Below are 57671 nucleotides of genomic sequence, written 5' to 3'. Positions count from 1 at the left end.
ATTTAGTCACTTTAAATTAGCGGTTTGTCCTGAAAATAGGCCGCTGCCTCTTTCATCAAGTATGATGGCATTACAGAACAAATTAGAGAAGCTGACCATTATGCATTGAGGGAGGGCATGAATGATGCCGAACATGGTGAAACAGAAATTGAAAAACGGACAGTGTGCCACGGGCTGCTTTATCGGGTTTCATTCTCCATCAGTAGTAGAAATACTCGGACATACAGGTTTTGATTTTGTCGTTATTGACAACGAGCATGGCCCGTTTAGCTGGGGAGAAGTCGAAGAGATGATACGCGCCGCGGAATTGGCCGGAACCGTTCCGATTGTACGGGTGGCTTACGATAAATCCGATATTCAAAAAGCGCTTGACCGCGGTGCGATGGGACTTCATGTTCCGATGGTCAATACGAAGGAAGAAGCGGAAGAAGTTGTGCAAAAAGCAAAATATCCTCCGGTTGGCAGAAGAGGCACGGCCTATTCATGCAGGTCGGCTCAATACGGTAAAGGAGGCGGCGCTGCCTATTTGCAGCAGTCCAATGAAGAAATCCTGATCGCCGTACATATTGAAACGCCGGAAGCCGTCGACCATATTGATGAGATTATGAGTGTGCCGGGAATTGACATTTGCTATATCGGTCCAACGGATTTGTCGGTCACGATGGGGTACAGTGCTGAAGGACCGGAGCACCCGGAGGTTCAACAAGCGATGGACCGCGTGATGGCGGCAGGACGGAAGCATGGGGTTACGGTGGGGATTCAGGTGGCGAGCGCGCCGGCTGTGACCCAAAAACAGCAGTGGGGAGCTCCTTATATCGGTATTGCGATTACACCCGTGCTGTATAATGCACTCGGAGAAGTCGTAAAAGCCGGTAATCCGTTAAGCCGATCAAAATAATCCGGAAGGAGATGAGGATGATTGAAATATTTTGCTGTCTTTTTACCGATGCTTAGTCCGGAAAAGAGCCAGGAATACCGTCCGCAGCACCTTGATTATCTGGCGATCAGGCGCAAGGAAGGAAAAATTTTTGCCAATGGCAGATTCTTGGACGGAGCCGGAGGTCTGGTCATTTATAAAGCCGATTCGGAAGAGGAAGTCAGGCATATCGTCCAACAGGACCCTTATGTGATTCACCAGGCAAGAGGTTATGAGATCCATGAATGGGAAATGGTAACGGAGGCGATTCTTCCCGAATCGTAAAAGCTTCTCGCAAGGTCCTATGAACTCCGGTTTATAGGACCCTTTACGCAAGCGTATTCTGAACAAACCACAGGAGGGAAACATATGAAGGTTGCTTTCATCGGGCTCGGGAATATGGGATTGCCCATGTCCAAAAACTTGGTTAAGGCTAATTATGAAGTGTATGGGCTGAATCGCAGCAAGGGCCGCGAGCAGCTCTTTGCCGAGGCCGGGGGGAAGACGGGCTATTCGCTTCCCGAGTTAGCGCGAATTGCTGATGTGATGATGACCTGTTTGCCTTTTCCCGCTGATGTGGAGGAGGTTTTCCTCGGCTCCGACGGGATCGTAGCCAACGGACATGCCGGACAAATCCTGGTCGATTTCAGCACGGTATCTCCGGACCTGAACCATAAAATAGAGAAGGAAGCCGCGAAGAAGGGGATAGAGTTTTTGGACGCGCCTGTAAGCGGAGGGAATTTCGGAGCAGAGAGCGGAACATTAAGCATAATGGTCGGCGGGAAAAAGGAAGTATTCCATAAGGTATATCCTTTGTTTGAAGTGCTGGGGAAACAAATTTATCATACCGGACCTGTAGGCAGCGGAACGATTATCAAATTGATCAATCAATACATGGTCGGCGTTCATACGCAAGCAGCCAGCGAAGCGTTCATCATTGGAGAAAAAATGGGCATCGACGGGCCATTGATGTTCGACATCTTAAATGCAAGCTATGCGCAGAGCCGGATTTTTGAGAGACACTACACGAATTTCATTGCCCAAAATCAATTTCAAGCGGGGTTTGCTTTGAAGCTGCTGTTTAAAGATTTGACGCTGGTACAAAAAATGGCCGAAGACAATGATATAAACCTGCCTATAGGGAAGCCAATCACATCTTTGTTTCAACAGGCAAAAGAAAGCTCACATGGAGATAAGGATATGTCGGCAATGGTTTTATATGTCAAGGAACTCCAGAAGTAATGGAGCATATGGCATTCACTTAACGGATTCTTGTGTTGTTGATGAAGTGCAAGAAAATATCCCCTGAACAGCCCACGTGCCATCGTGGGTTATTTGTTTATTATAAAATCGTTATTGACATCGCACGATCATTAGAATTAATATGAATTCAGATATATCAGTTAAATATCTGATTGACATCTATAAATTTGTAAATTATAGTTCCTCGTAAAGGGACGATCGTTTCCGGAGTTACCTCTACCGTAAATGAGAAATGCTTAGCAGGTTTTATGGAAGCGCTTTATAGGATTCCGATTGGTTACTAGCTAAGGAGGTGATTCATCATGTGGGAATTACTGCGTCAGCTAGCGGAAAACATGGCGATGATTGTAACCATTGCCTTTCTGTTGACCCGGATCAAATCCTTTCACCTTATTTTTCAAAAGGGTTTAAATCAACAAAGTAAAGTGATCATTTTTGCCACATTTGCCTTATTTGGAATTGTAAGCCATTACATAGGAATCCATATCATGACGGATCATCTCGCGCTTACCGCATGGAATTGGGGAACCAGCAATGGTCACTCTTCCATCGCCAACACCAGCCCCGTAGCCACGATCATGGGGGGGCTATTAGGAGGTCCCGTGATCGGTTTGGGAATTGCCCTGGTCATTGGAGGATATCGTTTTCTATATGGCGGATTCGCCGATTGGGCTACGCTGGGTTCATTCCTTATATTAGGGTTACTGGCTGGTTGGGCCGGCGCATATTTGAAGAGAAAAGGTAAAGTGACTCCTTTATCGGCCTTATGGGTGGCGTTGTTCTTAGAACTGATTCATATGGCCATCCTTTTGTTTCTCCCCGAGCCGGATATATTAGCGTTTCAATTGGTACGTTTAATCGCCATTCCCATGATCGTCATTAATTCACTAGGGGTTTGGATTTTTGCGCAAATATTGGAGACCGTTCTAAAGGAAGATGCGAAAGCACGCGCTTTTGAAACGCATAAAGCCTTGTTTATTGCAGACAAAACGCTTCCCTATTTCCGTCAGGGACTTCATGCTTCCTCATGTAGAGAAGCGGCGAAAATCATCCATAGGCAAAGCGGCGCCGACGCTATTGGTATTACGAACCGGTTGGAAATCATTGCCTATGTTGGCGGCGGCGAGGAAGAACTATACGTGTCCCAGCGGATGCATCAATCCTTAATTCGAAACGCGTTGGTGTCCGGCCAGAGGGTCGTTTTTAAGCGCCGGAACAAACAGGAGGAGCAGACATTCCCCTTTGCCATGGTCATCGTTTTGCCTCTTGTGGTCAGCGGAGAACCGATCGCCGCCCTCTTGCTGTACTACAGAAAGGCGCATTCCATGAGTGCTGCGGAGGAAGAGCTGGCTGAAGGATTGAGTAAGCTGTTCTCTACCCAGTTGGAACTGGGTGAGGTAGAGCGGCAGAAAAAGCTGCTTGCCGATGCGGAGATCAAGGCGCTTCAGGCACAGGTTAATCCGCATTTTCTCTTTAATTCCATTAATACGTTAGTTTCCATATGCAGAACCGATGCCATGCTGGCAAGAAAACTGTTGTTGGATTTGGGGACGTTTTTTCGCAGTAATTTACAGGGCGCCAGGCAGTTATTCATTCCGCTGTCGAAAGAACTGGAGCATGTCCAGGCCTATTTAGCCTTAGAGCAGGCCCGTTTTCCGGGACGCTATCGTTTAAATATACAAGTTGAACCCGGACTCGAGGAAACCTTAATTCCTCCTTTCACTCTGCAGCCGCTGGTGGAAAATTCAATCAGCCATGGATTTGCAGGCAGAAGGAAAGGAGGAATGGTGAATATTCAAGTTTACAATGACCAAGGTCATGTAGTGATTGAGGTCAAAGACAACGGAAAAGGAATGGATAAGGAAAGACTGAACCTATTGGGGAAAAAAGCGGTTGATTCTCATAAAGGCACAGGCACTGCATTACATAATATCCATGAACGCCTGCATGGGCTCTACGGAGCCAATGTTTCTATGAAGATTAGCAGTGAGAAGGATAAAGGAACTCAAATTGAACTGCGGTTTCTACGAACAGATGGAGGGGAGTATGGGGATGCTGAGAGCCTACTTGATAGAGGACGAGCCATTTGCTAGGGATGAACTTAAATATTTGCTTGCCAGATTGAGAGAAGTCAAGGTCATAGGAGAATCGGATACGATGGAGGAAGCCGTTTCCGATATTAAACAATTAGAGCCGGATGTGATTTTTTTGGATATATGCCTTGCGGATGGAAGCGGCCTGGAGGTTGCAAAGCAAATTAACAGGCTAAAACGTCCTCCATGGGTTGTGTTTGCTACGGCTTTTCATCAGCATGCATTGGAAGCATTTGAATTGAATGCGATTGATTATATCACCAAGCCATTTATGGAGGATCGGATCGAGCAAACCATTGAGAAAGTCAAAAAGCTGACGGAGCAGCAGAAAGCGGAGGGATCTCTAACCCATTCTAAACCATCTGAAAAGCGTAAAAACAAGCTTGCCGTCTCGCAAGGAGAGCGAATCATTATGGTTGACATGGACAAAATCGTATATATTGGAACAGAAGACCGACAGGTTGTACTGAAATCGGTGGACGCCAGGTTCAAGATTGATGCTCCGTTATATGAGATGACCCATAAGCTGGGAAGCTTCCCTTTTTTGCGTACCCATAGGGGGTATATCGTGAATGCGGACTTTGTAGCAGAAGTGGAACCTTGGTTTAACGGGACGTATAACCTTTTATTGAGTGACGGTTCCAAAGTTCCGGTCAGTCGTTCCTATATCAAGGAAATACGTGAATACTTAGACTTCTAAGCCGGCTATCCCAAAAAAGTTGCACATTGGAGATAGCCTTTTTTCTTAACATTCAGGGATTTCACATAGCAAATATGCGGGAGGGATGTACATCGTGCAAATGGGTAAAAGCTTTCGATCATCTTTGCTTATTCCTGTACTGCTATTAGGGACAACGGCCTGCTCACAAGCTCCGAAGCCTGTGAATGAAATGGTTAAACCGGTTTATCCGCTTAAAAATATAGAAATGGTTGTCGGATATACCGCGGGCGGAGGCACGGATGTCGTGGCTCGTATCGTGGCGAAGACTGCAGAAAAGTATATGCCAAACGGTAAAACCATAAGAGTAACCAATAAACCGGGCGATAGCGGAACGAATGCCCTTGTCGACATTATGCAAGCGAATCCAGATGGATATAAGTTAGGGTCTGTATCCGCAGGCAGCTTGGCGATCCAGCCGAACTACGGTAAAACCCCGTTTGCATCCGACAGCTTTATTCCGATCGCACAGTTTAACTCCGCGCCAAACATCCTTGTAGTTAGGGCCGATGCCCCGTGGAAAAGCTACGATGAATGGTTAGCCTGGGTAAAGCAGCATCCCGGCCAGTTTACCTATGGATCAAGCGGAGCAGGCAATACCCAGCACCTGGCGATGGAAGCTGTTAACATCCTGGAAAGCATCCAAACCAAGCATGTACCCTATGACGGCGCAGCGCTTTCGATCAAAGCTTTGTTGGACGGATATGTGCAGGGAGTGATCGTTCTGTCGCAAGAAGCCAAGCCGCATGTGGATGCCGGCTCGCTGCGCGTACTGGCGAACTTGGGGACGTCCCCGACGAAAGCCTACCCGGATGCCGTGTTTTTGAGGGAAAGAGGATTTATCGGCCTGGACACCTGGTCGGGCGTGGTTGTGGCGAAAGGCACCCCGCAAGAGATCGTGGATACGCTTCGGGATGTGTTTAGGAAAGCGATGAATGATCCGCTGCTCAAAGAAGAATTCAACAACATCGGCCTCGAACCGGCTTATGCGGACAGCAAAGAATTTGCTGAAATCATTGCCCGAACAAGCAAGTTAACCAGAGACGTAGCTAAAGTCATCGGTTTAGTCAAATAGCGGTGATTTTGTCGCCATAATGAATCGTTTAGTTATTTCATATCAACAGTTCGTCTTGAAAATGTGTTGTTACCGCTTTCATTAAGTATGATAAGCCTATAGAGTCTACTACACCATTGAGGAGGGTTTATATGCAAATCGGGAAAAGCTTTTTATTCACGCTGCTCACAGGCGCGCTGGTTTTGGGGTCTGCAGGCTGTTCCAATGCTCCTGAAACAAAACCAACGGGTGCTGAGCAAGCTGCGGAAACACAGAACAAAGAGACCAAAACCGATTTTCCGAAAAAGGATATCGAACTCGTGGTTGGCTTTGCCGCAGGCGGCGGCACAGACGCCGTTGCGCGAATCGTTGCAAACGTTGCCAACAAATACATGCCGGGTGGCAGATCGATTGTCGTATCCAATAAAACGGGAGGCAGCGGAACGATAGCTCTGGCCGATATCCTGCAGTCGAATGCTGACGGGTATAAGATCGGTTCCGTAACGACCGGTAACCTGGCGATTCAACCCAATTACGGCAAAACTCCATTTCAAATAGACGACTTCATTCCTGTTGCGCGATTTAATTCCGCACAAAACCTGTTGGTGGTCAAGGCTGACGCTCCTTGGAAAACGTATGACGAGTGGCTGGATTGGGTGAAGAAAAATCCGGGCAAATTTACCTACGGGACGCCAGGGGCAGGCAATACTCAGCATTTAACGATGGAAGGCATCAATATTCTGGAAGGCATCCAAACCAAGCATGTACCGTTTGACGGTGCGGCGCCTGCACTTACGGCTTTGTTAGGCGGTCATGTGCAGGGGGCGGTCGTTCTGACACAGGAAGCCAAACCGCATGTGGACTCCGGTACGGTGCGCGTACTCGCTAACGCCGGCACAAGCAAAATTGAGGCCTTCAAGGATGCGGTATTCTTAAAGGATAAAGGATTTGTAGGTTTGGACACCTGGTCCGGCGTCGTTGTTCACAAAGACACACCGAAAGAAGTCGTCGATATTCTTCGTGAGGTGTTCAAGAAGGCGATGGCAGATCCATCGATCAAAGAGGAATTCAACCGGATTGGTCTTGAACCAGCCTACGCGGATAGCAAAGAATTTGCCGACATCATTGCTCAAACGAACAAGACGACCGGCGATGTGGCAAAGTCCATTGGTCTAATCAAGTAATTTTCTTAAAGGGCATGTCTGTGCTGCGTGCTGATATGCCCTTATCATCGGCAAAGGAGGTGGTTGATTTTGATGAGACAAAATGCCGGTGTTTGGGCGGCGATCTTCATTTTTCTGTTCGGCTTGATGTTCTTTTGGATGTCTCTTTCGTTTGATTATATGGGGCCGGAGGGGCCTGGACCGGGCCTTCTTCCTTTGTGGCTAAGCGGGCTTCTCATCATTCTCTCGGTGGTTTACATGATGAATTCCATAAAGCATATTACCAGGTTCAAGGATATTTTGCCGAGAGGGAAGGGTTTCATCAATATCGTAACCATCATCGGGTCATTTCTTCTCTTTCTACTAACCGTTAAATCGATTGGCTTTGTGATGGCCGGGACCCTTTTTCTTTTCATTCTGCTGGCAAGAGAGTACCAATGGTACGCCGGCCTTGGGATTTCCATTGGAATTTCGATTATTCTGTTCTGGGTGTTCTGTAAACTGCTGTCTGTGCCGATACCGGTTAATGCCTGGGGGTGGTGATGCCGTGGAACTATTTTCGAATTTGTTCGTTGGTTTTGAACATGCGATTTCCGGATGGAATTTGTTATATTGCTTGGTCGGCGTCACGATAGGGATGCTTGTCGGAGTTATGCCGGGCTTAGGCCCGACGGCAGGTACGGCCATCCTGATTCCGCTTACCTTCGGGTTGGACCCGATGTCGGCGATTATCATGCTTTCCGGAATTTTTTACGGCGCGATGTACGGGGGGACTATCACCTCCGTATTAATTAACACCCCCGGGGAAGCGGCGTCGGTGATTACCTGTCTTGATGGTCATCAAATGGCTAAACAGGGAAGAGCAGGCGTTGCGCTCGGAGTGGCCGGCATAGGCTCCTTTATCGGGGGGACGGCGGCGATTCTGGGACTTGCTTTTGTCGGTCCGCCACTTGCTCATTTCGCGCTGCGTTTCGGTCCGCCTGAATTTTTTGCTTTGATGATGGTAGGATTGTTAATGCTCATCGGTTTGATGGGAAGATCGCTGGTCAAAGGTATGATTGCGGCGATTATTGGACTTCTCCTCTCCCTGATCGGAATGGATCCTGTCTCCGCATCGATTCGCTTTACCTTTGACCAAATGGAATTGTTGAATGGTTTTGATTTTGTTGCCATTGCGATGGGGCTTTTTGGGATTTCGGAGATTTTGCTAAACGCCGAAAACGCCATGAAAGTGGATAAGCCGCCGAAGGTCAAGGGACTGTTCCCAAATAAAGAGGAATGGGCGCCGACGATGAAAGCGATCGGGCGCGGTACAGGGTTAGGTTTTATATTGGGCTTGATCCCGGGCGCTAATGCGGTCATAGCGTCACTGATGTCGTATTCCCTGGAGAAGAAAATGGCGAAAGACCCCACCCGTTTTGGAAAAGGAGCCATTGAGGGTGTGGCAGGACCGGAAACCGCGAACAATGCCTATAGCGGTGCGGCCCTGATTCCGCTCTTTACGCTGGGGATCCCAAGCTCGCCAACAGTTGCCGTCATTTTAGGCGCTTTTATCCTCCACGGCTTGACGCCGGGTCCCCAATTATTCCAGAACAACCCGGATTTCGTCTGGGGAGTCATCGCGAGTATGTTTATAGGTAACCTGATCCTGTTATTTATGAATCTTCCGATGGCCGGAATGTGGGCCAAAATCGCTTTGGTTCCTTATAAGTTATTGTTCCCGATCATTTTGATCATTTCTATTCTGGGTGTGTACAGCGTTAACAACAGCTTATGGGATGTCGGGGTCATGTTTATGTTCGGAATCATCGGCTACTTTATGAAAAAGCTGGATATTCCCATCGCGGCAACCGTATTGACCTTCGTACTCGGAGCGCTGATCGAAACCTCCTTACTTCAATCCCTGGCGATGTCGGAAGGTTCGTTAATGATTTTCTTTGAACGACCGATATCCGCGGTTCTTATGATCGTGGCCCTGGTCGTTCTGGCTGGAAGTATCATCAGTGTGGTGAAGAAGAAAAGGGGAATGCTTGCCAGCGATGTAGAGATGTAAATGAACAGAGAGGATTTGATAACCCATGAAACGTTATAAAGTGATGGTGGCCCAACCGATCGCCAAGGAAGGATTGGAAAGATTGGAGCAAGCGGGTCTGGAAGTGATTTATCCGGAGCAGCCTATCGATGACCGCTTGTTGGAGGTTCCGGAAGACTGCGATGCGATTCTCATAAGGACTGCGCAAATTGGCCGTCAGGTGATCGAGCAATGTCCTCAGCTAAAGGTGATTGCCAGACACGGGATCGGGGTGGATAACATCGATATGGCGGCTGCCTCGGAGAAAGGGATATTCGTTACGAACGTTCCCCGGTCTAATACCAACTCTGTAGCCGAGCATGTGGTCGGAATGATGATTGCCCTTGCCCACCATATCGTTAAAGCCGATAAAGAGCTTAGAAAAGGGCGTTTCGAGGTTCGTAACCTTTTTATCGGATCCGAGCTTGCGGGAAAGACGTTAGGATTGATTGGTTACGGCAATATCGGAAGGCTGGTCGTGAACAAATGCACCTCAGGTTTAGGCATGAACGCCATCGTTTATGATCCGTATGTAAAAGAGGTTTATTTGGATGGCGTTCGTCTGGTCGATTCCATCGAGACGATTTTAACGGAATCGGATTTTGTCTCACTTCACCTTCCTTACTTGCCGGAGATGCACCATTTTATTAATGCGGAAGCATTGAAGAAAATGAAGAATTCAGCTTATCTCATTAACTGTGCAAGAGGCGGACTGGTGGATGAGGAAGCCCTCTATCATGCCATCCAATCGGGTGATATCGCGGGCGCCGGGCTGGATGTATTCGAAGACGAACCTGCGCCGAAGCAGCACCTGTTATGGGAATTGGAGCAAGTGATCGTCACTCCTCATATGGCCGCTCATACGAAAGACGCTTTAATTCGAATGGCTGTAGGAGCCGCAGACGAAATCATTGCCGTATTAAACGGCAAAGAACCGGCCCATTGTGTGAACCGGCATCAACTCAATAGAACAGGTGCTATAAACCAATAAATGACAATACGGCCCGGACGCAGCAAATGATTTAGTAGAATGAGAGGGGAAAACGGGTAGTTATGTCGAAGGATAGATATCTAACTTTTTTAGTGTTATAATACATAACGTAAAATGAACTAAAAAGGGGCGGTTCTATGCGTTTGCTTCTGATGAAACATTTTTCTTTTGACGACGAGTCATGTTTTGTGACATGGGCATCGACTCATCACGGTTACGTTGAAACTTTTGTGCCCTCTGAAGGCCGCCGTTTCCCCGATGTTTCTTCGTTTGATTTATTAGTTATCCTTGGCGGTCCGATGAGTGCTTATCATGAGCAAAGACATCCCTGGATATCCGCGGAAAAAGCTTTTATCCGAAAAGCTGTTCATCTGAAAAAAATGGTACTGGGTATATGCCTTGGAGCCCAGCTGTTAGCGGAGGTTCTGGGGGGCAAAGTATATAAAAACGAACAAAAAGAAATTGGTTGGCATCCGGTTTTTCGGACAGGTCAATCCCACTTTCTGATGAAGGACTTGCCCGATCGCTTCTATTCCTTTCAATGGCATGGCGATACATTTGAGCTTTCTTCTGAATTACTGCACCTCGCTTATTCGGAGGCATGTCAGAACCAGGCATTTGCTTACGGCGACCGTGTACTTGGTTTACAGTTTCATCTTGAATCCACGCCGAAATGTATTGAAACCATGGTGTCAGAATGGTCTTCTGAATTAATAGACGCTCAGTATATTCAAAATAAGGAGCAGATCAGTCTGCAAACGTACCGGCATAAAGACTCCGAGGCTATGCTTCACAGCATATTGGATAATTTTCATAAGCTTTACTTATTGGAAATGCCGGTTTCAACGACATTATAGTCGCGTGAAGTTTGGGGTGATCGTAAACGGCAGCAGGATGACCGGGTGGCCAAGCCGGAGTCTTTCGGCATCAAAACATACGGGAAGCGAGAGTGGAGCAGTATGCCCCGGCAGCTGCTCCACTTTTTAAACATTAAAGGGACGGTGTGCGGGAGAAGCCTGGCATTGTGATTATATCAGCTCCTATCCCAACATCGTTTAGTATATTGACAAAAAAAGATAAGAACCCGTATGCTCTTTATGTGTAATAATTACTATCGATTGAGATTTCAGTTTCTTCATCAAATGAAGCATAGGAGGTATCCGATATGCATAATTATTACGTTTTATAATCGTAATAATTACATAAATATCTTTGTGTTAAAGGTAGCGGCTTTACATCAAGTTTCCCTGCAAATAGGAGAAGGGGAGTGTCTTGGCGTGGTCGGCGAAAGCGGCAGCGGTAAAAGTACGCTGGGAAGGCAGCTGCTTGCTTTGGACAAACCCGACCGCGGAGATATCCGATTCCAGGGGGTATCCCTTGCCGGTCTTCAAGGAAAAGCCATGCGCAGGATGAGAAAGCATATTCAAGTCGTGTTTCAGAACCCGACGGCTTCGCTGAACCCGCGGCTTCCCGTCTGGCGTTCCATCATGGAGCCGCTTGATAATTTCCCTGAGGTGATCCCGCCGTTTCTGGCCGATGTAAGGCACTCCGGACCAGAAACGGCGGCCAAGCTGTTGGAGATGGTCGGTCTGTCCGGAAATTACTTGGAGCGGTATCCGCATGAGATGAGCGGCGGGCAAAAACAGCGCGTGGCGATAGCCCGCGGGATCAGTTTGAATCCCAAGCTGCTGATTTGCGATGAGCCGACCTCCAGCCTGGATGTATCTGTACAAGCCCAAATCTTGAAGCTGCTGAAAAGCTTGCAAACCAGGCTCGGCATGTACATTTTGTTTATTTCCCACGATCTCACGGCCGTCCGCATGATCAGTAACCGGATGATCGTGATGAAAGCCGGACAAATCGTAGATCAGTTTCAAGCTGACCAAATATTGCACGAAGAGCGGCATGAATACACGAAGCTGTTCATTCGCGCTGCGGGTTAGCAGAAAAAATCGTCGTCGTCGGCGGCAGATGAAAAACGGCGTTTTCGTTTCCTCTTCTGGGCGGAGATGCCGGATAGGATGGCCGCAGCTGGAGGAGTATGAATTGTCCCGGTTGTAACGCAAACCAATTTTAGAAAAACTCAGCCGCTATCTATAGCATGTCTTCACCTGCAATCATAGTCTGTTCTATGAGGCCAATTCTATTCTATGTCGATGCGCGCTAGATCGTAATGCCGGAAAGATCAGGAAACGGAAAGAAACGTTTGGATTGCCTAGATGGCAAAAATCACTCCGCCAACGGTACGGCGAGGGGAGAAACTGTGATATGAAAATATTAATCGCGACATACTGGCATCTGCCGCATGTCGGCGGAGTATCCACATATGTGACCATCCTTGCCAAATGTCTTGAACAATCCGGTCATGAAGTGGACATCCTTGCCCAGCATCCTGATATGACTCATTACTATTTTCTGAACAATAGTCTAACCTTCAAAAAAAGCTCTCTCATCCGGCAGGCTGAGCCTATCGTTTTGAGCCATTACGAGGAAAGCCCGGCGATGCTTACCCCATGGATGTTTCGGCGGGAATGCGAGAAATATGCGTTCCAGCTGGCGTGCCTGCAAACCCGGCTTGACCATTATGACGTGATTCATACGCAGGATATTTATTCGACGCTTGTCCTGAGCAGAGTAAAGCCGGCCAACATCCCTCTGGTCGCGACGATTCACGGCTGCCTGGCGACCGAGTGGGTAGAAAATAACGAGGCCCGTTATCTTTCGATGATCGAGCGGGAGTATTTGGCTTTAGAAGAGTATTTTGGCTGCATGTCTCCGGATTCCTTGATCTTGCCGAGCCGCTGGCTTGTTGACCGACTGTCCTCGTTCCACATTTCTCATGCGAATACGCATATCATCCCTTATGGTATTGATCAACATGCCTTTCAACGTTCTCAGCCTGCCCGTTTGAAAATAAATGTCACATCCAGGGAACCTCAACCCATCATTATCGCCTGTCCCGCCCGCTTAGTTGCCATTAAAGGTCAAACATATCTCCTCGAGGCGATGGCCTTGCTTGTGCGCAAACGGAAAGGCGTCGTCTGCTGGCTCATTGGAGACGGCCTCATGAAGGAGGATTTGGAGAAGCAGATCCATCAACTCGGCATTCATGAATATGTAAAGCTCCTGGGCAAGCGTTCCGATGTGCCGGAGCTCCTGGCATCCGCCGACATTGTCGTGCTTCCTTCATTGCAGGATAATCTCCCGTTTTCCATTATAGAGGCGCAAAGTGCAGGGAAGCCGGTGGTGGCCTCCAGAGTAGGCGGCATCGCAGAAATGATTGAAGACGGCAATAACGGATTTTTCGTAAGCCCCCGGAATGCGCAAGAACTGTATGAAAAGCTTCTTCTTCTGGTAGAAGACGGCGCTTTACGTGAGCGATTGTCGAACGCAGCCAAAGCATTTGCTCATAAGGTATGGAATGATCAGGTGATGACCGAACGTACGTTCCAAGTGTATCAAGAAGCGATCGGTAACCAGAAAGCAATGGAATGGAAAGAGGATTTTGTCAACCGATTAACCGTCCGTTTCTGGGAGTTATTCGATACGGAGCGGGAGCTACCGGTTCCATCCGTTACGGCCGTGAAAGGAAACGTTGTTGTTCAAACCGATCCTCTCCGCGGAGTTCCTGGCGCCCATGTCCATTTGATCGATATGTCCGGGGTTGTTCTCTGCAGCGCTCAAACCAATCACAACGGACATTTTTTGTTTCCTGACGTACAACCGGGCAATTATGCATTGGTTTGCTCTGCGGCAAATCTTGGCAGCAGAACGGTAAAAACAGCCGTTTCGGCCGAGGAGCCGATTTCGGTCGAAATCGTACTTCCGGGTAAACCATAACTACATTTGGAGGGATAGGGGTTGAGCAATCAGAAGCCATTTTATTTATGGAAGCAGTTAGAAGGTGAAAGAGAGCATGACCGATTCGGACATCGGATCGTTTCCGGAGATATTAACGGAGACGGCCACGATGAATGGATCATTGCGGCAAGCACGGCGACACATATCGAAGATGAATACGGAGTGAATCCGATCCCCCATTATTATACGGGAAAGCTGTACGTGTACTCGCAGGAATTAAGGCTTTTGTTTATTTTAAAAGGGGAGAAGTACGGGGAGTGCTTCGGCTCTTCTGTTGCGTTGGCGGACATGAATGGCGACGGCATATGCGAGATTATTGTCGGCGCGCCGCGATCAAGCTCCGGTTCCCGGATCGAGTGCGGAACAGTATCGGTTTTTTCCGGCAGAACGGGAGAATTGCTTGACCGATGGGATGGCCAAGAAGATTACGCCAAGCTCGGAACGGCCATCACGATTTTGGATTGGAACGGCGATGGGGTGCCGGATATCGCAGTCTCGTCCCATTACATGGATCCCGACGGCTTGGAACGGAACGGGAGGGTTACGATATTTTCAGGTGCCGACAAGAGCGTTCTGGCGCAATTTACAGGAGTAGAGCGGGAGGGCTTGGGCTTTGCGCTCGCATCAGGAGACGTTAACGGAGATGGGAGGGACGAGATCGTGATCGGCGCCCCCCGCTTTTCAAAAGCCGGAGCGGAGCGAACGGGAAGAGTTCTTATCTATTCCCAGGACAAGGGTTTACTGTACGAGTCCGCGGGGCGACGCTCCTATGATGAATTCGGATACTACGTTTCCGTATACGATATGGATGGAGACGGAGCGCAAGAGGTGATCGTGGGTTCGCCCAAGGCAAGCGGTGAAGAAGTAAGATGCGGAACGATCACGATAATTTCCGTCTATCAAAACAAAATACTTTTGGAAAAGGAAGGCTGGTTCGGGCTTCAGGAACTGGGATCAAGCGTTTTTCCTCTAGTCGATCGAACAACCGGCACTCCGATGGTACTGGCCGGAGCCCGAGCCGGGAGTAGCTATGTATTGAATATGGGCGGAGAGGTCGTTCATGAGTTTAACGGCAGCGAAGCCGAAGTATTTGGTTATTCGGTTTCGAGCACACGCAATCATGAAGGGGCTTGGATCGCAATCGGCGCCATTTCCGGTATGAATCAAAAAAAATTTATGTCAGGCTGCGTTTATTTCATGTCTTCCGTACCTCCCATTGAACCAAGCCGGGAAGCTCCAATCCTCGTTCCGGTGACTCCGACATCCAATAGCTCCGGGGATCAAGCCGGGAAAAAAATATTATTGGCCACGTACTGGTATCTGCCCCATGTGGGGGGCGTAGACGTGTACGTTCGACTATTGAAGGAACAATTAGAGCGGGCAGGTCATCAGGTGGACGTGCTGGCGCATCATCCGGATATGGCGCATTATTACCTGGTGAATGGAGGGGAAATGGTTGAAAAATGGCCGATTAAATCGGTCATTTACGATAAGGTGATGCGATTCTTCCAACGTTTCCTGTCCCATGTAGACCCCTGGATCCGCTATCGTGAAATTGAGCGTTACTGCTTCGAGGTGGCGGCATCGCTGTTTGATTTAAAGCAGTATGACGTGATTCATACGCAGGATATCATTTCAACTCGTGCGTTATCCAGAGTTAAACCGCCCTCAACCGCTTTGGTGGCTACGATTCATGGTCTGCTGGCCAAGGAGCATTTGATATCGGGTGAAATCAGAAGTAAAGAAAGTTTAGCCTGGAAATATGCATCGGATGAAGAGTATTACGGGTGCATCTCTGCGGATTCCACGATTGTACCTGCACATTGGCTGCGCAGGGAATTGGCTCAATTCGGCGTACCGCCGCAAATGCTGACGGTCATCCCCTACGGGATGGATACTCAAGCGTTCGAAGACCGGCTCAAGCAGCCTTTTACCGGGCAGGCGGACAAGAAGGGGGCGTTTACGATCAGCTGTATAGCAAGGCTTGTTCCTGTGAAAGGGCACCGTATACTGCTGGGCGCTTTGCGCAGATTAACTTCGGATCCGTCCTGGCATTGCTGGCTCATCGGAGACGGACCATTGCACAACGATATTCAACAGTTGATTATAGACTACGCATTGACGGAGCGGGTAACGCTGCTTGGAGATCAGACCAACGTACCTTATCTCCTGAACCAATCGGACCTTATGGTGCTGCCTTCCCTTCAGGATAATTTGCCGTTTTCCATAATGGAGGCGCAGTTGTCAGGCGTTCCCATCGTGGCTTCCAATGCCGGCGGTATTCCGGAAATGATCCAACATGAAAAAACAGGACTGTTATTTGAGGTGGATCAAGAAGAGGAGCTGGCCCACCGGTTGGTAAGCATGATGAACGATCCGCTATTGAGGGAGAGTCTTGCTGCGCAAGCAAAAGAATGGGCGCTGAAGCAATGGTCTTCCGTTACCTTAATCGAACGGACAATGGCGGTATACGATGAAGCCCTGAAGAAGGTGAAGAAATCATGATTTTTTCTTTTGACTTCTATGATCATGATAACCCGCAGCTATGGTCGAAGTTGGAAGAAACACTGCCTGCAGATTATACTTTGCTGGATCCCTCGTTCCTCCAATCGCTCGAACCGACGATGCCGGTCGAATCTTTCATCGAAAACTGCGGCATTCCCGGGCCGTGGGACGGGGAGGAGACTTTCTGGACATCTGTTTTGGAGAGGCTCCCGCAAACCTACTCCATTCCCGACCTGACCCTTTTAAAAAGGTTGTTTGAAAGTTAGCGGAAATCAAGCCGGATATGCTCACAGAATATCCGGCTTGATTTCTGTTTTGGGCAAATAATGCCGAGCTTGCTGAACCCTCTTTGCCTCGTAAACCGTTATTTGTCTCCATCATTTTTTTGTTCATTTGCTCCGCCGGCGGCAGCGGAGGGCAGATCCACTGCGGTCGATATTGGCCCCTCTGAAAGTAAGTCAATTAAAGGAGGTTCCACCATTCCTTCCACAGAGACATCATTTTCTATCGCTGTCGTTCGTAAGGAAGACTGCTTCTCCGCAGAACTGATCTGCTCCGCCGGCAGGGACAATCTTTTAACAAAATCAGAATCCGGAATGGAATAGTTGCTAGGCATGTTTGCGACGATCGAATCCCACAATTCGTGGTTTACCTGGATATTGTTCGAGGTGTCTACCTCAAACGAAAACAGGGAGTTGTATTGATCCGCGGGTGCGAGCGCACCGGATGAAAACTCTTCGGCCGGCCAGACCGGAGAAACGGGGATGCTTACCGTGTCTCCTGCAACTAACTGAAGATCTTTGCCCGGCTGCCTGCTGAATAATTTCCTTTTCTTCATCTGTCTTTTTCTCGCCGCTTTTCGGAGCAATCTCATTTTCGTCGTCCATTTTCTTTGTTTAACACGTTTGGAGCCCAACTTTTTTCTGGCCGCTAATTTTTTCTTGAGCCGCATGATTTTACGTTTATTTCGTATTTTCTTGTTTTCTGCTGCCGAACTTTTCCTCAATTTTGTCACCGTGTTCAGCTTGCGTTTTCTTAGTAATATCTTTTTCACATCTGCTATTTTTTTCCTCGATAGGAGTTTGGCTTTGCGTCTTTTTGAGACGGATACTTTATACACCGAGGCTTTATTTTTCAGTTCCTTCAAAATTTTCATCAGCCTGTTTTGACTGATGATGGCTTTGAGCTTTCTGCTTAACAGATTCCGGTGACTTACTCTCACTTTATCGCCCAATATGAGTACCTCCTCGCCGTACAATTCTTTTGGATACTATGGATTCGTAAGCATCGAATGTCTGCTCCATCATCTTTTCTATAGACCAGTGATACAACGCCCATTGTTTGGCCTGTTCGCCCAACCGCCTCCGGATCAGATCATCCTCAAGAACGCGTAAAAGGTTTCGATACATAGCTTGGCTTTGGCCTGCGGGGGAAACTAAACCGGTTTTACCGTGCTCGACCATTTCCGGAATGCCTCCGGCATCGGAAACAACAACGGCTTTTCCTGCAACCTGAGCTTCCATGACCGAGAAAGGCAGGTTATCCTGCAAGCTGGGAAGAACAAAAACTTGCGACTGTTTAAGCAGAGCAGGCACATCGGATCTTGCTCCCAAAAACAGGACGTGCTCCTGCAAATTCAAGTTTAGGCACTGCTGCATCAAATCGCCGCGCAGCTCTCCATCCCCCACAAGCCAGCATACCCAATCGCTTCTTTTCTGTTTCAGCAGGGACAGTGCTTCGAGCAAATGCTTGTGCCCTTTCACGGGAACGAGTCGGGCGGGGCATATGAGCACTTTTTTATCCGGCGGGTTTTTTAAGGTTGTTCCTTGTTCCATCTTTCCCTGAAATGCGCGAATATCCATACCGTACGGGATGACCTTCATATGATTTTTCGGAACCTTGAACTCCGAAATGTTCAAATTTCTGAGCCATCTGGTTGGAACGATCGTCATATCGCTCGAGACGGCTCCATAATATTCCTCAGCGGATGCGTATTTCCATGGCAGCGTGTTTTTTCCGGTAACTTCCCCGGAATAAATAAACTCTTTAGCGAGGCACCCGTGAATCGTTGCAATCAAAGGAGTGCCTTTGGGTTTGACTCGCCACAGCGCTTTGGTCGATACGATATCCTGCGTATGGATCAGATCGTATTTTTTTAGACCAAAGGAAACGGCTGCCGTTTCAAAGCAATATCTCTCGATTTCTCTCCAGCGGATCCAGGGATCGACGTGGGCCATTTTTTGCTCATAATAGGTGTACACTTTTTCGTAAACAAACTCTTTAATTTTAAATTTCTCCAGCGTTCGGCCATTATTCGGCATATAATACTTTTCCATGTCAGGATAGTGAGCGAATACGTCCACTTCGTGCCCCATCTTTTCCAGCTCATTCTTTAAAATATCCACATAAGTGGAAACACCACCTACGTGAGGTAAATAAAAATAGGTGCTTAACAGTATTTTCATATCCTCATCCCTTCCTTATCGGCCCTCGGATTCATTGTATGCTCCGTCTCGCAATGCTGTAAGGTATAAACAACCATTTTAATAGGCTATCAACCTCATGCATGATCTGCTTTTAGGTAGATTGGAAGCCTATAACAGGCGGTTTTAGGGGTATTCTACTATATTTCGGCAATCTGGATATGAATCTATGACACATCAAAGATCCTAAACTCACGATAGGGCAACCAGCGGGAAAAGGGGATTGGACAATAAAAAAAGCGGGAGTTCATTCGGTCCATGGTCATTCTACTATTTTTCTCCTTATGGGGTATCAATCTATGACGCATAAAAGATCTCCAGCGTATGATATGGTAACTTAGCAGAAAAGGAGGGAGGACAATGAAAAAAACAGGAAACCATCCGATCCATAGTCATTCTACTATTTTTCCTCATATGGGATATCACTCTATAACGTTTAAAAAATCTCAAGCGTACAATAAAATTATTCATGATTTACGATAAAAGGGGGTGGAGAGAGTGAATGCAGCGGGAAAGCATACCATTGCGATTCTTGGTTTGGGATATGTCGGACTTCCGCTCGCCCAATTATTTCTTCAGAATGGACATGTTGTCTATGGAATTGATGTGGATGCGAGAAAGGTTCATAAGCTTGTCAACAGGCAGAGCTACTTATCCGATTTTACAACAAAAGATATTAGAACCATGTTTTCTGCCGATAAATTCCATGTCAGCACTTCCTTTAGCGAGGCAAGTCATGCCGATGCCATTATTATTTGTGTCCCTACTCCTTTGGATAAAGACTTCAATCCGGATTTGACCTATGTCAGGGAGGCCATCAATGGAATACTGCCGCATTTGCATGAAGGACAGCTGATCGTATTGGAAAGCTCGACCTTTCCGGGGACTACGGAAGAAGAACTTCAACCGTTAATTGAATCAACGGGGCTGAAGGTCGGAAAGCATGTGTATCTGGCCTATTCTCCCGAACGTATCGATCCGGGTGCCCAAAGGATGCAGATGCGTGAAATACCGAAGGTTCTCGGAGGGGTTTCCGAGAAATGCACGGCTTTGGGCAAAGCGGTGTATGAGAGCATATTCGACCGTGTCGTGATCGTTTCCTCGCCCAAGGTAGCCGAATTAACCAAAATACTCGAAAACTGTCAGCGTTTGATTAATATTTCTTTTATGAACGAATTGGCCATGATGTCCGAGAAGCTGGGGATCAATCTCTGGGAGGCCATCGAAGCCGCAAGTACGAAGCCGTACGGCTTTACCCCGTATTATCCGGGTCCGGGGATTGGCGGACACTGTATACCCGTAGACCCGCTTTATTTGAAATGGAGAGCGAAGCAATTCGATGTCGATTTGAGATTTATTGATTTGGCCCATCAGATTAACGAACACATGCCGGCGTATGTCGTACAGCGAGTGCAGCAATGTTTGTCTGCCAAGAAGCCCCTTCACGAAAATAAAGTTCTTGTTCTCGGCGTCACGTATAAAAAAGACGTTAATGATCTTCGCGAGTCTACTGCGATTCCCATCATACAGCAGCTTTTGGAGCTTGGGATAAAAGTAAACTTCCATGATCCGTATATCGATGAAATTCAAGCAGGCGACCACAGGCTCAAACGGGTTTCGCTTACGAAGAGGAACATTCAGCAGCATGACTGCGTGCTCATCCTTACGGATCACTCCCGCATTCCTTACGAGACGTTGGCGGCCAATGCGTGGCTTGTGATCGATACGCGCAACGCTACCAAACAGGTAAAGGATCGCGACAATATCGTTTTAATCTAAGGTCCAAGGAGGTACCAAATGAACATTCTTGTAACAGGAGGAGCCGGTTTTATCGGATCCCATCTGGTGGAGCGGCTTATTGCAGCGGGGCACCGCTTGTGGACCTTGGATGATATGTCCGCCGGTCAGAGCGGATTTCTGGATAAGGCTGCGGAGAGCGGCCAACATACGATGGTGCACGGTTCAGTGACGGATAAAGACCTGCTTCGGGAGCTCATGCGGCATTGCGATACGGTGTTCCATCTGGCGGCCGTCCTCGGTGTGAAAAATACGGTCGAAAATCCGCTCAAGGTCATCGAAGGCAATATCGACGGAACCCGCAACGTCCTGGAGCTTGCTCATGAAAAAAAAATGAAGGTGGTGTTTGCGTCCACCTCGGAAATTTACGGCAAAAACGATAACCTCCCTTTCCGGGAAGATTCGGATCGTGTCCTCGGATCTCCGTCGATTCACCGTTGGTGTTATGCGACCGCTAAAGCGATTGACGAGCATCTGTGCTTTGCTTATGCGGAAATGGGACTTCCGGTTGCGGTGGTAAGGTATTTTAACGCGTATGGACCCAGGCAGGTCTCCTCGCAATATGGCGGGGTCGTACCGCGTTTTATCAAGGCGGCGTTAACCAACAGCCCCATCAAGGTGTACGGTGACGGAAAGCAAACGCGCTGCTTCACCTACGTCGGGGATACGGTTGCCGGAACGATCGCAGCTATGGATTCCAAGGCCGACGGATTGGCATTTAATCTCGGCTCCGCAAATCCCATTTCCATTCTGGACTTGGCGCACAAAATCCGCGATCTGGCGGGTTCATCCTCGCCGATACTATTCGAGTCCTATGAGAAGGCGTACGGCGTCGGCTATGAAGATATGCGGGCACGGATTCCCGATCTGACTCGCTCCAAACGCATTCTCCGGTATGAGCCAACGGTTACGCTGGATGAAGGGCTGCGGCTTACCATCGATTGGTATAGACAACAACAAGACAAAGCCGTGAACGGGACATGAAGGCTCTCGTCACCGGCGGTGCCGGATTCATCGGATCTCATCTGGCTGAAGCTCTTGCAGCGAAAGGAATCACCGTGCATGTGATCGACAACTTGTCCACGGGAAACTCGCAATATGTCCCGGACGGAGCGATATGGCATCAGGTGGATATCATAAGCAAGGAAGCCGAACAACTCATCCTTAGAGAGCGTCCGGATATCGTGTTCCATCAAGCCGCTCAGGTTGATGTGCAGCGTTCCGTAGCCGATCCCGGCTACGATGCCTCCATCAATATTGCAGGAACGGCCAATATCCTGCAGGCCTGCGCGAAAGCATCGGTGAAGAAAGTCGTCTATGCTTCATCCTGTGCGGTGTACGGAGATTTGAATGTATCCTTGATCGATGAGAATCACCCTGCGCAGCCCATTTCCTTCTACGGCATTTCCAAATGGGCACCCGAATTGTATCTTCAAGTATTTCATCAGCTGTACGGATTAAAGTACACGATTTTAAGATACGCGAACGTCTACGGTCCCAGGCAAACCCCCAAAGGGGAAGGAGGCGTAGTAGCGATATTTTTTGATCGGATTAAACGGGGATTGCCCCTGAACATTTTTGGGGATGGAGAGCAGACGCGCGACTTTGTTTATGTGAAGGATGTTGTCAGTGCCAATCTTGCGGCCATAGAAAGAGGAGACCGGCAAATCATTCATGTCGGCACCTCTGTACCCACCTCAATAAACGAGCTGGTCTTCATGCTGCGTAAAATCCACCACGAGAAGTTTTCGGTCGTTTATACGCACGAGAGGGCGGGGGATATCAAGCACAGCTGCCTGAACCATGCGAAGGCGGTAAGCCTGCTGAATTGGAAGCCCCTGTACGATCTTTTTCAAGGACTTTATGAGACTTATCAACTGAGTAAGGATGAATCGGTCTGAGGAAAAGCCCGGCAAACCTCTTATTGTAATGGCCAGGCGACAGCAAACTAAATAAGAACATTTGTTCTTGTTATCAGATTCACCAATCCATCAAACACCTCTATCAGCAGAGGTGTTATTTTTTTACCTGCGATAGGGGTTGCCCAAAAAGAGCTTTTCTAAACAAAAGCCCTTCTCACGATGGAAGAAAATTCATAGGATATGGAAAGTACAGGTTATCCTTTAGCACAAAGGAGCTGAAACCTAGTGATGAAGCAGACGACTGCGAACAAACCGAAATCAAAGCGGCCGGTGAAAACATTCTTTCATAACAGCGAGGCGCCCAAGGTTTCCGTTATCATTCCCGTGATGAACGAAATCAAGACGCTCGGCCATGTTATCCGGGCAGCCAGCCGGGTTCACTCCAAAACGGAAGTTATCGTGGTAGCTAATGGATCGACGGACGGCTCTGAAGAGCTGGCAGAGCTGTCAGGGGCAAGAGTCATCAGTTTCAAACAGCCGTTAGGCCATGATGTCGGCAGAGCGATCGGGGCGATGGAAGCGAAGGGGGATATTTTAGTATTTACGGACGGCGATATCAAGGTTTCAACGTCAATGCTCACTCCTTTGGTGGCGGCGATTAAGAATGGGGCGGATATCGCCCTGAATAACCATTCAGGTCCAATATATAAAAAAGAGGTACACAGTGTTGTACTTGCTAAATACGCATTGAACGTCATGTTGTCCCGTTCCGATCTCAAAGGAGCGTCCATGACGACGATTCCTCATGCCATGGCAAGAAAAGCGCTTGCGATGATTGGAGCCGGAGCGTTAGCCGTTCCGCCTTTAGCCATGGCCATAGCCGTGCAGAAAGGGCTTAAAATCAGGCGGGTGAATCGTGTGCCGGTAGGGAAGATGAACCGGAAACGGAACAGGATCAAAAACGGTTTTGATCCATTGGCGGAATTGATCATTGGCGACCATCTGGAAGCTATGGAAAGGGTGATTCAAGCCACAGACGCCAGGGGCGGCATACCTGATCTACCCAATAAGAGGCATTTGGTGAGGTGAGATGATGATGCGTAAGGTAACGGCAAAAAGAAAGAGGGTATTCAAAAAAACGCTCGGCCGCTCGGCCCAAACCCGGCCAACCACCTTGGCGAAATGGAGGGTACGCTGCTTTAAAGCCGGTTGGGGGGATGCCATAACCCAACCGATAAACGGAGAGGCCTATCCTCAAAAAGCCTTGAATGAGCTGTGGATTCGTCACTGCGAAAGACTTTTTCCCGGAAAAATCAATTGGAAAAAATACAAGGCAGCGGTACAAGGTTATATGGACGGATATTGTCAAAGCTCCGGCTTATCCTTAAAAGAAGGACTGTTGATACCCGTCCAAGGTTCCGTATCCGCCGTTATTATGGCCATGAATGAGGAAGACACCGTCGTTAACTGGATTGAGCAATTAAACCGGCTTCCGTTAGATGAAATTATTGTGATGGTCCATGATGTAAACCAATCCTTGCTGAGCAAGGTTGGCAAACACTCCAAAGCGATTATTGTCCATGATAAGAAGCAGTCGGGAGATGATGCGGGACGGGCTCTGGGCTCCCAAATGACCGATTCGGATATTGTGCTGTTTCTGGACGGGGATATCCCCATGAAAGCTGAACAATTGCTTCCCTTTATTCATGCGGTAGGCGAAGGGATGGATATAGCTTTAAACGATATTACTCCCTATCTCCCCGTATTTGCTCATTGGGACCAACCTACGATCATGAAATATTTTCTGAATTGCTGCCTGAAAAGACAGGAACTGGGGGCCAATTCGCTGAACACGTTTCCCCACGCCTTGTCGCGAAGAGCCCTGGAAGCGGTAGGTCGGGCATTATCTGTCCCGCCGAAGGCTCAAGCCATGGCCATCCTGCAGGGGCTTCGAGTAGGAACGGCGGCAAGCATTAATGTGATTGCCAAAACGAACAAGGCAATGGATCATCAAGTGCGGCAATTGATCATAGGCGACCATATTGAAGCCGTCAATTTGGCTATAAGCATGGGAGGCAGCCGGCTTTCATTTTCCGATAATTACCGGAAGCGAAATCTCCTCAACGCCTGAAACTTCAGCCGGAGAAAGAGGTGATGACGATCAAGATGCCGAAAGTAGTACTGCTTGGGGTGCCCGACAGCGGTATTTACATTTTAAATGAACTGGTTTCGGGGATGCCTCCGTTACGTCCGGGCGGTTGGATCAACCAATGGGAGGAAGATGTATATGCAAGACTGAAAACCATAAGGGATGGAGAGGTGTGGGCCGGTTATCTCGATTACAGCCGGGAAATGAAGCAATGGCTGGACGACCATCGGATTCGCAGAATCTTTATTTATCGCGATCCCAGAGATGTCCTATTAGACCAGCTTTCTTTTATTCTCAACGAAGACAACAAACATCTGTATTATCCATATTTCACAAGACATATGAAATCCTTGGATGAACGGCTAATGAAGATGATTACCGGGTTTTACGATACGAGAGCTAACGCCCGGCGTTACGGTCTTCAACATATAGGATATAGTAATATAAACCATGTATTTATCCCTTATTTGCGCTGGCTGCAAGATCCGAACCTATGTACGATCCCGTATGAAAATTTGGTAAATGCCCCATCCGGTTATTTGGCTGAGATGCATCGGATAGCGGACTATTTATGGAAAGATACCCGGCTCTCGGAACGTTCAAAGACGGAATATCTTCAGCGTTTGCAGGACGCTCCGGTGTCTCAGGCGCTTCAGCATGCCACAACGGGGGAGTGGAAACGGTATTTTACGGATGAAATTAAACGTGTATTCAAACAGACGGCCGGAGAACTGTTAATTTATTTGGGATATGAATCGGATGACCATTGGTAACACGAGACGACTTAAAGCAGGTGAGCCCTTTGAAAATCTTGTTGGCCACATTTTGGCCGTTTCCACATTCCGGCGGAATCATTACGTACGTTTCAGTGGTAAGGAACACTCTTGAGAGCCAAGGTCATCAAGTGGATATTTTAGCCTCCCATCCCGATTCCCATCACCTGTACTTCATTAGTAAAGATCCGAAATGGAATGGAAAGTCAGTGAACAAAACAAAAATCCGGGATTTTATTGATCATGTCTTGAACCGGTATTTTAATAAGCATTTTCCGCATGTTGATCCATGGGTGATTTGGCAGGAAGCGGAACGGTATACATTTGAATTGGCTGCATCTTTATTCGATTTTGCTTCATATGATCTGATTCATACGCAGGATGTGATCAGCACACGCGCATTATCCAGAATTAAACCGCGGCACGTTCCCATCGTTGCCACCGTTCACGGTTTTTATTCTAAAGAATTGCTGCAGGATGAAGATATTTACAATGAAAATCGCAGATTGGCCAAAAAATGGTGGAAGTATCTTTGTGTAAAAGAATCTCTTGGAGCGGCTGCGGCAGAACAGATCATTATTCCCTCACAATGGCTCGCTAAGGAATTAAGCAAAGAAATTGCCATCCCTTATCCAAGAATGAATATTATCCCTTATGGCATCGATATGTCTTCTTTGCAACATAATCAACCTTTAGCCAACGATCATTCCGGGAAAATCGTGATCTCATGTATTGGTCGGCTCGTGCTTTTGAAAGGGCATGAAATACTGATCAATGCTTTAGGGCTATTGAAAGAACAACGTCATGATTTCATTTGTTGGATGATAGGAGACGGCATGCTCAAGACTGAGCTTGAGGTGTATGCAGGGCAAAAAGGATTGTCCGACCATATCATTTTCATGGGAGAGCGTAATGATGTTTCCACCCTGTTAAAAGAGACCGATATTGTTGTCGTCCCGTCTTTACATGATAATTTGCCGTTTGTTGTGATAGAAGCACAGTTGGCCGGTAAACCCGTTATTGCATCTCATGTCGGAGGCATACCTGAAATGATCAGGCATAGAGAAACGGGGCTTCTTTTTGAAAAAGGAAGCAGCGTAGAACTGGCGGAGCAATTGCTTGAATTAATGAACAATCCATCGCTGCGCCAACAATTGGGAGGCCATGCGCAAACATGGGGGATGACGCAATGGAACAACCGCAATATACTAACGAAAACGATCGACATCTATCATCGCGCGTTAGAGCAAATCCAAACCATACAGCCAACGACGGACACGATTCCAGAAGGGGAATATGGTCTGATCCGCCAACCGGGTATTCACCGGGATGATGTGGAAAGCATATTCAGGTTTGAGGTCGATATCCTTTTTTATACCCGGATTTGGAAAGAGCTCTTGCTGTATTTGCCCCGCGATTACTCGATACCGGATACCGCCGTCATGAAAACATTAGCCAACACTGGTTTGCCCGAATGACAGTACATCGTATCGCAATATGCCATCAGCATCAAAAATGACCCGGTTCAACCCCGGGTCATTTCCTATTTTTTAAAGCTTTCGCAGAACTAATAAGCTGTCATATATCATTACATACTCAAAATGCTCAGGCTTACAAAGTTCATTCACTGCATGGAGGACGCCTGGCCAATAATCGCAATAATCATGGAAAACGACCAATCCGCCCTGTACAACTCTGGGGGTATAATGAATAATGTCTTTTTTCACAGCAGCATATTCGTGGTCCCCATCAATAAATATCGCCGCTATGGATTTGGGGCAATCATCTAAAGCATGTTCACTATGCTTCTTTATGGGAATAATGGCATGTTCAAGCCCATGCTGCTTAACATTATCCCAAAAATACTGAAAAGGGGGGACAACAAACGGGTCAATCGCATAGATCGGGCGTTTCTTAGAACTGATGAACGAACTTCCGAGAGCTAATGCAATGGTACTCTTTCCTTTAAATGATCCGATCTCGACGATATCTCCGGACAGATGGTCAACGGACGGAGGCAAGTGTAATAATGCAAGCTGCTCATATGCTGTCAGCCACCCCTCGATACTGTCTACGATGGATAAAAGCTCTTTGATGCTTTTGATGGATTTCATATTTCATTGAGCCTCCTTATTGCAAACCGGCAGCCAAAGGATCGGTTATAAAGAATCGATTTGCTCCTTCAGCTTTTTCGCAATTCCTTCCCAGCTGTATGTTTGGTTTACATAGCTCTGCCCATGGAGGGCGATTTTTTCCAGTAAAGCTTTATTTCCTGATATTCGGTTTAAAGTCATTGCAAAATTCTCCTTTTCAGCATGGAGATAATGTGTTCCCTGGACGAGATGTAAACCTCTTACACCCACTTGGGTAGAAACCAATGGAATTCCGGCAGACAAAAATTCCAATGTTTTTATATTTGTCCCAGTACCAAAAGATGCGGGATTAATAGCGATATTCACTTCGGAAAATAGCTGCAATTTTTCTTTTTCATCAATTTGACCCAATATGTTTATATTTTTCTTATCCACATGGGAAAAATCATCACCACATGGACCGGCGATGATAAAATCCATATGTCCGCACAGGTCTGCCAATTGAGAAATAATAAAATGTACAATCTCAATATTCGGTTGATGCATACTCCCGATAAAAAAGGCTGTTACCCTTGCATTGCCGGTCCGCTTCTTTATTCTTGGCTTCCATGCTCCGGGATGAATTCCATTTGGCGCAATTTTGATTTTGGAAGGATCGGATGAAAAGGCCTTGATAAAGCCGTCTCTTTCCTGTTCCGACGTTGCGAAAACCAGCGTGGCCTGCCGAACCAGTGTTTCTTCCAGCCGGGTTACGAGTTTAATATAGTCATGAGAACGCGCTCCATACCAAACATGCTTTGCAAATTCGGATTCGAGGTTATGGCTGTTGTATATCCTCGGTTTGTGATCCGAACCGAAATGAACGTCATGTTTCAGTAAGAAAGGGGAGTCATGAATGATGATATCCGCGGTTGGATAAAGGCGATGATAGTAGTGGAGGAATGTACGTGCAGGTTCGTCGATGAGGGCACAACACAGAGCGGCATGAGTAGAGAATTCCGGTCCTGTACCTTCAGACTTCAATTGTTCGGTAATCCGATAATGAGCATCTTCCACGGGCATTCTGAACTCTCTAAACGTATCGGAGTAATGGATAACCTCCACCTTTGGTGTAAATTTCTGGGATAATAATGTAATATCATAGCATTGGCTTAATTGATGGTAAATGTGAAAATATCGAAGCACGCCGCCGGTATCCGGAGGGAAAATGGTGGGGAAATGATTCATCACCAACAGGTTTCTCAATGAGCACACCTCGCAATGCATGTCGTTTATTCCTTGTTTAAGGCCGGCATACCAGGCATGGTTAATGGAATTAGGCATCGATTGGCAGGTTGTTACGTCTCCTTACACTCATTTATTTCATATCATATTACACATCAAAGAAAAGGTGAGGATGGCATGGGTCCAACAACACAATCCATCGAACGGTTATTCAAAAGTATAGTTGCCATTAAATCTGCTGAGGATGAAAAAAAGAGTATATCAGAGCTTTTGGATATTCCGGATTACGGCAAATGTTTCTTGATGGGGTTAAGAGACAGATTTTCAAAAGGCCCTATGGAAGGTGTTACGATGATCACTTGTACGAATAAACCGGATTTTATAGGTAATATATTTCAGAATTATCAAAATCAATGTTGGAGCATCAAAGAGCTCATTATCATCTTAAACCGGGATGATATGGACGTCCATAGGTGGAAGAGAAGGGCCAAGAGATATGATCATGTATCCGTTTACCAATTGCCTCAAGAAGCCTCTTTGGGATATTGTTACAATTTTGCCGTAGAAAAGGCCCGTTATGATTATATTGCCACCTTTGATGACGATGATTTTTATGCTCCGCATTATTTGACCGATCTGATGCATGCCTTTCAATACACGGATGCCGATATTGTCGGGAAGCTCACCTATTATTTATATCTGGAAACCAAACAAATCCTTGCCATCCGGAACAGATTTCAAGAATATAAATATTTGGATGCCGATTCATTCTTAGATGGCGGGAAAAAAATCGTAAAAAGAAAAGTGTATGAACACGTTCGGAATCGGGATGTTTCCATTAACGAGGATGTATATTTTTGTCAAGACAGCATGGAAAAAGGGTTTAAAATCTTTTCGGCAGATAAGTATAATCTGGTTTATCTGAGAAGAAGCAATAAAGATAGCCATACATGGAAAGAAGAGGACGATACCCTTTTAAGCTGGTGTTCCGTTGCCGCACGCACCAAACGCTATAAATCCAGAGTCATTATATAAACGCCGGTTCAACTTGAATCCCAATATGACAGGCCGCCGAGGGGAGCCCTTATACAGTCTGTCATATTGGGATTTTTATCGTAAAAACGATCCCTGGTTTATCTGAAGACTAAGGCCGCTTCAGCCTGATTGCGAATGATTTCCCAAGATCGCATTCACCTTGCTTATATATTGATCCGGCACGGTCATCCCCGTCGTTTTCAGCTTCCCATCCTCGGTTACATTGTGGTGGTAACTGAGAATATATGGATGAAGCTGATCAGCCCAGCCTTGATAAGCCCCATTAATATGAATGTTAAATTCAGCAGGCAGCAATTGTACGTCTGCTTTTAGATCTGCCAAAGCCATGGAGAGCGCGAATTGATCCGTGTAGTATTTGTGTTGGGCAAACCTGGACCATTGCTCGTTAGAATGAAACGTGTCGGTAATCAAGTTGGCATAATGCAGCCATGCATTTCTTAGATTGCGTACATCCTTTCTTGGGATGAAAAGGACCGCGCTGTTGGCATGAACGGCCATTTCATCATTTGGCATGGCCAGACCAAAATAACCATACATATATTTCCATTCATTGATATCGAGCGGATCGAGTAACGAATCGCAGCGACGGATCGTATCTGCAGAAATTTCTGCAGAAAAATCCCGGGTTACGGCAGTATCACAGTCCAGCGCCACCATAACATCATAGTCGTCCTCGATTTCAAGCATTCTAATTTTGTTGCAGTGCCGTTGTAAATTGCTGTGGTAGGGTTTCACGATATGGATATGAACGCCCATCTTGTCCAGCTCATGAGAAATGGACTGATCCGCCTCATCAACGAAACAGGCTGCTAATTTTGCTTTTGCTAATTCACCTCCAAAGGTTTTAATCGTTTTAAATAACGTGAGCATTCTAAAGTGAAATAGGCGATTATTTTCTCCGACACAAGCAATTAACCATTTTGGCAATGTTATTCCTCCCCGTTTGCCTCCAAAGGGAAGCAGGTCTTTGATTTCTTTTGGGATGTGTTTAATCCAATGAATTGGCTTTACCACCATCATATGCGATAGTGGCTCAAAATCATTGGGTGTGTTCGATTTTTAAAGCGAAAATTTCTCCATCGTTCATATGACCATGTAAATTTTAACAAATATATTGCACAAAGGCAAAAATATTGTGTATACTCTATATTGTCGACTTAGGGCAATTTAATTGCCTGAATAAAAAAGTTTGTCCTACATAAACATTTGAGGGAGTGGATGAAACATGAATTCGGTACGAAGATTTCGCAAATCATTGGCGAAGCTGGCTTTTGTAGTGACCGTGCTTGCGGCAGTGGTCGTTCTGAATGCTTGCGGAGCCAAAGAGACCACGACAGACGAAGCCTCTTCCGGGGGAAAAGTGAAGGCGACGACTACGATCGGCATGATTACGGACATCGTTAAAAATGTCGGAGGAGAACACGTGGAAGTTACGGGAATCATGAAGGCGGGTGTGGATCCCCATCTGTACAAGGCATCCGAAGGAGACATTGGCAAGCTGGATCAAGCACAAATCATTTTCTATAACGGCCTGCATCTGGAAGGGAAAATGGTTGAGATTTTCGAAAAGATGGCCAAGGATAAGCCGACGGTTGCGGTGTCGAAAAACATCCCGGTTTCAAAGCTCAGAGCGGGCGACCCGGAGCAAGGAACCGAGCACGATCCGCACATCTGGTTCAATGTCCGGCATTGGATGACCGCTGCAGAGACGGTTCGTGACGAACTGGTCAAGTTCGATCCGGCCCATGCTGATGCTTACAAGAAAAACACGGAAGAATATTTGGCGAAGCTTAAGGAGCTGGATGCCTATGCCAAGGAACAAATCGCGTCCATTCCCGAGGGGCAGCGTGTGCTCGTGACGGCTCACGATGCGTTCGGTTATTTCGGCGATGCCTATTCGATCAAAGTGATGGGCCTGCAGGGAATCAGCACCGCTTCGGAAGCCGGAACCAAAGATGTGACCGAATTGCGGGACTATCTGGTCAATAACAAAATCAAAGCGGTCTTCATCGAATCGAGCGTACCGCGCAAAGCGATCGACGCCGTCATTCAGGGCGCGAAGGAAAAAGGCCACACGATTGTGATCGGCGGGGAACTGTTCTCCGACGCCATGGGTGAGGAGGGAACGCCGGAGGGAACCTATATCGGCATGGTTCGGCATAACGTCGATACGATCGTGAAAGCTTTGAAATAAACAAATAGGAGGAGAAGCAGCAATATGAGACATTCACCTTTGGTGGTAAGCAACATGTCCGTCGCTTATCAGAAAAAGCCGGTTCTCCGCAATGTAACGTTCGAAGCGCCGGAAGGAAAGCTGATCGGCATCGTCGGTCCGAACGGGGCGGGGAAATCGACGCTGATCAAAGCGGCGCTCGGTCTGATTCCCCGGCTTGCCGGAGACGTGACGATTTACGGCAAACCCTATAAAGATCAAAGGATGCTGGTCGGCTATGTACCGCAGCGGGAATCGGTAGATTGGGATTTTCCGACAAATGCGCTGGATGTCGTGATGATGGGAAGATACGGGCATCTGGGGTGGTTTAAACGTCCCGGTACGGAGGAAAAACGGATTGCGCTCGAATGTTTGGCCAAGGTTGGGATGACCGATTACGCCGACCGGCAAATCAGCCAGCTTTCCGGCGGACAGCAGCAGCGGATCTTCCTGGCGAGGGCGCTTGCGCAGGATGCGCAGCTGTACTTTATGGATGAACCGTTCGTCGGAGTGGATGCCGCTACCGAGAAAGCGATTATTACGCTGCTTGGTGAGTTGAAGCGGCAGGGGAAGACGGTACTTGTCGTCCACCATGACCTGGCTACAGTCAAAGAATATTTCGACTGGGTCATGCTGCTTAACGTTCATATAATCGAGTTCGGTCCGACGGAAACGGTCTTCACCAAGCCTAATCTGCAGCGGACGTATGGCGGCAAGTTAACCATTTTGGACCGCGATGACGAACCGATACTGATCCAATCGAGGTGACAGGAATGAACAGTTGGTTGAACATGTTTGCCGATCCGAACACCACATGGATTCTGCTGGGGTGCATGCTTTTGGGCCTGGGCAGCGGCATCATCGGCAGTTTCGCCTATTTGCGCAAGCAATCGCTCATGGGCGACGCGCTGGCGCATGCGGCTTTGCCGGGCGTATGCATCGCCTTTATGCTGACCGGTTCGAAATCGATTTTCGGCTTCCTGATCGGGGCGGCGGTCGCCGGCGTGGTTGCCACGCTCGCGATCGGCTTCATGACCCGCTACACACGCATCAAACAGGACTCGGCCATCGCGGCGGTTTTGTCCGTATTTTTCGGTTTCGGCATCATGCTGTTGACTGAAATTCAGCACAGCGGCAGCGGCAATCAGAGCGGACTGGACAAATTCTTGTTTGGGCAGGCGGCCACGATGGTATTATCCGACGTATATACGATGACGATCATCTCTGTTCTGCTCATCGGTATGTGCACGCTTCTGTTTAAGGAGTTTAAGTTGATCAGCTTCGATCCGGGATTCGCCAGAGGACTCGGCTTGCCCGTCGGGCTGCTCGATCAGGCCATTATGGTTATGATCGTCGTAGCCGTTGTTGCCGGAATTCAAGCGGTCGGCGTCGTTCTGATGGCTGCGCTGCTCATTACTCCGGCGGTGTCGGCCCGTTATTGGACAGAAAAGCTCGGCGTAATGATGTGCTTGGCCGGCGTGTTCGGAGCGGTTTCCGGTTTGGTCGGCACATGGATCAGCACGGCAGGCGCCAATTTGCCGACGGGACCGCTCAGCGTCCTTTGCGCGACCGGATTGTTTGTCGTATCGGTTGTTTTTGCTCCCCGAAGAGGGATGCTTTCGAAACTGCTGACCCGTCTTGCGGTGAAACGGAGGATGATGATCGAAAGTCCGATCACAGTCCGGGAGGGGGAATCGGCGTGAATACGTTGTATGTCATTCTGACCGGCGTATTGGTGGCGAGCGCTTGCGGTGTCGTCGGCTGCTTTCTTGTGCTGCGCAAAATGGCGATGATCGGCGATGCCATCAGCCATTCGGTTTTGCCCGGCATCGTCATCGCTTTTCTCATCAGCGGAAGCCGGGATTCCGTGGCGATGATGCTCGGAGCTGCCGCACTCGGGCTGCTGACCGTATTCCTGATCCAGATGTTCCAACAGAGCGGCGTGCAATCGGACGCCTCCATCGGAGTGGTATTTACGGCATTATTTGCGGTAGGTATCATGTTGGTGAGCTTGTACACACGCAATATCGATCTGGATCTCGACTGTGTTCTCTACGGAGAAATCGCCTATGTCCCCTGGAATACGATCGAGCTGTTGGGCGTCGACATCGGACCCAAAGCCGTCTGGCTGGTCGGTTTGGCTCTGGTTCTCAATGTGGCTGTCATCGGATTGTTTTACAAGCAGTTCAAGGTGTGCTCGTTCGATCCGGGACTCGCTGCGGCAGTCGGCATTCCGGTAGCGTTGTTCCATTACTTGCTGATGGGGCTCGTCTCGGTGACGACGGTCGCCTCCTTCGAGAGCGTCGGGGCCATCCTTGTGGTCGGCATGCTCGTCGTACCGCCATTGGCCGCTTATTTGATAACGGAAGTGCTGAGCCGGATGATCGTATACAGCGTTCTGATTGGCTCGGCCAGTGCGGTTGCGGGGTACTACTTGGCCAAATGGCTGGACGCTTCCATCGCGGCCAGCATGATTACGGTAGCGGGCGCGTTCCTGATGCTTGCGATCCTGTTTTCGCCTACCCACGGGGTGGTGCCAAGAATCCTTCGCCAAAAACACCGGCTGCAGCAAGCAAACTCTGAGATATAACACGAACCCCCGTATCGAAAGATGCGGGGGTTCGTGTTTTGCGGCGGCCATTGCATTGCTTTTATTTGATTTTGGCAATAGCAAAACCGGCAAGGACAAGAGAAAGGCCTATCCATGTTTTCCAAGTCGGTATTTCTTTCAATAAGATAAACCCGATCAATAGGGAGATGAGGATTTCGAGGCCTTTGGATGCGACAAGCACGTAAGAAAGGTTTCCTATGGCCTTGTAGCCAAATTTAATGCCATACCCGATACACAGATTAATGAACAGGAACAGAGGGAGCACAAGCAATTGATACTTTAAAGTAGCCCAAAAATGCGGATCGATATGTTTGCTTTGATAACCATAGATAAAATTGACGCTGAATAATCCAGTTAAGAGTAAAAGCCCGCTGTATAAATAATACATTTTGAACCTCCTTGATTGGGATGAAGAAGAAGCCCGGCCTCATCTTTACTGTACCCAACAAAATTGCATTTATACAAAAAACACATGTTATGTAAAATAATGCCACAATTTCTTGCCCCTTGTTAAAAAAATGTAACGACTGCCGCCGCAATAAACCAAATTCATGGTACAATCTAGTGGGACTAATACAGAGAACATGGGATGGAGGCGTATATGCGGAAAACAGATATCGTTGCGTGGACTGAACGTTGGAACGAAATGTACCGTTCGGAATCGGAAAAAATCAAACGCATATTCATAGACGAAATGATAGACATCTATCATATCGGGAGTACATCCGTTCCGCAAATAGGATATGCTAAACCGATTATTGATATATTGGTAATCGTCAGAGATATTCATAAGGTCGACTTGTACAATCATGAAATGGCTGCGATCGGATACGCCTGCAGGGGCGAGCAAGGAATTGCCGGAAGACGCTATTTTACAAAGGGAGGGGATGCCAGAACCCATCATGTACATATATACGGGAATGGAAATATACATATTGATAGACATCTGAATTTTAAAGAATACTTACTTGCACACCCGGAAGTCGCGAAAAAATACGGTGAGCTAAAAAGAACATTGGCTGAAGCGTTTCCGGATAATGTACATAAATATCAAGAAGGCAAGGAATCATGGGTTGCGCAAATCGTGGAGCAATCCATGAAATGGGTTTTGAAGCAAAACACGAAAGGAGAAATAGGTTCTTGAACAAGAAACACCTGCTATCATTGACTCTGATCTTAGCGCTTTTGGCGGCCCGGGAGCATCCGGCGTCAGCTCAAGTATCCGGCACCAAGCTGCATTTGCAGCTGCAGGATGAGCAATTATCCGCGGCGGTCAACGGTTCGGCCGTATCTTTAGAGACGGCGGCTCGGATCGTGGACGGAAGCTTCTACATCCCGGTTCGTTGGGCTGCGCAGCAGCTTGGACTGGAGTTGAAGTGGAACGAGGAGCGCAGGACGGCGGGACTTACCACGCCAAGCGCCTATTTGGAGTGGGACTTGGCGCGCCAGACGGTCCGTGTCAACGGAGCTTCGATGCCTTTGAAGGAGACAGCCTTTATAAGTGATGGAGCACTGCTGGTCAAGCTGAGCTGGATCGCGCCCTACTTGCAAGTGCAATATGCATTTCAACCGGATCCCGGCCGTGTGGACATCGTCTACGTGCAGCCGACGGATACCGCCTATCGGGAATCGGGCTACTCCGAGGACACCTTGCCGAATTCACGTCCCATCGCTGTATTTACTACCGATAAGCCGTCTTATCGGCTCGGCGAGCCGGTTTCTTATATTGATTTGAGCTATGACCCCGACGCCGAAGGGCTTCCGGAATATCGATGGACCGGCAACCAGCCGGCCTTCTTTGAACCGGGGATCTACTCCGTTACCTTGCAGGTGCGCGACGGGAACGGGAATTGGAGCGAGCCTGCAGTCCAGAGCGTGAAGGTGATCGATGAGCCCTATTTAAGCGCATCGGAATTTCCCTGGTATACCCGGCCGGCAGGCAGCGTCATCAAGGATGAAGCCGAACAATGGAATCGTGCGCTATCCGGTGCCCCTCAGCTACCGGCTATGGTGACGAAGTCCACGGAGAGAAAGCGAATTATCAGCGGGGAAAGTCAAATCATTCGAAATCCGGGACTCATTGGGAAGCAATCCGTAAACGGTAAAGCCCGCCTATTTATGCACCACAGCAACGGAATGGAGGAAAAGGTGCAGTTCGCAGCGGTCATACATAATCCGGACCCAAGCCAGACTCGAACGGTACATATCACGCGTGAAGGACTGCTTCAGCCGACCCTCTTGCATCGGGCTAATACCAAAGAAGCGGCGGTCAATTATATGACCCAGCCGGCCTTGAAGGAAAGCATCGAGGTGAAACCGGGGGAAACGGCGGTATTAAAACAGGTCGCTCTTGAGCCGGGGCAGGGCTTTGCTGCGATTCAGGACATCGAGGCGGACGGTCTGGCGGAAATCAGCTTTGTCGTCATGAAGGCGGACAAAACCGAAACCATGCAGCCTTATGACTCCTATTTCGGAGCAGGTGCCGTCGGGACCGTTAATGATGCAGCTGATATACGTCTTGACGCGGATATCGACGGGAAGAGCTTGCCGGTGTTGTCCAAATGGACGCCGGACACCCCTCAGACCTCCGACAGAGGTACGGTGTATTCCTTGTACTTGTACCAACCGCATCAAGCCGTCATTGCCTTTCGGGCGAAGGATGGCTATGTCGACGGCATCTTAAAAGTAAATGGCCGGGTGCTGGCTTTGCCTCAAGGCGGCCTCACGGATCAGGACGGCATTTTTGTGGTTTACCGGCCGGAGGGCAGGGAGTCCGAAGTACATATCGAATGGTTGGCCGCTCCCGGCAGCACGTCTCCGGTCGAATGGATTTTTTATCCTTTGAAAGATAATAAGTAAACATAGAAAGGAATTCATGCGCTGATGCAACCATTACGTCAACTGTGGCTGACATTTGCTGCCGCTATCGCGATAGGGGTCGTGAGCGGACAAGCCTCGGCTGCCCCGGAGGACAGTCACTTGATCCTTTATCCCGGCAGTACGGCAGTTTATATCAACGGATCGAAAACGCAGGCTCAAGCGGCAACGCTTGAACTCGACGGAAGGATTTACTTGCCTGCCGCAGAGCTGAACAACTGGTTTGGCATTCCGGTGAAGTGGGACGGAGACAGGCAGGCGGTGCAAATCACGACGCCAAAGGCTTATCTGGAGTACTCGCTTGCCGACCGGACGGTTCTTGAGAACGGTACAGGCCGCAAGTGGGGCACCGATGCCGAGCTTCAGGGAAATCGGCTGTACATTGAAATGGCCGCGCTGCAGCAATATATTGCTTTTCATGGCAAGGTCGATCATGAGCTGAAACGGGTCGAGCTGCGCTATGTCAAGCCGGAGGCGAACCGGACGCGGTTTACCAACGATGCGGCGCCGAATGTCAAGCCTGTTGCCAAATTCACCGTGGACAAGGAAGCGTACCGGATCGGCGAACCGATTCATTACAGCAATCTCAGCTATGATCCGAAGGGAACGGAACTAAGAGACATTCAATGGATCGGTAATGCGCAGGCGATTTTCACTCCGGGACTGTACAAGGTTTCTCTCACGGTAAAAGACAGCCTTGGCAATGTCAGCGATACGTATTCCCGCAATATACTCGTCAAGAACGAGCCTTACTTGGATGCGTTTGAGCACAAGGTATATTACGCGCCTGTTGGGACCTACGTCCGGGAGGAAGAAGCGGTGCTTCGCAAATATTTGCGCGGCATCCCGCAGATTCCCAAGCAGGAGCAGAAGCCTGCGGACCGTCCTCTGATTGTGAGCGACAGTCCGGAGACGTTTACGGAGAAAGGCTTTTTGTACCAGGAGAAAGTCAACGATAAAGCCCGGTTGTATGCAACCCATGTCAACGGTACGGATCGAAAAATGAAATTTGCCATCATTGTACGAAATAGCGATCCTGTCCGCAGTGTTACGATCAAGACGACCAATCAAGGGGAGGTGTACCCTTCGATCTACGCTAACCTGATGGGCAATGAACCGACGATTGAGTTTCTGCAAGGGAAAAGGGCTGTGGAAACGATGGTGCTCAGGCCGTACGAAACGGCTTATTATAAAGTCATGCCTGATTTCTACCCTGGACAAGGGATGAATGTGCTCTATGATGTAGAGACGGACGGTGAGGTGTATTTTTCATTCGCAGCGATGGAGCAGGAGGATGGGCTCGATACGATCGGCGTATTCCCGAGATTGGCTTATAAAGGGAATGTCCGAGGGACGTTCAGCGGTTCGGAAGTGCAATGGAACATCGATGCTTCCTCGATCCGGAGGCCTTCGAGCTTCGCGATCGGCGACGGCACGTCGGATCAATTTGTGACCGGTACGGACTTCTTCAGCCAGAAGCCTGCGCTCAATCTGGGCAACTACGGGGTGGTTTACAAAATCCATATCGATGCTCCGCCGAAAATGTCCGTGCTGATTCTTCCGCGCGGCGGCGTGTTTAGAGGTCCGTTCCTGGTGAATGGCAAAATCGTTCAAGCCCCGCCGTCGGGCGTCATGATGGATTATCAGGGATATACGATCATTGCCAGGACGAATGGGACCGAACCGTCGCTGGATCTGGAATTTTCTCCGGCCTCGGGATCGGCGTTCCCGATCGACGTCATTTTTTATCCGCTTAATCGTAAATAAAACAAGGGTACCGCCTCTAAACGGTGATAAAGGAGTGCCGACCTCGGGTCAGCGCTCCTTTTTTAGTCGAATATACAGACCGCGGGAGGTCCGTGAGGTTTCCGCATATCGTTTTCTTATCTCCCCTATAATCAAGCGGAAAAGGTTTTTCGTTTTGTGGGGTCAGCGTTCAGGATTTCAATGTATCGGAGGAGGAGATCGTCAAAAATAGCTTCCCACGATTGGGAAAGGGCGTAAAGCCTGCTTTCCTGGCCAAAATCCCATAACCGGTCCGGATGTTCCAGCATAGATGTAATCGCATTTGCGAAAGCATCGGAATTACGGGGAGGACATAACAGGCCGGTTTTGCCGTGTTGAATGATTTCCTGTACCCCGCCAGCTTTGGCTCCGATGACGGGAGTGCCTGATGCCATAGATTCCAGTACCACATTGCCAAAGGTTTCGGTGCCGGAAGGGAATACGAACAAGTCGGCCGACGCATACAGTTCGGCTAGATTCTCTCCTTTCATATAACCGGTAAAAGTAACATTCGATGGGGCTTCCGCTTTCAAATCTTTCAACAGCGGGCCGTCGCCGACCAACAGCCAGCGGACATTGCCGCTAACATAATCGGGTAATTTCTTCATCGTTTCAAGCAAAATGTCCAAATCCTTCTCAGGTGCCAAACGGCCAACATATAGGAAAATATAACGTTCGTCGATCTTATATTTTTCGCGGATCAATCCGGTTTTTTTATCGGGGTTGAAAAGACGGCAGTCCACTCCGCGCTTCCATAAGGCCACGTCTCGAATTCCATGTTCTTCCAATTTTTCGGCCGTTTCAACGGACGGAACAAAGGTGGCCAGACACGATTGGTGGAACCAGCGGATATAGCGCCATAACAGGGAAGAGGCGAATTGCAGGTGATAATAATTCAGATAGCGGTCAAAGTGCGTATGGTAAGAGGCAACGTGAGGAATAGCATATTTTCTCCCATAATAAAGTCCGCAAAGCCCTATATTAAAGGGCGTGGCGATATGGATCAGGTCGGGTTGAAATTGCTGGAGCTGGCTGTGGATCGTGAAATAATTGGGAAGCGCAATCCGGCATTCCGGATAGAGGATGAAGGGGAGGCTGCTAAAAGACAGGATATTGCTTGTGAAAAAATCCTCCTCCGTGCATTTGGGCACAAAAATCCGGAGTGAAATATTTCGTTTTTCCAGATGTTCGACCAGTCTTTTTAACGTCAATGCAACCCCGTTCATTTGGGGCCAAAAGGTGTCGGAGAATAAAGCAATTCGCATCATACCCCTCCTCAACAATTGGATATAGGTTTAAAATACCTCATATTTATCAATCCATTGTCAGAGGAATATTAATTCGGAGTTAAATTAGCTGCGGGATATGGCAGCCTCCAAACTGGAGGCTTATCTTTGAATGGATTTCATTTTCTCTATAGTCTCCCTGGTTGACCATGAAGCGTTGGCAATCATGCGAAAATTGGTTTTTGCAGCCTTATCCCCATCCAAGCCGTTTATTTTTGCGGAAGCTGTGGCATCGTGAACCACGGCCACTTCAAATCCTTGTTCAATGAGTTCGCGCATATGAGATTCAATGCACAGATTTCCGGACATACCTGCAAGAATGACGCGGGTTATTCCCTGTTTTCGCAGCTGCAAAACCAAGTCGTTGGCTTCGGGTCCGAAAATTTTATGCGGACTGGTGATAATGGTTTGTCCATCTTCTAGATAAGGCTTATATTTATCCAGAAAGTCGGCACCCGAACCTTGAAAGCCTTCAAGCGATAATGGACCTTTTCGCTGATACATTTTGATATCGTGCATCACATGTTCCATAGCACCCCCAAATAACCATTTTTGGTCATAGGGATAATAGTAATGAGGGGACACAAATACTTTAAACTTATTCTTTTTTGCTGTTTTTAATAATAATTCAATGTTCTCAATCGTGTGATTTTCAGCAACGCTGTCTTTCACTAAATTCCATGCTGCACCTTTCGGGCTTAAAAAGTCATTTTGCGGATCTGTGATCACCAAAGCGGTATGGCTTTGATCCACCTGCATTCCCGGCGATGAAAATGGTGCGGTTTGTGCTGCTGCAACAACATAAAGATCAACAAAGACAAGAAACGAAAACACAAAGGAACACTGCAGTATTTTTCTCATGAGGATTCCCCTTTCATGGGTATACTTGGTATACGCACCCTATTATGTGCTTTATTCCATGGCTTATTCAAATTCAGCTGGGAACAAAAAGGAATGGGAAAACAACTCCAATCCATTGGTTTTCAAGCATCCGCAACAGCCCGCAAACGCAAAAATCCTGAAATATAAAGAAAATCCATGAGATTTGAAGTAAAATAAAGAAAGCGATCTATAAAAGCGTCTCATTTACAAAGCAATTCATATCTAGCAAAGGTTTTATCCGATTTCTTGCTTTGCAATGTTGTCCTGTAAGGTGTAAGATTCAACCATTGAACATATCACCTTGCTGAATTTCCAAACAGGAAAACGGGGGAACCAATAAGGACATATATTTGGATGTCCATGGGGTGAATCGTGCAGGAACATGTTTATTCCGCACGTAGGGCTGCTCTCATAGCCCGAATCCGACAGCTAACCTCGTAAGCGTTGTATGAGAGAGGAGTTGAACGTGCTGTCTGCTGATAGGCAAACACAGAGCTCAAGCCTCTGTGTTTTTTTGTTGTCTAAAAACGGGATAGGTTGGAGGATGATTGATTAACAACACATTTGGAAACCATAAGTAAAGTTTCTTCCTGGAGATTTAAGGGTTTTTTTGTTGTGATGATCTTGTTTACAAAACTCCTTAATAAATAATGAGGGCGGGAACAGTATGCTAAATAAAATAAAACGATTATTAATCGGCCGTCCTATGAAGTCAACCGAGATTGAAGAAGAAAAACTAAGCAAGTTTAAGGCGCTTGCGGTACTTTCTTCAGACGCATTATCTTCTGTTGCTTACGGTACCGAACAAATTTTGATCATATTGATGGCTGCAGGCTTTGCCGCAATATGGTATTCGATCCCCATTTCCATAGCCGTTCTCGGATTGCTGACGGTTCTCATTTTTTCTTACCGGCAGACGATTTTTGCTTACCCCAAAGGGGGAGGAGCTTATGTCGTAGCCAAAGACAATTTGGGCGTCTCCATCGGTTTGATGGCCGGAGGCTCGCTGTTGGTGGATTATATCCTGACTGTTGCTGTCAGTTCCTCGGCCGGGACGGATGCCATTACCTCGGCATTTCCATCCTTGCATGAACACCGGGTCCTTATTGCGTTGACGATGATCCTGTTTCTTACCATCATGAACTTGCGAGGAATTACGGAGTCTGCATCCGTTTTAGCACTGCCCGTTTATTTGTTTGTCTTCGCCATTTTTGTTCTTATCATTTCGGGAGTCATCAAATATATATCGGGCGGGGGACACGCCGAAGTGCCTGAACTGGGCACAGCCGTTTCGAACATCAGTTGGTTCCTCCTATTGAAGGCTTTCAGTTCAGGGTGTTCCGCGCTAACCGGAGTAGAAGCCGTATCCAATGCCATTCCAAACTTTAAACAACCGGCTGAGCGCAATGCAGCCGCTACGCTGATGATGATGGGCACGATTCTAGGTGCCATGTTTATCGGTATCAGTTTACTTGCCTATTGGTATGGAATCACGCCGGCTCCAAAAGAAACGGTCGTATCCCAAATTGCGGCAAACACATTCGGCCGGGGCATCCTTTACTATTTCATCCAAGGCACCACCGCTTTGATTCTGTTTTTGGCGGCAAATACAGCGTATTCCGCATTCCCGCTGCTTGCCTTTATGCTGGCCAAAGACAAATACATGCCGCATATGTTTATGGTGCGCGGCGACCGGCTCGGTTTTTCTAACGGCATTATCTTCTTAGGTGTATTGTCGGCATTGCTTGTTATTCTTTTCCAAGGACATACGGAGAACCTGATTCCGCTTTATGCCGTAGGGGTGTTTATTCCTTTCACCTTATCCCAACTGGGGATGATGGTCCGTTGGGTAAAGCTGAGGCCAGCGGGCTGGCTGATCCGCTTCATTGTCAACACGATCGGGATGCTCACGACGCTGGCGATTACGCTGATCTTCATTTTGACCAAGTTCAATCAAGTATGGATGATCTTTATCTTTTTGCCGATTGTCATTTTTCTCTTCTTCCAAATTCACCGGCACTACCTGAACATAGCGGACGAACTGCGAATCGACATGGATGAGGAAAAACCAGTGATAAAAGGCAGCACGATCGTCGTTCCCGTAGCCGGCATTACCCGGGTGGTTATGAATTCGCTCAGCTATGCCAAGTCTCTAACCAATCATGTTGTCGCCGTATATGTCGGATTTGACGATGAGGATATCGCACGGATGGAGAAGAAATGGGAAGAATGGAACCCGGGCGTCCGGCTGATTACGCTCCGTTCAAGCTACCGAAGCATCATCAGGCCGTTAATGAGATTCATTGAAACGGTGGAGTGGAAAACGTCGGAAACGGATCATATTACCATATTAATTCCGCAATTCATTACCAGGCATTGGTGGCATTATTTCCTCCATAATCAGACCGGGTTACTGTTAAGGGCTTACTTATTCAATCATAAAGACGTCGTGATCGCTACAGTGCCTTACCATCTCCATAAATAACCGGAAGGAGGCCGCAGATGAACTCAAGATATTTGGCCGGACTGTCATTGGCCTTCATGACCGGCGGCTTTTTAATCACTTTATTTCTTCAGGAGACTCCTTTGGTTGCTCTGTTGAAAGGCGGCTTTGAAGCCGGTTTGGTCGGCGGCATTGCGGATTGGTTTGCCGTGACCGCTCTTTTCCGTCATCCTTTCGGCATACCGGTGCCGCATACATCCTTACTCCTTAAAAATAGGGACAAAATTGTCCAATCCTTGATTTTGGCGTTGGAAAATGAGCTGCTCAACAAACAAAGCATCGAAAACAAACTCCGGCAGCTCCAGCTTTTGCAGCTCGCTTCATCCTCTCTGGCTAAGCTGCTTGGCAAACGGAAGGTACGGGTAGGCCTATTGGATCTGTTGATCCGATGGGTTTACCGGTTGCCGCTCGAGAAAGCGATTCCTTATCTTCAGTCGGAAATAGCCGCTGCGATCCGAAGAGCGGATGTGGGATCTGCAGCCGATGCCATCCTGACGAAGGTGATCGAGAACAGATTCGACGAAAAGGCGTTGAATTACGTCCTGCATAAAGCATCCGACTGGGCGAAACGTCCGGATACCGGGATGATGTTGGGAAAGTTCGCAAGCGAAAAGCTCTCCGAAGTAAAAGCGGGGGGCTTAACGGGGTTTGCTTTACAGGCATTTGTCGGCTTCATGGATGAAGAAAAGCTTGGCAGCTTCCTCCAAAACTTGATGCTTTCAGGAATTCGGGGTCTCCAACATACAGATAATGCTTTCCGGAAGACCCTTGTTCAGGAAATCCGCATCCAACTGTCTCAACTAGCGGATAACGAGTTGCTTGTAGCGAATATGAAGGAATGGATCGTAAACCAATTGGAAGGAGCTCGCGGCGCTGTCTTCCTGCATGAGCGTTTGAGTGAAATCCGCAATCAATGGCTGGACAAGCTGGAGGAAGACCGTTTGAAGGGCGGCAGGGCGGTAATTACTGCTTACCGCTGGATCGTGCGCAATTTCAATCCCGAACAGGATTCGATGGCCGTTTGGGAAAATCGCTTGTTAGCTTACTTGATTGAATGGGTGGAAGCGAATCATTATCGCATCGGTCAACTCGTGAAAGAAAATTTGGATCAAATGGATGATGTAGCCTTGGTACGCATGCTGGAACACAAAGTCGGAAAGGACCTGCAGTGGATTCGGGTGAACGGAGCGCTGTGCGGTTTTGCGGTTGGCATCGTACTTTCGCTGATCCAGTTATAGAATATCTTCGGCGGCAGGCGTATTGAACGAGTCAGACTCCTGATGCGCAACTATGGTCCGATACGCCGCGCTTTTTTTGTCACCTTTTATCGATGTTAGCAATAACCGCTATCGTTAATTACGATTGAATGGATCCCAAGCATAAGCTACAGTAAATTTATTAAAGCGCTTTCATTAGGGGGTGGTGGTATGGGTAAGGTTTATCATGTGAAAAAAGGGGCCATATCGGCAGTTGCTGTTCTCTTGCTCCTAGTGACAATGCTTTTCGGTTGCGGGAACAGGGAGGAAGTCCAGGGAACCTCGACAGAACCGGCCAAACCAGAGCCGGCTAAAGCCGAACCGGTTTCTTTGAACATGGGCATGCTTAAGTTTACAAGCAATTCGCCTCTGTTTATCGCTTTGGAAAAAGGGTTCTTTAAAGAAGAGAACCTGGAAGTTCATGTGAAATGGTTCGAATCCTCCAATGCCGTCAATGTGGCTGTAGTATCGGGCGATTTGGACGTAGGCGGGGTCGGTTTTACCGCAGATTTGTACAACATGATGGCGGCCGGACAAAAAGTGACTATTGTATCCGACAAAGGAAGGGAACAGAAGGGCTACCCTTTCTCCGCAGTCATCGTGCATAAAGATTCTCCTTACCGGTCGGTGGAGGAATTGAAGGGAAAAAAAGCCGCTGTCACTACGATAGGCAGTACCAACCATTACATGCTGGGGCGTGTATTGGAGAAGTATGGATTGACCACAAAGGACGTTCAGTGGGTGCCGATGAACACCACTAGCGGTGTCATGGAAACCTTAAGGGGCAAGAACGCCGATGCCATCATCCTTAGTGAGCCCTATGCTTCGATAGCGATCAATCAGGGCTACGGCAGGGTGCTTGCGTGGGTGGCGGATGAAATCGACTATCAATCGTCGGGAATATTCTTTTCGCCGAAATTCATGACGAACAAGGATGCGGGCATCCGTTTTTTAAAGGCATATATCAAAGGAGCGCGTTACTATTACGATGCAGTGCTGACTCAAAAAGACGGCAAAAGGGTAAAAGGAGGGAATTATGACGAAGTGATCAAGATCGTGGCCAAATATACGGGGCAGAAGGAAGATCTTATTATGGGCTCATTGTCGTTCATTGACCCTGACGGCAGGATGAACGTGGACGATATCAAGACGCAGATCGACTGGTATGCCAAGGAAAAGCTGATCACCAAAGCCGTGGATACGAAGGAAATCATTAACACTGAAATGCTGGATGAAGCATTGAAGCTGGTGGGAAATAAACCATGAGAATCGACGTCTACTCTATTGAACATTGCCGGGGACTGTTGTCCCCCGGCAATGGTGAAACTTATTTCGACGGGCCGCAGCACGCTCACTACGAATTTAAAGTCCGGCTCATTTCCTTTAGGGTAAAGTCCCGGAAGAGACTGGCAGCCAAAGGCGGTCGTGTGGATTTTGGAATGGCCAGACCGCTTTGTCGTTCAAACATTTGTCTAATAGGCACAATAGAATTGTTAGGGTTGGACATGCAGCGGGCAACGCGGTATCCCATGAGCGCCACCCCAACGCCATCTTCCGCAAAACTTCGTATGATCTCGACATCGTTGGTATCAAAAATAACATTAGGCTCGAACCCTGCATCGTTACATGCATGAATCAAGGTATTACGAAACCAGGCATTCGTTTTTATCATCAAAAACTTTTCTCGTGATAAATCGCTCAGATCGACAAACGATTCATTGGCAAGCGGATGTTGGGAGGAAATAAGCATTACAATATGATCATTCATCAAGGGAAAGAAATCGATTTCAAAATGATTGGGAAAAGGCGAGTTAATAAAAGCAACATTGACCTTTTTTTCGCGTAACCCCTTCAGTAAATCATCCGTATTGGCCGTATGTATTTCAAAATCAATACCCGGATAAGTTCTAAAAAAGCTGGTAATAATTTTGTTCAAACCCAAACACGCCATATTAGGAAACACACCAATTTTGATGCTCCCCTTATCAAAACTTATATACTTCTGAATCGTTTCCCTGGATTGTTGAATCTCCGATACGATTCGCTGCGCATGAACAAGGAAATCCTCGCCGGCAGGGGTTAGTCGCACCGAACGGGAATAGCGTATGAATAATTTGACTCCCAATTCATCCTCAAGTTTCTTGATCTGCTGCGACAAAGTTGACTGGGATACGCATATTTCCAGTGAGGCGGTAGAAAAATTGCGGTATTTTTCAACGGCCAGAAAATATTCCAACTGATGAATTTCCATTTCGGTCACCCCTTATCGCAATTTGGGATATACGATTACGAGCACAATGCGCGGCCTATCTGATAAGGCCTCCCTGGGCCGGCTCTTTTCACAATGATAAATACCATTTATGGTAGCTTATACTATGTATACTAATTGAACCTATCTGTTTTGACAATATTTTGTATAAGAAAAACAGATTGATACAAAGGGATGGTTTTTGATAAATTCTCACTATCCCTTAGGAACAGAAAGGAGTGATGATGGTGAATCATTCGGAATTTAGAACGGATACACGCGTGATTCGAAAAGGTACCGGAAGTTCTTTGCGGGAATTGAAAGCGGATACCTGTATCGTGGGAGCAGGTATCGCCGGCGTTTCAGCTGCTCTGGAGGCAGCACGTCTGGGACACCACGTTGCCTTGGTTGACAGCTTGCCTGCTCTGGGGGGCCAAGCGGTAAACTCGATCATCGGTGCCTTTTGCGGTCTGTTTGCCAACGGCCGCGACGGCTACCAATTGACCCATGGCATCGCCGACGACATTCTCCGTGATCTGGGCACCGCGGGGGCGCTGCATTATCGCAAAAACGGATTTTGGACAACAGTTGTGTATGATGAGGTAGCCTTGTCCCGTTGGATTGAAAATGCAGTATATTCTGCGGGAATCACATTGATTCTTGGCGCCGTCTTACGGGGAGTGAGCAATGAAGACAGACGCATACGTTATATTGATCTTGCCACGCGTTATGGTGACGTACGCCTGACTGCAAACGCTTTCGTTGATGCGACGGGGGATGCGGCTCTGGCTTGGCATGCGGGACTTCCATGCCGTGAGCCGGAGAAGGGTACGGTTTACGGTTCCCATATGGTGGTCGTTGAAGGAATCAACGAAGAAAAGTATCCGGAAAGAGAAGAAATTTCAAGACGGCTTAAGGAACGGGCCGGGGATTACGGGCTAATACGCAGGGATGGTTTCGCCTTTGCCTTCCCGGGACGCGGTACGGCGCTTGTGAACATGACACATGTGGAGACACCGTTGGAACCTGTGGCGGCAGCTGCGAAAGCTATCGAAGGAAAGGCTCAGGCTGATAAAACCGTGCAATTTTTAAAGCTTGAATTTCCTGAAGCTTTCGGCAATGCCCGCGTGCGCAGTTACGGGCTTCCCGGGATTCGCCAAACGCGCTGGATCGTCGGGAGGCAGCAGCTCACGATCGACGATGTGCGCACAGGCAGGCGTTTCCCGGATGCCATTGCACGAACGGGATGGGCTCTTGAGCTTCATGACCGGCTGGAAGGCTACGCTTGGGAGGCATTTTCTGAGGACCATGTTCATTACGTGCCAATGGGGAGTCTGACACCACCCGACGTTGACAATCTGGTCGCGGTTGGCCGCTGCATCGACGGGGATCTTGCCGCTTTATCCAGCGTTCGGGTAATGGGACCTTGTATTGCAATGGGTGCTGCAGCGGCACACGCGCTAGACCTTGCGGGCACAGGCAGCGTGCATCAAATCGACAACGCTGCTTTGCAAGAGCGGGTAAAGGATAACGTGATACGAACCGATTGAATAAGCGCAGCAGAACCAATGGCGCTGAGCCATTTTCTTAATATAGTAAGCAAAGGGGAAGCTATCCTATGAAAAAGAAGCTGAGGAGTACTTTTGAGCCTGGAAGTGCAAGATGGGCATTAAGGCGGGCAGAATGGGGAGTGCTCGGTGTCACAGAGGAGGACATGGAAAAGCCGAAGATTGCAATTGTGAACTCCTCTTCCGATCTGGCGGCCTGCTTTGCCCATCTTGACGGTATTGCTGCGAAGATGAAAGAAGCCATCCGCTCCGCTGGCGGAGTCCCGTTTGAGGTACGCACGGCGGCGCCCGTCGATTTCGTCACTAGCGCGGGCCACAGAGGCGGTTATATTCTTTCTGCCCGGGATTTAATCGTAAACGACATAGAGGTCGCAGTGGAAGGGGCGATGTTGGACGGCATGGTTTGCCTGGTGTCATGCGACAAAACGGTGCCGGGGCAGTTGATGGCGGCAGGACGGCTTAACATTCCAACCATCGTAGTCGCTTGCGGTTATCAGCCGAGCGGACGATATCGGGGCGAACATATGGATATTGAGGATCTTTGGATAAATGCCGTACATCGGGAAACCGGACGAAATCAGATAACAGTATCGGAGCTGAACGAGATGAGTGAGAACGCCATTCTTGGACCTGGAGTATGTGCAGGAATGGGAACTGCAAATACCATGCATATGGTTTGCGAGGCTCTAGGGATGGCTCTCCCCGGAAGCACACCTGTATTAGCCAATAGTCCGAAGATGTGGAACACGGTGCGGCAAGCTGGCGAAAGAATTGTGCAAATGGTATGGGACGACGACTTGAAGCCCCGCGATATCCTCACACCGGAAGCCTTTGCAAATGCTGTGATGGTGGTGCTGTCGGTGAGCGGTTCGATCAATTCGGTAAAGCATCTTCAGGCATTGGCCAAAGAAGCTCAGTGCGAAGTGGATGTTTACCGTTTGTTCGAACAGTATGCCGATAACATTCCGCTTCTGAGCGCCATCCGCCCCAACGGTGAGCATACGATCGAGGAGTTTGAGGCTTCCGGCGGCGCAAGAGCGGTAATGAAGCAGCTTGAACGGTTTCTTTGCAAAAACGCAATGACGGTAACGGGCCAAACCGTGGAAGAAAACCTCCGTAATGCAGTGGTGGCCAACGAGGAAATTATCCGTCCGGTGGATAGAGCGCTCGCCGAAAGGCCCTCTATTGTACTTGTACGGGGATCTCTCTCGCCGGACACCGGAATCGTCAAGCTCGCGGTTGCCGATGATCGAAAACTTCAGTTTACCGGTCCGGCGATCGTGTTCAATTCAACTCAGGAAGCTGTCGACGCCGTGAACAAAGACGAGGTCAAACCGGGTCAAGTGGTCGTACTCAGAGGGCTCGGCCCCAAAGGTACTCCTGGGATGGGAGTGGTCACCGCCCTGGTCTTCGCTCTTGATGGAAAGGGGTTAGGAGAACAGGTGGCGCTAGTGCATGACGGACAGCAATCGGGATTGTCCAACAAGGGAATCGTGGTTGCCGAAGTTTCCCCTGAGGCGGCCGATGGCGGGCCAATGTCGCTTGTGGAAAATGGAGATATGATCTCGATCGATGTGGAAAAGCGATTCGTCAATCTCGATGTGCCGGAAAGTGAGCTTGCGGTGAGGCGTTCGCGCCTGGAGAACAAACCCGTGACGGACGAACGCGGATGGCTTGCAATCTATCGGCGCTTAGTCCAGCCATTGCCCCAGAGTGGCGGCATTCTCGCAGATCATAGAATGGAGGCCATAAAATGAAACTGACCGATGACGAAAAAGCAATGCTTGATGGCAAGGAAGGCCCGGCCAAACAGAAGGCGATGGACTTACTCGTCCGTTACGGGAACGCTTTGGGAGCGGAGAGGCTGGTCGACACCAACAACGTGTGCGGTACGGTAGTGGCGACAAATCCCTTTATGCGGGAATTTGCGGCCAAAGCAGGAGGCTTTGATGCGGTATTCTCCGAGTTCAACCTGGATAGTTCAGAGGTCGTCGAAATTCCTATGGTCAAGGCCCACACCTGCCAGCTTATTCAGTCTTTTGATCAGGATCTCTGGGAAATCCAGGGAATTTCCCGAGATCGTTACGAGTTAAGTCAAAAAAATGAGGCCTTTAGCGCCGGGATCGGCGTACAACTGATGAGTACCTGTACGCCATATCAGGTTGGGAATGTGCCGGTTAAGGGCGAGCATTGCGCATGGATGGAATCCTCCGCGGTTGTGTACATTAACTCGGTGCTGGGGGCTCGCTCCAATGTGGAAGGACGAGAAAGCACCGGAGCCGCCATGCTAACCGGAAAGATCCCGTATTGGGGCTATCATCTTGACGAAAATCGCCTGGGTACGGATTTGGTGGAAGTCGAATGGGATGTCCAAAGCATGATGGATTGGGGACTCCTGGGTTACTACATTGGCGAGGTGGTGGGGGAACGGATTCCGGTCTTAAGCGGTGTCCGGTATGTACCGAATCTTTACCGGATCAAGCATTTCGGGGCGTCGGCCGCATCATCGGGCGGAGTCGAGCTGTTCCACATCCCCGGAATAACGGCAGAAGCCAATTCGCTGGAGGAGGCTTTCGGAAAAAAGAAGCCAAAGTTCAGCTTCAAGTTTGGGAAGGCGGAAAGGCAAAAAGCATACGAACATTTAAATCACTCGGCAAAGGATAAAGAAGTAGATTTTATTATGCTTGGCTGTCCACACGCGTCGATTGAACAAATTTGGGAAATCTGCAAGCTTTTGAATGGCAAACGCGTAAACCGCGATACGATGCTATGGATTTTCACGCCGAGATCCATTAAGCAGTTGGCCGACCGAAACGGGTATAGCAAAATCATAAGCGATGCCGGAGGGGTCTTGATGAGCGATTCTTGTCCGGCTGTAGGGCAGCTGCTGCCCAAGGGAACAAAGGTAGTTGCCACGGATTCAGCCAAGCAGGCACACTATTTGCCGGCGATCATGGGGGTTCAAACCTGGTTCGGGTTACTGGAAGACTGCATCAATGCTGCAATAACGGGAAAATGGAGCGGTGAATTAAGATGAAAAAAATTATTTTGCGTGGAAGAAAAGTTGTAGGCGGGTGCGCGGAAGGTGAAGCCCTTGTCACCAAAGATACAATATCCGGCTGGGGTGGACTCAATCCGCTGACGGGTACGATTACCGAATTGCGGCATGAACTGTACGGCCAAAGCTTTAAAGATAAAGTGCTTGTATTTCCCGGAGCCAAAGGGTCGTCGGGCTGGTCCGTCAGTTTTCATACCGCCCGGCTCGCGGGTGCGGCACCCAAGGCCATGATTTTCAACGTCGTAACGACAAAGGTAGCCTTGGGAGCGGTGGTAACCCGGGCGCCAGCGGTTACCGATCTCGATCAAGATCCGCTCACGATTATCGAAACCGGTGATTGGATCAAGGTGGATGCCGATAACGGCATTGTAGAAATAACAAAATTGGCTAATCCTTCATAACCATTATCCTGAGCTGGAGGTTTGAACCATGAAAAAGGTGTCCGTATCGCTGCTGTTTGTCGTAGTTCTTCTATCGACTGTACTGTTGGGTTGCGCGAAAAACGGGGCCGTGAAAGGGAACGCCTCAGAATCCGGGACGGCTAAATCACAAACCGGCAAAGCTGAATCGGCCAATACGGCGCCTCCTAAATCGGAAACGCTTTCTTTAAGCGTGGGTATGCTGAAATATACGACGAATGCGCCGCTGTATATTGCAATGGAAAAAGGTTTTTTTAAAGACGAAAACATCAATGCGGAATTTAAATTTTTTGATGCGTCCAAGGATGTCAACGTGGGTGTGGCGTCAGGCAGTGTGGACGTAGGGGCGAGCGGTCTTTCCGCGGATTTGTACAATATGATCGCTTCGGGTCAAAGGATTGTTATCGTGGCTAATAAAGGCAGCGAACAGAAAGGATATTCTTATGGCGGAGTAGTGGTGCATAAAGATTCTACGATCCGTACGGTGGAGGATTTGAAGGGGAAGAAGATCGGCGTCACGTCGATTGGCAGCACCAATCATTACAATATGGGACGTATTCTGGAGAAGCACGGTCTGAACACCAAGGATGTTCAGTGGGTATCCATGAACTCCGTGAGCAGTCTCATGGAAACATTGAGAAGCAAGAATATGGACGTCGTTGTACTGAGCGAACCGACCGCTTCGATTACGGTGAACGAAGGCTTCGGAAAAGTGTTGACATGGGTTTCGGATGAGATAAACCCTGAATCGGCCGCGATTTTTTATTCGCCGAAATTTGCGGTTAACAAAGAGGCAGGCGTACGCTTTCTCAAAGCCTATATCAAAGGAGCGCGTTACTATTACGATGCTGTACTTACGCAAAAGGACGGCAAGCTGGTGAAGGGGGAGAATTTTGACGAAGTAACGAAGATCGTCGCCAAGTATACGGATCAACAGGAGGACGTGATTAAGGGAACCTTCTCATTTATCGCTCCTGACGGTAAGCTGAACGTTGACGATATTAAGGCGCAAATCGATTGGTATGTTAAAGAGAAATTCGTGACGAAGGTCATCGATGTGAACGATTTCGTTAACACCGGAATGTTGGATGAAGCGTTGAAGTTGGTGGGGGAATAAACTATGAGAATCGTTGTCGAAAATGTGGAGAAACGCTTTGGCGATCCGCGCAAGCGGGAGTTGACCGCCCTGAAAAACATCAACTTTACCATAGCGGAACAGGAGTTTGTGGTGCTTGTAGGCCCGAGCGGATGCGGAAAATCTACTCTATTGAACATTGTGGGGGGACTGTTGTCCCCCAGCGATGGTGAAGTATATTTCGACGGGCTGCAGGGGGATAAGGTTCCGAGAATCGGGATTGTGTTTCAGGAAATCGCTTTATTCCCCTGGAGAAGCGTATACGAAAATGTGGTGTTCGGCCTGCAGGAGCTGGGTGCAAGCAAAGAGGAGCTGCAGGAGAAAGGCAGGCATTATATTGAAATGGTAGGCCTGACCGGGTTTGAGTCTGCTTATCCGAAGCAGCTGTCCGGAGGCATGAGACAGCGTGCCGGGATTGCCAGGGCGTTATCCGTTGAGCCGGATCTTCTGCTGATGGATGAACCTTTCTCGGCACTTGACGCGCAGACGCGGACGATTATGCAAGAAGAGCTGCTGGCCATTTGGAACCGTACCAAACTCAGCACGCTTTATGTCACCCACAACATCCCGGAGGCTGTTTATTTAGCGGATAGGGTCGTTGTCATGTCAAGACATCCTGGGCAAATCAAGAGCATTATCCGCATCGATCTGCCAAAAGCCGGACGCAATCAGGAGGAATACCGCATTGAATTTGACCGTTATGTGGATCAAATCTGGCAGCTCATCCGTCATGATGCGCAAGAAGCGCTGAAGGATGGTGAATAATATGGAGCAAGCACAAGCGCAAACAAAAGCAAGCAAACCAGCAGTTCCGGCTCGACGGCAAATGATTCGCAACCGGGTAGCCTTTCTGGAGAACCGGACCCCGGCTTATGCTTCGGCGCTCGGGATCGTCGGCATTGTGCTCATGTGGGAGGCGCTTTGCCGTACGGGCGTGGTGCCGGCGTTGTTTTTGCCCTCGCCTTCGGCAATTGTTACAGTTGGATGGGGAATGCTGATGACGGGGGAAATCCTTGAAAATGTGCTGGCAAGCTTATTCCGGATTGCAGCGGGTTATGCCCTAGGGTCATTTGCCGGTATTGTCATCGGGCTATTGCTCGGTTTCTTCCGTTGGGTAGATTCGGTGTTAACGCCGGTCGTTTATTCGATATACCCGATTCCGAAGATCGCCCTGCTGCCCTTGTTTATTCTGTGGCTGGGCATCGGCGAAATGCCCAAGCTGACGATTATCGCGCTGGGCGTCTTCTTTCCCGTAGTGATTAACACGTATGCCGGCGTGAAAAACGTTGACCCGATACTAATCAAAGCGGCGGTAACGTTCGGTTCAAATCATTTAAGTGTCATCCGCAAGGTCACTCTGCCTGCGTCATTGCCCACCATTTTTGCAGGGTTAAAGCTGGCTGCGGGAAATTCCCTCCTGTTGCTCGTTGCAGCGGAAATGATCGCGGCGGATAAAGGGATAGGTTCGATGATTCTGCATTATGGCAATCTGATGATGACGACGAATTTGATGGTTGGAGTCTTGCTTCTTTCCCTGCTTGGCCTGGTGTTTAACCGATCGTTGGAACGGTTGGAGCGCAAACTGCTGCCTTGGAAATAACCTCCTGTAAAGGATAACATGTCATTGGGAAAGGTTTTCGATGAAAACTGATCGTCTGGACTAGTATTTGAAAAGGAAAAAAACGGGAGACAGGGAAAACCGGTCTCCCATTTTTGTTCAATGACCTTTGCGGGAATTTTTGTGGCAAGAACATCAAAGGGGGGGATTGTTGAGGCATCATTGTTTGTGTCATTGGACTTGTATGATGTCGGGGACAAACAACATATATGCATTAAGATCCGCGCGCTGCGCGGCTTTTTCAGTTTAAGGATATCTTTTTGTCCTTAGTGTCTGCATAATCCGCTTTTAGAAAAAGTTGTTGATTATTTTGGAAAGGTGTGTTAAATTGAAATCGTCAAGCGATATTGTATACAATTATATATAATTAATGTCATTAAAACAGATATAACAGTATACAATTCGAAAATGGATCGAATGATATTTCGTCAACATTGGTTGAAATGAAGAATTTAGAACATAATTGTATACATGAGTTGAAATTCAAATGGAGTGTGTAAAGTGAAGAGAGAAGCAATGGCTAACAAAGATCAGGGCAATTCGAGGTTTAGTGTGGTCTATGAAACATTAAAGAAAAAGATTGTGGAAGGCGATTTACCTTCGAATACACCCTTGGTCGAGGAAAAACTGGCCAAGGAATATCAGGTGAGCAGAACGCCCATCAGGGAAGCGATCAGGCATCTGGTCCAGGATGGTTTGGTCGAGTTTTTTCCAAGAAGAGGGGCCTTGGTTAAAGAAATAACGGTAAAAGATCTTGAGGAAATTTTTACTGTAAGAGAAGCGCTTGAAGGGATTAGCGCCAGAATTGCGGCAAGTGTGATCAATGAACAAAAGATAGCCTTGTTGCAAGAGACGCTGGAAAAGGCCGATCAAGAACTTGAAAGCGGAAACAAGGAGCAGTCATTTGAGTTGGGAAACCAGTTGCATGAGATTGTCCTTGACGTGGCGGGCAACCAGAAGGTTTTGACGATCGTTTCCGATTTTAAAAACCAAATTCAGAGATTTCATTATTTTTCCAACCATATTCCCGGAAGATTGGAATTATCCAATAAGGAACATTGGGAAATATTTGAGGCTATTCAAGCCAGGGATGGTGAACTAGCGGAGCGCAGAATGAGAAAACATGTGAGAGGAACCAAAGAATCCATCCTATTTGCAGTGAAAAATAATATTAAAACCATATGAAATGGAATGCCCCCCAACTCTGTATCGTAAAAGTGGAAACGGACGATGGGCTCGTGAGGTGGGGGAGGGATATGGTCCTCCCGTACCTGTGTTGTCGAGGACCGAGCGGGTTACCGCGAGGTCAGATCTTCAACAAGCATTGCCATTGCGGGAGGTGAGTGCGAGTTTACTGGTGTAGATATAGCCCAACCGGATATTTGCGTTTCCGGAGGTTTTTCCGAATGGATGAAAATACAGGCACTGGCCTCCAGCTTCGGCGTAACGGTCATCCCCCATGTATGGGGGTCGGGAATCGCCCTGGCAGCGGCGCTTCATGTATTGGCATCGATCCCGCCAAGTCCGCATACGGCACATCCCGTTCCGCTGCAAAATGAACCGATCGTCGAGTACGATCGAAACCCTAATCCTCTCCGAGATGAACTTTTAACAACACCGATCACTTGCAAAAAGGAAAACTGCCGGTTCCCCATAATCCCGGACTGGGAATTGAAGTCAATTTAAATGTGGTATCAAATCGTTGTCACCCTGAAATGAAAGGGCTTACAATCCAAACTATTTTTTGAAAGTGGATTCTTGGGGTGTATAAAGCGCTTTCTTTGTTCATGTGAACCATGTCTGACGGTGAGAACAAGCAAACGGCGATGAAGCCCTGATCAAGGCATCCTGGCTCGCCGTCCGTCGGCGGTCCGCAAAGCGGCTGTAGAGCATCGTCCCGATGCGGAAGAATGTGAAACCGTAGAGCATTTTAAGGGGGTGGAAGTCATGTAACCCAAGGAATGACCACGTCCATAACGGGAAGTAAGGCTCGAACTCAACTCTAAATTTCTAAAATTCATTAGGAGGAATTCGCATGTCGTCTTTGAAATTCACGTTGGAAAATATTGATAAAGTCATTGACAGAAGTGTTATGGTTGCGCCGGAGATCGATCCGAAGCGCGCGACGTTGCTCGTAATGG

General features: G+C 48.2%; 51 protein-coding genes and 1 riboswitch. Of the genes, 42 read left to right on the top strand and 9 right to left on the bottom strand.

Annotation, left to right across the window (positions count from 1 at the left end; genetic code table 11):
* Positions 1 to 121: 121 nt before the first annotated feature.
* From NR121_RS00255 to NR121_RS00185, 15 genes are all read left to right on the top strand, one after another.
* Positions 122 to 898, top strand: a complete 777-nt coding sequence (locus NR121_RS00255; RefSeq protein ID WP_254611195.1) for an HpcH/HpaI aldolase family protein — start codon at positions 122 to 124, stop codon at positions 896 to 898.
* Positions 899 to 919: 21 nt separating this feature from the next.
* Positions 920 to 1201 (top strand): YciI family protein, encoded by a 282-nt coding sequence (locus NR121_RS00250; RefSeq protein ID WP_054817236.1) that lies wholly within the window; start codon positions 920 to 922, stop codon positions 1199 to 1201.
* A gap of 84 nt (positions 1202 to 1285) precedes the next feature.
* Positions 1286 to 2158, top strand: a complete 873-nt coding sequence (locus tag NR121_RS00245) for an NAD(P)-dependent oxidoreductase (RefSeq protein ID WP_256830075.1) — start codon at positions 1286 to 1288, stop codon at positions 2156 to 2158.
* Between the two features lie 323 nt (positions 2159 to 2481).
* The gene (locus NR121_RS00240) at positions 2482 to 4272 is read left to right on the top strand and encodes a LytS/YhcK type 5TM receptor domain-containing protein (protein ID WP_062408256.1); all 1791 of its coding nucleotides are present in this window, start codon (positions 2482 to 2484) and stop codon (positions 4270 to 4272) included.
* On the top strand, positions 4232 to 4972 hold the full coding sequence (locus tag NR121_RS00235; RefSeq protein WP_256830073.1) for a LytR/AlgR family response regulator transcription factor: 741 nt from the start codon (positions 4232 to 4234) through the stop codon (positions 4970 to 4972). Before NR121_RS00240 ends, NR121_RS00235 begins: the two co-directional genes overlap by 41 nt.
* A gap of 100 nt (positions 4973 to 5072) precedes the next feature.
* The gene (locus NR121_RS00230) at positions 5073 to 6065 is read left to right on the top strand and encodes a Bug family tripartite tricarboxylate transporter substrate binding protein (protein ID WP_254777634.1); all 993 of its coding nucleotides are present in this window, start codon (positions 5073 to 5075) and stop codon (positions 6063 to 6065) included.
* A gap of 131 nt (positions 6066 to 6196) precedes the next feature.
* Complete coding sequence (locus tag NR121_RS00225; protein WP_054817243.1) at positions 6197 to 7228, top strand: Bug family tripartite tricarboxylate transporter substrate binding protein; 1032 nt, start codon at positions 6197 to 6199, stop codon at positions 7226 to 7228.
* Positions 7229 to 7300: 72 nt separating this feature from the next.
* On the top strand, positions 7301 to 7750 hold the full coding sequence (locus NR121_RS00220) for a tripartite tricarboxylate transporter TctB family protein (protein WP_054817244.1): 450 nt from the start codon (positions 7301 to 7303) through the stop codon (positions 7748 to 7750).
* Between the two features lie 4 nt (positions 7751 to 7754).
* Complete coding sequence (locus NR121_RS00215) at positions 7755 to 9260, top strand: tripartite tricarboxylate transporter permease (RefSeq protein WP_074729607.1); 1506 nt, start codon at positions 7755 to 7757, stop codon at positions 9258 to 9260.
* 25 nt (positions 9261 to 9285) lie between these two features.
* Positions 9286 to 10269 (top strand): hydroxyacid dehydrogenase, encoded by a 984-nt coding sequence (locus tag NR121_RS00210; protein WP_062408264.1) that lies wholly within the window; start codon positions 9286 to 9288, stop codon positions 10267 to 10269.
* A 137-nt stretch (positions 10270 to 10406) separates the two neighbouring features.
* Positions 10407 to 11126 (top strand): type 1 glutamine amidotransferase, encoded by a 720-nt coding sequence (locus NR121_RS00205; protein WP_054817246.1) that lies wholly within the window; start codon positions 10407 to 10409, stop codon positions 11124 to 11126.
* Between the two features lie 315 nt (positions 11127 to 11441).
* The gene (locus NR121_RS00200; protein ID WP_054817280.1) at positions 11442 to 12212 is read left to right on the top strand and encodes an ABC transporter ATP-binding protein; all 771 of its coding nucleotides are present in this window, start codon (positions 11442 to 11444) and stop codon (positions 12210 to 12212) included.
* Positions 12213 to 12537: 325 nt separating this feature from the next.
* Entirely contained in the window at positions 12538 to 14109 is a 1572-nt protein-coding gene (locus NR121_RS00195) for a glycosyltransferase (RefSeq protein ID WP_256830069.1), read from the top strand.
* Between the two features lie 21 nt (positions 14110 to 14130).
* A complete protein-coding gene (locus tag NR121_RS00190) occupies positions 14131 to 16635 on the top strand; it encodes a glycosyltransferase (RefSeq protein ID WP_256830067.1) in 2505 nt (834 codons plus the stop codon).
* A complete protein-coding gene (locus NR121_RS00185) occupies positions 16632 to 16901 on the top strand; it encodes a hypothetical protein (RefSeq protein ID WP_054817250.1) in 270 nt (89 codons plus the stop codon). The genes NR121_RS00190 and NR121_RS00185 overlap by 4 nt, the downstream gene beginning before the upstream one ends.
* A 98-nt stretch (positions 16902 to 16999) precedes the next feature.
* Here NR121_RS00185 and NR121_RS00180 read toward each other — a convergent pair whose 3' ends face one another.
* Together NR121_RS00180 and NR121_RS00175 are read right to left on the bottom strand one after the other, a co-directional pair.
* Complete coding sequence (locus NR121_RS00180; protein WP_256830066.1) at positions 17000 to 17869, bottom strand: hypothetical protein; 870 nt, start codon at positions 17867 to 17869, stop codon at positions 17000 to 17002.
* On the bottom strand, positions 17859 to 19100 hold the full coding sequence (locus NR121_RS00175) for a glycosyltransferase family 4 protein (protein ID WP_074729613.1): 1242 nt from the start codon (positions 19098 to 19100) through the stop codon (positions 17859 to 17861). Before NR121_RS00175 ends, NR121_RS00180 begins: the two co-directional genes overlap by 11 nt.
* Before the next feature lie 516 nt (positions 19101 to 19616).
* Here NR121_RS00175 and NR121_RS00170 point away from each other — a divergent pair.
* From NR121_RS00170 to NR121_RS00140, 7 genes are all read left to right on the top strand, one after another.
* A complete protein-coding gene (locus tag NR121_RS00170; protein WP_256830065.1) occupies positions 19617 to 20897 on the top strand; it encodes a nucleotide sugar dehydrogenase in 1281 nt (426 codons plus the stop codon).
* Positions 20898 to 20915: 18 nt separating this feature from the next.
* Positions 20916 to 21899 carry an NAD-dependent epimerase/dehydratase family protein gene (locus NR121_RS00165; protein WP_054817253.1) on the top strand — a complete coding sequence of 328 codons (984 nt, stop codon included), beginning with the start codon at positions 20916 to 20918 and terminating at the stop codon, positions 21897 to 21899.
* Positions 21896 to 22816, top strand: coding sequence for an NAD-dependent epimerase/dehydratase family protein (locus NR121_RS00160; RefSeq protein ID WP_054817254.1), 921 nt, complete (start codon positions 21896 to 21898; stop codon positions 22814 to 22816). Before NR121_RS00165 ends, NR121_RS00160 begins: the two co-directional genes overlap by 4 nt.
* Positions 22817 to 23065: 249 nt before the next feature.
* Positions 23066 to 23866, top strand: coding sequence for a glycosyltransferase family 2 protein (locus NR121_RS00155; RefSeq protein WP_137670098.1), 801 nt, complete (start codon positions 23066 to 23068; stop codon positions 23864 to 23866).
* 1 nt (position 23867) lies between these two features.
* Complete coding sequence (locus tag NR121_RS00150; RefSeq protein WP_062408281.1) at positions 23868 to 24908, top strand: glycosyltransferase; 1041 nt, start codon at positions 23868 to 23870, stop codon at positions 24906 to 24908.
* 23 nt (positions 24909 to 24931) lie between these two features.
* Positions 24932 to 25699 carry a sulfotransferase domain-containing protein gene (locus NR121_RS00145; protein ID WP_054817256.1) on the top strand — a complete coding sequence of 256 codons (768 nt, stop codon included), beginning with the start codon at positions 24932 to 24934 and terminating at the stop codon, positions 25697 to 25699.
* Between the two features lie 20 nt (positions 25700 to 25719).
* Positions 25720 to 27177 (top strand): glycosyltransferase family 4 protein, encoded by a 1458-nt coding sequence (locus NR121_RS00140; protein ID WP_256830282.1) that lies wholly within the window; start codon positions 25720 to 25722, stop codon positions 27175 to 27177.
* 72 nt (positions 27178 to 27249) lie between these two features.
* Here the strand turns inward: NR121_RS00140 and NR121_RS00135 are convergent, their stop codons facing one another.
* Complete coding sequence (locus NR121_RS00135) at positions 27250 to 27813, bottom strand: class I SAM-dependent methyltransferase (protein ID WP_054817258.1); 564 nt, start codon at positions 27811 to 27813, stop codon at positions 27250 to 27252.
* Positions 27814 to 27858: 45 nt separating this feature from the next.
* Positions 27859 to 29037, bottom strand: coding sequence for a glycosyltransferase family 4 protein (locus tag NR121_RS00130; RefSeq protein ID WP_256830062.1), 1179 nt, complete (start codon positions 29035 to 29037; stop codon positions 27859 to 27861).
* A gap of 15 nt (positions 29038 to 29052) precedes the next feature.
* On the opposite strand from NR121_RS00130, the gene NR121_RS00125 reads away from it, so the two are divergent.
* The gene (locus NR121_RS00125) at positions 29053 to 30051 is read left to right on the top strand and encodes a glycosyltransferase family 2 protein (RefSeq protein ID WP_256830061.1); all 999 of its coding nucleotides are present in this window, start codon (positions 29053 to 29055) and stop codon (positions 30049 to 30051) included.
* Positions 30052 to 30171: 120 nt separating this feature from the next.
* Here the strand turns inward: NR121_RS00125 and NR121_RS00120 are convergent, their stop codons facing one another.
* Positions 30172 to 30999 (bottom strand): hypothetical protein, encoded by an 828-nt coding sequence (locus NR121_RS00120; protein ID WP_062408286.1) that lies wholly within the window; start codon positions 30997 to 30999, stop codon positions 30172 to 30174.
* 298 nt (positions 31000 to 31297) lie between these two features.
* On the opposite strand from NR121_RS00120, the gene NR121_RS00115 reads away from it, so the two are divergent.
* From NR121_RS00115 to NR121_RS00100, 4 genes are read left to right on the top strand one after another with little or no spacing between them, the layout of a single operon-like run.
* Entirely contained in the window at positions 31298 to 32266 is a 969-nt protein-coding gene (locus NR121_RS00115; protein WP_062408287.1) for a metal ABC transporter solute-binding protein, Zn/Mn family, read from the top strand.
* Between the two features lie 24 nt (positions 32267 to 32290).
* Positions 32291 to 33052 carry a metal ABC transporter ATP-binding protein gene (locus tag NR121_RS00110; protein WP_054817261.1) on the top strand — a complete coding sequence of 254 codons (762 nt, stop codon included), beginning with the start codon at positions 32291 to 32293 and terminating at the stop codon, positions 33050 to 33052.
* Between the two features lie 5 nt (positions 33053 to 33057).
* Entirely contained in the window at positions 33058 to 33987 is a 930-nt protein-coding gene (locus NR121_RS00105; protein ID WP_054817262.1) for a metal ABC transporter permease, read from the top strand.
* Positions 33984 to 34874, top strand: coding sequence for a metal ABC transporter permease (locus tag NR121_RS00100; protein ID WP_256830048.1), 891 nt, complete (start codon positions 33984 to 33986; stop codon positions 34872 to 34874). The genes NR121_RS00105 and NR121_RS00100 overlap by 4 nt, the downstream gene beginning before the upstream one ends.
* Before the next feature lie 61 nt (positions 34875 to 34935).
* Here the strand turns inward: NR121_RS00100 and NR121_RS00095 are convergent, their stop codons facing one another.
* Entirely contained in the window at positions 34936 to 35283 is a 348-nt protein-coding gene (locus tag NR121_RS00095; RefSeq protein ID WP_054817263.1) for a hypothetical protein, read from the bottom strand.
* Positions 35284 to 35496: 213 nt separating this feature from the next.
* Between NR121_RS00095 and NR121_RS00090 the strand changes: the two genes are divergently transcribed.
* The 3 genes from NR121_RS00090 to NR121_RS00080 are packed head-to-tail and all read left to right on the top strand — an operon-like array spanning position 35497 to position 39539.
* A complete protein-coding gene (locus NR121_RS00090; protein ID WP_054817264.1) occupies positions 35497 to 36039 on the top strand; it encodes a GrpB family protein in 543 nt (180 codons plus the stop codon).
* Positions 36036 to 37754: a stalk domain-containing protein gene (locus NR121_RS00085; RefSeq protein WP_062408290.1), complete on the top strand. Its 1719-nt coding sequence runs from the start codon at positions 36036 to 36038 to the stop codon at positions 37752 to 37754. Before NR121_RS00090 ends, NR121_RS00085 begins: the two co-directional genes overlap by 4 nt.
* Before the next feature lie 24 nt (positions 37755 to 37778).
* Positions 37779 to 39539, top strand: coding sequence for a stalk domain-containing protein (locus tag NR121_RS00080; protein WP_256830046.1), 1761 nt, complete (start codon positions 37779 to 37781; stop codon positions 39537 to 39539).
* Between the two features lie 131 nt (positions 39540 to 39670).
* On the opposite strand, the gene NR121_RS00075 is transcribed toward NR121_RS00080, so the two are convergent.
* The gene (locus tag NR121_RS00075) at positions 39671 to 40825 is read right to left on the bottom strand and encodes a glycosyltransferase family 4 protein (protein WP_306274219.1); all 1155 of its coding nucleotides are present in this window, start codon (positions 40823 to 40825) and stop codon (positions 39671 to 39673) included.
* A gap of 120 nt (positions 40826 to 40945) precedes the next feature.
* Positions 40946 to 41704, bottom strand: coding sequence for a cysteine hydrolase family protein (locus NR121_RS00070; protein WP_256830045.1), 759 nt, complete (start codon positions 41702 to 41704; stop codon positions 40946 to 40948).
* 313 nt (positions 41705 to 42017) lie between these two features.
* A riboswitch (cyclic di-AMP (ydaO/yuaA leader) is annotated at positions 42018 to 42185 on the top strand.
* A 207-nt stretch (positions 42186 to 42392) separates the two neighbouring features.
* Between NR121_RS00070 and NR121_RS00065 the strand changes: the two genes are divergently transcribed.
* The 3 genes from NR121_RS00065 to NR121_RS00055 all read left to right on the top strand — a co-directional run bounded on the left by NR121_RS00065 (position 42393) and on the right by NR121_RS00055 (position 46750).
* Positions 42393 to 44210, top strand: coding sequence for an APC family permease (locus tag NR121_RS00065; protein WP_256830043.1), 1818 nt, complete (start codon positions 42393 to 42395; stop codon positions 44208 to 44210).
* A 17-nt stretch (positions 44211 to 44227) separates the two neighbouring features.
* Positions 44228 to 45466 (top strand): DUF445 domain-containing protein, encoded by a 1239-nt coding sequence (locus NR121_RS00060; protein ID WP_256830042.1) that lies wholly within the window; start codon positions 44228 to 44230, stop codon positions 45464 to 45466.
* A gap of 189 nt (positions 45467 to 45655) precedes the next feature.
* Positions 45656 to 46750, top strand: coding sequence for an ABC transporter substrate-binding protein (locus NR121_RS00055; protein ID WP_256830040.1), 1095 nt, complete (start codon positions 45656 to 45658; stop codon positions 46748 to 46750).
* An 88-nt stretch (positions 46751 to 46838) separates the two neighbouring features.
* Here NR121_RS00055 and NR121_RS00050 read toward each other — a convergent pair whose 3' ends face one another.
* On the bottom strand, positions 46839 to 47735 hold the full coding sequence (locus tag NR121_RS00050; RefSeq protein ID WP_074729627.1) for a LysR family transcriptional regulator: 897 nt from the start codon (positions 47733 to 47735) through the stop codon (positions 46839 to 46841).
* Between the two features lie 239 nt (positions 47736 to 47974).
* On the opposite strand from NR121_RS00050, the gene NR121_RS00045 reads away from it, so the two are divergent.
* The 9 genes from NR121_RS00045 to NR121_RS00005 all read left to right on the top strand — a co-directional run bounded on the left by NR121_RS00045 (position 47975) and on the right by NR121_RS00005 (position 57216).
* Positions 47975 to 49282 carry an FAD-dependent oxidoreductase gene (locus tag NR121_RS00045; RefSeq protein WP_201023600.1) on the top strand — a complete coding sequence of 436 codons (1308 nt, stop codon included), beginning with the start codon at positions 47975 to 47977 and terminating at the stop codon, positions 49280 to 49282.
* A gap of 68 nt (positions 49283 to 49350) precedes the next feature.
* Positions 49351 to 51057, top strand: a complete 1707-nt coding sequence (gene ilvD / locus NR121_RS00040; RefSeq protein ID WP_054817270.1) for a dihydroxy-acid dehydratase — start codon at positions 49351 to 49353, stop codon at positions 51055 to 51057.
* Positions 51054 to 52337, top strand: coding sequence for an aconitase X (locus NR121_RS00035; protein ID WP_256830036.1), 1284 nt, complete (start codon positions 51054 to 51056; stop codon positions 52335 to 52337). Before ilvD ends, NR121_RS00035 begins: the two co-directional genes overlap by 4 nt.
* A complete protein-coding gene (locus tag NR121_RS00030) occupies positions 52334 to 52759 on the top strand; it encodes an aconitase X swivel domain-containing protein (protein ID WP_062408299.1) in 426 nt (141 codons plus the stop codon). Before NR121_RS00035 ends, NR121_RS00030 begins: the two co-directional genes overlap by 4 nt.
* A gap of 28 nt (positions 52760 to 52787) precedes the next feature.
* Positions 52788 to 53894 (top strand): ABC transporter substrate-binding protein, encoded by a 1107-nt coding sequence (locus tag NR121_RS00025; protein ID WP_137670106.1) that lies wholly within the window; start codon positions 52788 to 52790, stop codon positions 53892 to 53894.
* A gap of 3 nt (positions 53895 to 53897) precedes the next feature.
* Positions 53898 to 54677 carry an ABC transporter ATP-binding protein gene (locus NR121_RS00020; RefSeq protein WP_054817273.1) on the top strand — a complete coding sequence of 260 codons (780 nt, stop codon included), beginning with the start codon at positions 53898 to 53900 and terminating at the stop codon, positions 54675 to 54677.
* A gap of 1 nt (position 54678) precedes the next feature.
* Positions 54679 to 55512 (top strand): ABC transporter permease, encoded by an 834-nt coding sequence (locus NR121_RS00015; protein WP_054817274.1) that lies wholly within the window; start codon positions 54679 to 54681, stop codon positions 55510 to 55512.
* Between the two features lie 534 nt (positions 55513 to 56046).
* Positions 56047 to 56715: a GntR family transcriptional regulator gene (locus tag NR121_RS00010; protein ID WP_054817275.1), complete on the top strand. Its 669-nt coding sequence runs from the start codon at positions 56047 to 56049 to the stop codon at positions 56713 to 56715.
* 69 nt (positions 56716 to 56784) lie between these two features.
* Complete coding sequence (locus NR121_RS00005; RefSeq protein ID WP_309145407.1) at positions 56785 to 57216, top strand: enolase C-terminal domain-like protein; 432 nt, start codon at positions 56785 to 56787, stop codon at positions 57214 to 57216.
* Positions 57217 to 57671 lie beyond the last annotated feature (455 nt).

Origin of the sequence: Paenibacillus sp. Pae15 (assembly GCF_024519685.1) — a bacterium.
In the GTDB taxonomy this organism is placed as follows: Bacteria; Bacillota; Bacilli; order Paenibacillales; family NBRC-103111; genus Paenibacillus_G; species Paenibacillus_G naphthalenovorans.
This window is presented reverse-complemented; position numbering and strand designations above follow the sequence as displayed.

Coding starts and splice junctions, on each gene's coding strand:
- NR121_RS00230 (WP_254777634.1), top strand. CDS start 5,073: ATGGGTAAAAGCTTTCGATCATCTTTGCTTATTCCTGTACTGCTATTA.
- NR121_RS00045 (WP_201023600.1), top strand. CDS start 47,975: ATGATGGTGAATCATTCGGAATTTAGAACGGATACACGCGTGATTCGA.
- NR121_RS00115 (WP_062408287.1), top strand. CDS start 31,298: ATGAATTCGGTACGAAGATTTCGCAAATCATTGGCGAAGCTGGCTTTT.
- NR121_RS00210 (WP_062408264.1), top strand. CDS start 9,286: ATGAAACGTTATAAAGTGATGGTGGCCCAACCGATCGCCAAGGAAGGA.
- NR121_RS00070 (WP_256830045.1), bottom strand. CDS start 41,704: ATGAGAAAAATACTGCAGTGTTCCTTTGTGTTTTCGTTTCTTGTCTTT.
- NR121_RS00035 (WP_256830036.1), top strand. CDS start 51,054: ATGAAACTGACCGATGACGAAAAAGCAATGCTTGATGGCAAGGAAGGC.
- NR121_RS00030 (WP_062408299.1), top strand. CDS start 52,334: ATGAAAAAAATTATTTTGCGTGGAAGAAAAGTTGTAGGCGGGTGCGCG.
- NR121_RS00150 (WP_062408281.1), top strand. CDS start 23,868: ATGATGATGCGTAAGGTAACGGCAAAAAGAAAGAGGGTATTCAAAAAA.
- NR121_RS00220 (WP_054817244.1), top strand. CDS start 7,301: ATGAGACAAAATGCCGGTGTTTGGGCGGCGATCTTCATTTTTCTGTTC.
- NR121_RS00125 (WP_256830061.1), top strand. CDS start 29,053: ATGCATGTCGTTTATTCCTTGTTTAAGGCCGGCATACCAGGCATGGTT.
- NR121_RS00135 (WP_054817258.1), bottom strand. CDS start 27,813: ATGAAATCCATCAAAAGCATCAAAGAGCTTTTATCCATCGTAGACAGT.
- NR121_RS00185 (WP_054817250.1), top strand. CDS start 16,632: ATGATTTTTTCTTTTGACTTCTATGATCATGATAACCCGCAGCTATGG.
- NR121_RS00160 (WP_054817254.1), top strand. CDS start 21,896: ATGAAGGCTCTCGTCACCGGCGGTGCCGGATTCATCGGATCTCATCTG.
- NR121_RS00235 (WP_256830073.1), top strand. CDS start 4,232: ATGCTGAGAGCCTACTTGATAGAGGACGAGCCATTTGCTAGGGATGAA.
- NR121_RS00105 (WP_054817262.1), top strand. CDS start 33,058: ATGAACAGTTGGTTGAACATGTTTGCCGATCCGAACACCACATGGATT.
- NR121_RS00245 (WP_256830075.1), top strand. CDS start 1,286: ATGAAGGTTGCTTTCATCGGGCTCGGGAATATGGGATTGCCCATGTCC.
- NR121_RS00205 (WP_054817246.1), top strand. CDS start 10,407: ATGCGTTTGCTTCTGATGAAACATTTTTCTTTTGACGACGAGTCATGT.
- NR121_RS00090 (WP_054817264.1), top strand. CDS start 35,497: ATGCGGAAAACAGATATCGTTGCGTGGACTGAACGTTGGAACGAAATG.
- NR121_RS00055 (WP_256830040.1), top strand. CDS start 45,656: ATGGGTAAGGTTTATCATGTGAAAAAAGGGGCCATATCGGCAGTTGCT.
- NR121_RS00050 (WP_074729627.1), bottom strand. CDS start 47,735: ATGGAAATTCATCAGTTGGAATATTTTCTGGCCGTTGAAAAATACCGC.
- NR121_RS00155 (WP_137670098.1), top strand. CDS start 23,066: ATGAAGCAGACGACTGCGAACAAACCGAAATCAAAGCGGCCGGTGAAA.
- NR121_RS00175 (WP_074729613.1), bottom strand. CDS start 19,100: ATGAAAATACTGTTAAGCACCTATTTTTATTTACCTCACGTAGGTGGT.
- ilvD (WP_054817270.1), top strand. CDS start 49,351: ATGAAAAAGAAGCTGAGGAGTACTTTTGAGCCTGGAAGTGCAAGATGG.
- NR121_RS00060 (WP_256830042.1), top strand. CDS start 44,228: ATGAACTCAAGATATTTGGCCGGACTGTCATTGGCCTTCATGACCGGC.
- NR121_RS00020 (WP_054817273.1), top strand. CDS start 53,898: ATGAGAATCGTTGTCGAAAATGTGGAGAAACGCTTTGGCGATCCGCGC.
- NR121_RS00145 (WP_054817256.1), top strand. CDS start 24,932: ATGACGATCAAGATGCCGAAAGTAGTACTGCTTGGGGTGCCCGACAGC.
- NR121_RS00075 (WP_306274219.1), bottom strand. CDS start 40,825: ATGATGCGAATTGCTTTATTCTCCGACACCTTTTGGCCCCAAATGAAC.
- NR121_RS00015 (WP_054817274.1), top strand. CDS start 54,679: ATGGAGCAAGCACAAGCGCAAACAAAAGCAAGCAAACCAGCAGTTCCG.
- NR121_RS00010 (WP_054817275.1), top strand. CDS start 56,047: ATGGCTAACAAAGATCAGGGCAATTCGAGGTTTAGTGTGGTCTATGAA.
- NR121_RS00225 (WP_054817243.1), top strand. CDS start 6,197: ATGCAAATCGGGAAAAGCTTTTTATTCACGCTGCTCACAGGCGCGCTG.
- NR121_RS00095 (WP_054817263.1), bottom strand. CDS start 35,283: ATGTATTATTTATACAGCGGGCTTTTACTCTTAACTGGATTATTCAGC.
- NR121_RS00165 (WP_054817253.1), top strand. CDS start 20,916: ATGAACATTCTTGTAACAGGAGGAGCCGGTTTTATCGGATCCCATCTG.
- NR121_RS00240 (WP_062408256.1), top strand. CDS start 2,482: ATGTGGGAATTACTGCGTCAGCTAGCGGAAAACATGGCGATGATTGTA.
- NR121_RS00255 (WP_254611195.1), top strand. CDS start 122: ATGATGCCGAACATGGTGAAACAGAAATTGAAAAACGGACAGTGTGCC.
- NR121_RS00025 (WP_137670106.1), top strand. CDS start 52,788: ATGAAAAAGGTGTCCGTATCGCTGCTGTTTGTCGTAGTTCTTCTATCG.
- NR121_RS00195 (WP_256830069.1), top strand. CDS start 12,538: ATGAAAATATTAATCGCGACATACTGGCATCTGCCGCATGTCGGCGGA.
- NR121_RS00065 (WP_256830043.1), top strand. CDS start 42,393: ATGCTAAATAAAATAAAACGATTATTAATCGGCCGTCCTATGAAGTCA.
- NR121_RS00080 (WP_256830046.1), top strand. CDS start 37,779: ATGCAACCATTACGTCAACTGTGGCTGACATTTGCTGCCGCTATCGCG.
- NR121_RS00110 (WP_054817261.1), top strand. CDS start 32,291: ATGAGACATTCACCTTTGGTGGTAAGCAACATGTCCGTCGCTTATCAG.